General features: G+C 64.5%; 58 protein-coding genes (1 of these 58 only partly in view). 34 read left to right on the top strand and 24 right to left on the bottom strand.

What is annotated here, in order from left to right; genetic code table 11:
* The 5 genes from KIH31_RS03605 to KIH31_RS03585 all read left to right on the top strand — a co-directional run.
* Positions 1-2,368 carry the 3' portion of a choice-of-anchor D domain-containing protein gene (locus KIH31_RS03605; RefSeq protein ID WP_214425731.1) on the top strand. It extends 1,169 nt beyond the left edge of the window, so only the last 2,368 of its 3,537 coding nucleotides appear in the window; the start codon falls outside the window, past its left edge; its stop codon occupies positions 2,366-2,368.
* A gap of 66 nt (positions 2,369-2,434) precedes the next feature.
* Positions 2,435-2,809 (top strand): VOC family protein, encoded by a 375-nt coding sequence (locus KIH31_RS03600; RefSeq protein WP_214425730.1) that lies wholly within the window; start codon positions 2,435-2,437, stop codon positions 2,807-2,809.
* Between the two features lie 72 nt (positions 2,810-2,881).
* The gene (locus KIH31_RS03595) at positions 2,882-3,250 is read left to right on the top strand and encodes a hypothetical protein (RefSeq protein WP_214425729.1); all 369 of its coding nucleotides are present in this window, start codon (positions 2,882-2,884) and stop codon (positions 3,248-3,250) included.
* 176 nt (positions 3,251-3,426) lie between these two features.
* On the top strand, positions 3,427-4,170 hold the full coding sequence (locus KIH31_RS03590) for an SGNH/GDSL hydrolase family protein (RefSeq protein WP_214425728.1): 744 nt from the start codon (positions 3,427-3,429) through the stop codon (positions 4,168-4,170).
* Positions 4,171-4,345: 175 nt separating this feature from the next.
* The gene (locus KIH31_RS03585) at positions 4,346-4,906 is read left to right on the top strand and encodes a YceI family protein (protein ID WP_214425727.1); all 561 of its coding nucleotides are present in this window, start codon (positions 4,346-4,348) and stop codon (positions 4,904-4,906) included.
* A gap of 59 nt (positions 4,907-4,965) precedes the next feature.
* Here the strand turns inward: KIH31_RS03585 and KIH31_RS03580 are convergent, their stop codons facing one another.
* Genes KIH31_RS03580 through KIH31_RS03570 form a run of 3 tightly spaced genes read right to left on the bottom strand, consistent with a single transcriptional unit; the run spans position 4,966 to position 7,038 of the window.
* On the bottom strand, positions 4,966-5,469 hold the full coding sequence (locus KIH31_RS03580; protein ID WP_214425726.1) for a DinB family protein: 504 nt from the start codon (positions 5,467-5,469) through the stop codon (positions 4,966-4,968).
* Positions 5,470-5,523: 54 nt separating this feature from the next.
* A complete protein-coding gene (locus KIH31_RS03575; RefSeq protein ID WP_214425725.1) occupies positions 5,524-6,381 on the bottom strand; it encodes a 3-hydroxyacyl-CoA dehydrogenase in 858 nt (285 codons plus the stop codon).
* Between the two features lie 24 nt (positions 6,382-6,405).
* On the bottom strand, positions 6,406-7,038 hold the full coding sequence (locus KIH31_RS03570; protein ID WP_214425724.1) for a TetR/AcrR family transcriptional regulator: 633 nt from the start codon (positions 7,036-7,038) through the stop codon (positions 6,406-6,408).
* Positions 7,039-7,107: 69 nt separating this feature from the next.
* Between KIH31_RS03570 and KIH31_RS18050 the strand changes: the two genes are divergently transcribed.
* From KIH31_RS18050 to KIH31_RS03555, 3 genes are all read left to right on the top strand, one after another.
* Complete coding sequence (locus tag KIH31_RS18050) at positions 7,108-9,519, top strand: alpha/beta fold hydrolase (protein WP_250545472.1); 2,412 nt, start codon at positions 7,108-7,110, stop codon at positions 9,517-9,519.
* A 47-nt stretch (positions 9,520-9,566) separates the two neighbouring features.
* Positions 9,567-10,235 (top strand): Pr6Pr family membrane protein, encoded by a 669-nt coding sequence (locus tag KIH31_RS03560; protein ID WP_214425723.1) that lies wholly within the window; start codon positions 9,567-9,569, stop codon positions 10,233-10,235.
* Positions 10,236-10,303: 68 nt separating this feature from the next.
* Positions 10,304-11,665, top strand: coding sequence for an MFS transporter (locus KIH31_RS03555; protein WP_250545471.1), 1,362 nt, complete (start codon positions 10,304-10,306; stop codon positions 11,663-11,665).
* Positions 11,666-11,826: 161 nt separating this feature from the next.
* Here the strand turns inward: KIH31_RS03555 and KIH31_RS03550 are convergent, their stop codons facing one another.
* Both KIH31_RS03550 and KIH31_RS03545 read right to left on the bottom strand, forming a co-directional pair.
* Entirely contained in the window at positions 11,827-12,609 is a 783-nt protein-coding gene (locus tag KIH31_RS03550) for a putative hydro-lyase (protein WP_214426213.1), read from the bottom strand.
* 36 nt (positions 12,610-12,645) lie between these two features.
* Positions 12,646-13,911, bottom strand: coding sequence for an MFS transporter (locus KIH31_RS03545; protein WP_214425722.1), 1,266 nt, complete (start codon positions 13,909-13,911; stop codon positions 12,646-12,648).
* Between the two features lie 254 nt (positions 13,912-14,165).
* Here KIH31_RS03545 and KIH31_RS03540 point away from each other — a divergent pair, with 254 nt between their 5' ends.
* From KIH31_RS03540 to KIH31_RS03530, 3 genes are all read left to right on the top strand, one after another.
* Positions 14,166-15,083, top strand: coding sequence for an aldose 1-epimerase family protein (locus KIH31_RS03540; RefSeq protein WP_214425721.1), 918 nt, complete (start codon positions 14,166-14,168; stop codon positions 15,081-15,083).
* A gap of 133 nt (positions 15,084-15,216) precedes the next feature.
* Positions 15,217-16,266: a glucose 1-dehydrogenase gene (locus KIH31_RS03535; protein ID WP_214425720.1), complete on the top strand. Its 1,050-nt coding sequence runs from the start codon at positions 15,217-15,219 to the stop codon at positions 16,264-16,266.
* A complete protein-coding gene (locus KIH31_RS03530) occupies positions 16,266-18,065 on the top strand; it encodes a glycoside hydrolase family 15 protein (protein WP_214425719.1) in 1,800 nt (599 codons plus the stop codon). Before KIH31_RS03535 ends, KIH31_RS03530 begins: the two co-directional genes overlap by 1 nt.
* Here KIH31_RS03530 and KIH31_RS03525 read toward each other — a convergent pair.
* Both KIH31_RS03525 and KIH31_RS03520 read right to left on the bottom strand, forming a co-directional pair.
* Positions 18,062-18,454, bottom strand: a complete 393-nt coding sequence (locus tag KIH31_RS03525) for an alpha/beta fold hydrolase (protein WP_214425718.1) — start codon at positions 18,452-18,454, stop codon at positions 18,062-18,064. The genes KIH31_RS03530 and KIH31_RS03525 overlap by 4 nt on opposite strands.
* Before the next feature lie 88 nt (positions 18,455-18,542).
* Entirely contained in the window at positions 18,543-19,082 is a 540-nt protein-coding gene (locus tag KIH31_RS03520) for a sulfocyanin-like copper-binding protein (RefSeq protein WP_307857529.1), read from the bottom strand.
* Between the two features lie 128 nt (positions 19,083-19,210).
* Between KIH31_RS03520 and KIH31_RS03515 the strand changes: the two genes are divergently transcribed.
* Positions 19,211-20,572: an NRAMP family divalent metal transporter gene (locus tag KIH31_RS03515; RefSeq protein WP_214425716.1), complete on the top strand. Its 1,362-nt coding sequence runs from the start codon at positions 19,211-19,213 to the stop codon at positions 20,570-20,572.
* A gap of 71 nt (positions 20,573-20,643) precedes the next feature.
* Positions 20,644-22,257, top strand: a complete 1,614-nt coding sequence (locus KIH31_RS03510) for a phospholipase D-like domain-containing protein (RefSeq protein WP_214425715.1) — start codon at positions 20,644-20,646, stop codon at positions 22,255-22,257.
* A gap of 72 nt (positions 22,258-22,329) precedes the next feature.
* On the opposite strand, the gene KIH31_RS03505 is transcribed toward KIH31_RS03510, so the two are convergent.
* Positions 22,330-23,487, bottom strand: coding sequence for a glycoside hydrolase family 3 N-terminal domain-containing protein (locus tag KIH31_RS03505; RefSeq protein WP_214425714.1), 1,158 nt, complete (start codon positions 23,485-23,487; stop codon positions 22,330-22,332).
* A 75-nt stretch (positions 23,488-23,562) separates the two neighbouring features.
* A complete protein-coding gene (locus KIH31_RS03500) occupies positions 23,563-23,793 on the bottom strand; it encodes a zinc-ribbon domain-containing protein (protein ID WP_214425713.1) in 231 nt (76 codons plus the stop codon).
* 217 nt (positions 23,794-24,010) lie between these two features.
* Between KIH31_RS03500 and KIH31_RS03495 the strand changes: the two genes are divergently transcribed.
* Positions 24,011-24,304 (top strand): cupin domain-containing protein, encoded by a 294-nt coding sequence (locus tag KIH31_RS03495; protein ID WP_307857528.1) that lies wholly within the window; start codon positions 24,011-24,013, stop codon positions 24,302-24,304.
* 44 nt (positions 24,305-24,348) lie between these two features.
* Here the strand turns inward: KIH31_RS03495 and KIH31_RS03490 are convergent, their stop codons facing one another.
* Positions 24,349-25,332, bottom strand: coding sequence for an MIP/aquaporin family protein (locus KIH31_RS03490; RefSeq protein ID WP_214425711.1), 984 nt, complete (start codon positions 25,330-25,332; stop codon positions 24,349-24,351).
* 200 nt (positions 25,333-25,532) lie between these two features.
* Between KIH31_RS03490 and KIH31_RS03485 the strand changes: the two genes are divergently transcribed.
* Together KIH31_RS03485 and KIH31_RS03480 are read left to right on the top strand one after the other, a co-directional pair.
* Positions 25,533-26,156 carry a dihydrofolate reductase family protein gene (locus KIH31_RS03485; protein ID WP_214425710.1) on the top strand — a complete coding sequence of 208 codons (624 nt, stop codon included), beginning with the start codon at positions 25,533-25,535 and terminating at the stop codon, positions 26,154-26,156.
* A gap of 177 nt (positions 26,157-26,333) precedes the next feature.
* Positions 26,334-27,569 (top strand): aminotransferase class V-fold PLP-dependent enzyme, encoded by a 1,236-nt coding sequence (locus tag KIH31_RS03480; RefSeq protein WP_214425709.1) that lies wholly within the window; start codon positions 26,334-26,336, stop codon positions 27,567-27,569.
* Here KIH31_RS03480 and KIH31_RS03475 read toward each other — a convergent pair.
* The 5 genes from KIH31_RS03475 to KIH31_RS03455 all read right to left on the bottom strand — a co-directional run bounded on the left by KIH31_RS03475 (position 27,566) and on the right by KIH31_RS03455 (position 32,353).
* Positions 27,566-28,816 carry an NAD-dependent epimerase/dehydratase family protein gene (locus KIH31_RS03475; protein ID WP_284675950.1) on the bottom strand — a complete coding sequence of 417 codons (1,251 nt, stop codon included), beginning with the start codon at positions 28,814-28,816 and terminating at the stop codon, positions 27,566-27,568. The two genes, KIH31_RS03480 and KIH31_RS03475, sit on opposite strands and share 4 nt — an antisense overlap.
* Before the next feature lie 345 nt (positions 28,817-29,161).
* Positions 29,162-29,638 carry an NUDIX domain-containing protein gene (locus KIH31_RS03470; protein ID WP_214425707.1) on the bottom strand — a complete coding sequence of 159 codons (477 nt, stop codon included), beginning with the start codon at positions 29,636-29,638 and terminating at the stop codon, positions 29,162-29,164.
* Positions 29,639-29,804: 166 nt separating this feature from the next.
* Positions 29,805-29,951 carry a lmo0937 family membrane protein gene (locus KIH31_RS03465; protein WP_214425706.1) on the bottom strand — a complete coding sequence of 49 codons (147 nt, stop codon included), beginning with the start codon at positions 29,949-29,951 and terminating at the stop codon, positions 29,805-29,807.
* 366 nt (positions 29,952-30,317) lie between these two features.
* Positions 30,318-31,337, bottom strand: a complete 1,020-nt coding sequence (gene fbaA, locus KIH31_RS03460; RefSeq protein WP_214425705.1) for a class II fructose-bisphosphate aldolase — start codon at positions 31,335-31,337, stop codon at positions 30,318-30,320.
* Between the two features lie 11 nt (positions 31,338-31,348).
* Complete coding sequence (locus KIH31_RS03455) at positions 31,349-32,353, bottom strand: LacI family DNA-binding transcriptional regulator (RefSeq protein WP_214425704.1); 1,005 nt, start codon at positions 32,351-32,353, stop codon at positions 31,349-31,351.
* A gap of 136 nt (positions 32,354-32,489) precedes the next feature.
* Here KIH31_RS03455 and KIH31_RS03450 point away from each other — a divergent pair, with 136 nt between their 5' ends.
* From KIH31_RS03450 to KIH31_RS03410, 9 genes are all read left to right on the top strand, one after another.
* Positions 32,490-33,542, top strand: coding sequence for a substrate-binding domain-containing protein (locus KIH31_RS03450; RefSeq protein WP_214425703.1), 1,053 nt, complete (start codon positions 32,490-32,492; stop codon positions 33,540-33,542).
* 72 nt (positions 33,543-33,614) lie between these two features.
* Positions 33,615-34,607 (top strand): ABC transporter permease, encoded by a 993-nt coding sequence (locus KIH31_RS03445; protein WP_214425702.1) that lies wholly within the window; start codon positions 33,615-33,617, stop codon positions 34,605-34,607.
* Complete coding sequence (locus KIH31_RS03440; RefSeq protein WP_214425701.1) at positions 34,604-35,389, top strand: ATP-binding cassette domain-containing protein; 786 nt, start codon at positions 34,604-34,606, stop codon at positions 35,387-35,389. The genes KIH31_RS03445 and KIH31_RS03440 overlap by 4 nt, the downstream gene beginning before the upstream one ends.
* Entirely contained in the window at positions 35,379-36,329 is a 951-nt protein-coding gene (locus tag KIH31_RS03435) for a PfkB family carbohydrate kinase (RefSeq protein WP_214425700.1), read from the top strand. Before KIH31_RS03440 ends, KIH31_RS03435 begins: the two co-directional genes overlap by 11 nt.
* The gene (locus KIH31_RS03430) at positions 36,326-36,970 is read left to right on the top strand and encodes a nucleoside/nucleotide kinase family protein (RefSeq protein ID WP_214425699.1); all 645 of its coding nucleotides are present in this window, start codon (positions 36,326-36,328) and stop codon (positions 36,968-36,970) included. Before KIH31_RS03435 ends, KIH31_RS03430 begins: the two co-directional genes overlap by 4 nt.
* A gap of 61 nt (positions 36,971-37,031) precedes the next feature.
* Entirely contained in the window at positions 37,032-37,619 is a 588-nt protein-coding gene (locus tag KIH31_RS03425) for a GNAT family N-acetyltransferase (protein ID WP_214425698.1), read from the top strand.
* Positions 37,620-38,341: 722 nt separating this feature from the next.
* A complete protein-coding gene (locus KIH31_RS03420) occupies positions 38,342-38,638 on the top strand; it encodes a hypothetical protein (protein WP_214425697.1) in 297 nt (98 codons plus the stop codon).
* 42 nt (positions 38,639-38,680) lie between these two features.
* Entirely contained in the window at positions 38,681-39,046 is a 366-nt protein-coding gene (locus tag KIH31_RS03415; protein ID WP_214425696.1) for a cupin domain-containing protein, read from the top strand.
* A 128-nt stretch (positions 39,047-39,174) separates the two neighbouring features.
* Positions 39,175-39,381 (top strand): cold-shock protein, encoded by a 207-nt coding sequence (locus KIH31_RS03410; RefSeq protein WP_214425695.1) that lies wholly within the window; start codon positions 39,175-39,177, stop codon positions 39,379-39,381.
* A gap of 60 nt (positions 39,382-39,441) precedes the next feature.
* On the opposite strand, the gene KIH31_RS03405 is transcribed toward KIH31_RS03410, so the two are convergent.
* The 5 genes from KIH31_RS03405 to KIH31_RS03385 form a co-directional block, all read right to left on the bottom strand.
* Positions 39,442-39,615 carry a hypothetical protein gene (locus tag KIH31_RS03405; protein WP_214425694.1) on the bottom strand — a complete coding sequence of 58 codons (174 nt, stop codon included), beginning with the start codon at positions 39,613-39,615 and terminating at the stop codon, positions 39,442-39,444.
* The gene (locus KIH31_RS03400; protein WP_214426212.1) at positions 39,612-40,034 is read right to left on the bottom strand and encodes a tRNA(His) guanylyltransferase Thg1 family protein; all 423 of its coding nucleotides are present in this window, start codon (positions 40,032-40,034) and stop codon (positions 39,612-39,614) included. The genes KIH31_RS03405 and KIH31_RS03400 overlap by 4 nt, the downstream gene beginning before the upstream one ends.
* A gap of 47 nt (positions 40,035-40,081) precedes the next feature.
* Entirely contained in the window at positions 40,082-40,213 is a 132-nt protein-coding gene (locus KIH31_RS03395; RefSeq protein ID WP_214425693.1) for a tRNA(His) guanylyltransferase Thg1 family protein, read from the bottom strand.
* A gap of 510 nt (positions 40,214-40,723) precedes the next feature.
* Positions 40,724-42,103, bottom strand: coding sequence for an MFS transporter (locus tag KIH31_RS03390; RefSeq protein ID WP_214425692.1), 1,380 nt, complete (start codon positions 42,101-42,103; stop codon positions 40,724-40,726).
* A gap of 114 nt (positions 42,104-42,217) precedes the next feature.
* Positions 42,218-43,153 (bottom strand): dihydrodipicolinate synthase family protein, encoded by a 936-nt coding sequence (locus KIH31_RS03385; RefSeq protein ID WP_214425691.1) that lies wholly within the window; start codon positions 43,151-43,153, stop codon positions 42,218-42,220.
* 161 nt (positions 43,154-43,314) lie between these two features.
* Here KIH31_RS03385 and KIH31_RS03380 point away from each other — a divergent pair, with 161 nt between their 5' ends.
* From KIH31_RS03380 to KIH31_RS03350, 7 genes are all read left to right on the top strand, one after another.
* Entirely contained in the window at positions 43,315-44,421 is a 1,107-nt protein-coding gene (locus KIH31_RS03380) for a LacI family DNA-binding transcriptional regulator (RefSeq protein ID WP_214425690.1), read from the top strand.
* A 511-nt stretch (positions 44,422-44,932) separates the two neighbouring features.
* A complete protein-coding gene (locus KIH31_RS03375; RefSeq protein WP_214425689.1) occupies positions 44,933-45,322 on the top strand; it encodes a hypothetical protein in 390 nt (129 codons plus the stop codon).
* A 154-nt stretch (positions 45,323-45,476) separates the two neighbouring features.
* Positions 45,477-45,779: a hypothetical protein gene (locus tag KIH31_RS03370; RefSeq protein ID WP_214425688.1), complete on the top strand. Its 303-nt coding sequence runs from the start codon at positions 45,477-45,479 to the stop codon at positions 45,777-45,779.
* A 23-nt stretch (positions 45,780-45,802) separates the two neighbouring features.
* Complete coding sequence (locus KIH31_RS03365; protein ID WP_214425687.1) at positions 45,803-46,396, top strand: DUF416 family protein; 594 nt, start codon at positions 45,803-45,805, stop codon at positions 46,394-46,396.
* A gap of 178 nt (positions 46,397-46,574) precedes the next feature.
* Entirely contained in the window at positions 46,575-47,168 is a 594-nt protein-coding gene (locus KIH31_RS03360) for an SMI1/KNR4 family protein (RefSeq protein ID WP_214425686.1), read from the top strand.
* A gap of 457 nt (positions 47,169-47,625) precedes the next feature.
* Positions 47,626-47,823: a hypothetical protein gene (locus KIH31_RS03355; protein ID WP_214425685.1), complete on the top strand. Its 198-nt coding sequence runs from the start codon at positions 47,626-47,628 to the stop codon at positions 47,821-47,823.
* 356 nt (positions 47,824-48,179) lie between these two features.
* Positions 48,180-48,665 (top strand): MarR family winged helix-turn-helix transcriptional regulator, encoded by a 486-nt coding sequence (locus KIH31_RS03350; protein WP_214425684.1) that lies wholly within the window; start codon positions 48,180-48,182, stop codon positions 48,663-48,665.
* Between the two features lie 69 nt (positions 48,666-48,734).
* Here KIH31_RS03350 and KIH31_RS18045 read toward each other — a convergent pair whose 3' ends face one another.
* Positions 48,735-49,169 carry a YrhK family protein gene (locus KIH31_RS18045; protein ID WP_250545466.1) on the bottom strand — a complete coding sequence of 145 codons (435 nt, stop codon included), beginning with the start codon at positions 49,167-49,169 and terminating at the stop codon, positions 48,735-48,737.
* A gap of 122 nt (positions 49,170-49,291) precedes the next feature.
* Positions 49,292-49,870 carry a hypothetical protein gene (locus KIH31_RS03340; RefSeq protein ID WP_214425683.1) on the bottom strand — a complete coding sequence of 193 codons (579 nt, stop codon included), beginning with the start codon at positions 49,868-49,870 and terminating at the stop codon, positions 49,292-49,294.
* 505 nt (positions 49,871-50,375) lie between these two features.
* Here KIH31_RS03340 and KIH31_RS03335 point away from each other — a divergent pair.
* A complete protein-coding gene (locus KIH31_RS03335) occupies positions 50,376-51,695 on the top strand; it encodes an amino acid permease (RefSeq protein ID WP_214425682.1) in 1,320 nt (439 codons plus the stop codon).
* A gap of 1,028 nt (positions 51,696-52,723) precedes the next feature.
* Here the strand turns inward: KIH31_RS03335 and KIH31_RS03330 are convergent.
* A complete protein-coding gene (locus KIH31_RS03330; RefSeq protein ID WP_214425681.1) occupies positions 52,724-53,302 on the bottom strand; it encodes a VanZ family protein in 579 nt (192 codons plus the stop codon).
* Between the two features lie 947 nt (positions 53,303-54,249).
* On the opposite strand from KIH31_RS03330, the gene KIH31_RS18455 reads away from it, so the two are divergent.
* Complete coding sequence (locus tag KIH31_RS18455) at positions 54,250-54,390, top strand: DUF4113 domain-containing protein (protein ID WP_214425680.1); 141 nt, start codon at positions 54,250-54,252, stop codon at positions 54,388-54,390.
* 2 nt (positions 54,391-54,392) lie between these two features.
* Here the strand turns inward: KIH31_RS18455 and KIH31_RS03320 are convergent, their stop codons facing one another.
* Positions 54,393-54,842, bottom strand: coding sequence for a hypothetical protein (locus KIH31_RS03320; protein WP_214425679.1), 450 nt, complete (start codon positions 54,840-54,842; stop codon positions 54,393-54,395).
* Positions 54,843-55,929 lie beyond the last annotated feature (1,087 nt).

Raw genomic sequence — 55,929 nt, 5'->3', positions numbered from 1 at the left:
CATCCTTGACACGGCAGGCCCGTACAACGGGGTCTGGGGCCGCCCTGCCTTCCTCGGCACCAGCAGCGGCGGGTATCTGTACGACGTTGAGAGCTATGGCTACCTCAGGGCGTTCAAGCTTGTCCCTTCCAGCACCGGCGGAGTGAGCCTCTCCGCCGTCGCGACCTCCAGCGGCACCTTTGGATACACTTCCGGGGCTCCCGTGGTCACCTCCTCCGGCACGGACGCCTCCACCGCCCTGGTCTGGGTGGTGTACGCGTCCGGGTCCACCGGAACCAGCGCTGAGTTGAGGGCCTACAACGCGCTTCCGGACAGTACCGGCCACCTCCAGCAGGTGTTCAGTGCCCCACTGGGCACTGCGTCCAAGTTCTCCTCGCCGGCCACCGACGGCGCCCACGTGTACGTCGGCACCCGGGACGGGCACATATTGGCCTTCGGCGCTCCGACCACCGCAGCCGTCGGGGCCACGAACACGGATCTGGGAACGGCTCCGGTAGGAGGCACCGGAACGGGCACCGTGATCATCACGGCTTCCCGGGATGTGACGATCAGCTCAATTGCGACAGCGGTGCCGTTCGGCGTCGGGACCTCGCTCACGCTCCCCCAGACCATGACCAGCGGCGGCAGCCTCGCAGTCCCGGTGACGTTCGCACCGACGGTCGCCGGACAGGCTAACGGCACCCTCACGGTCAAAACTGCCGACGGCGAGACCGACCTTCTCGGAGTGCACGCCATCGGAACCAAGGACGGACTTGGGTCCACGCCGGCCGCGGTCTCCTTTACCGACGTCCCCACCCAGACGATCAGCCGGCAGACAGTCAACATCGTCAACACCGGCACCACCGCTGTCACCATCACCGGTCTCACGCTGCCTGCCAACCAGCAGTTGACGGTCGCACCGGACACCGCACCGACGATCGGGCAACAAATCCAGCCCCTCGCGTCCATTCCGGTATCCATCACCTTTACCCCGACGGCGGCAGGCCAGATAACGGACTCCCTCGCCGTCGCCAGCGACCTCGGCTCGGTCACGGTGCCGATCACGGCGAGCGCGGTGTCCGGCGCTTCCCATTTGGCGCTGCCATCATCGCTGGACTTCGGTGATGTGCCAGTGGGGCTGTCCGCCACCAGGACGTTCCAAATCCAGAACACCGGCAACGTCCCGATGACCATCACCAAAGCCAAGGCACCGCAAGGTGTCTTCTCAACCACTACGCCAATTTCCGAGGGCTTGGTCATCCCGCCTGGTGACTCTGCCCTGCAAAGCGTCAGCTTCACCCCGGGCGCCCTCGGACAAGCCGGAACCACGGCTACCTTCTACGAAGTCACGGCCGACGACGGAACGGGTGCGCACGAGGTCATGCTCACGGGCAACGGCACCGACGACCCGATTGCCGTCTACGCGCAGAAGATCGGCGCGGGCAGCGCCGGGTCACCCCTTGGCAGGGTGATGACCGTCGAATACCCGGTCGGACCGGGCAAGTGCCAGGACTACACCGCCGGCGTTATCTGCTGGTCCCCGACGACAGGGGTGCACGAAGTCCACGGCTCCATTTATGCCCGCTACAAGGCAGCAGGCGGCGCTGGCGGCAGCCTCGGCTTCCCCACCACCGACGAAATGGGCACGCCGGACGGCATCGGCCGGTACAACCACTTCGCCGGCTCCGGGGGCGCCTCGATCTACTGGACCTCCGCCTTGAGGGCCCACATTGTCCAGGGGGCGATCCGCGCCAAGTGGGCCTCCCTTGGCTGGGAAGCGGGACCGCTCGGCTATCCCGTCACCGACGAGACAGCCGCCGCAGACGGCATCGGCCGGTACAACCACTTCTCGCGCAATGCTTCCATCTACTGGACGCCGACCACCGGGGCACACTCGGTCCAGGGCGGGATCCGCACCGAGTGGGCGTCCCTCGGCTGGGAGGAAGGCTTGGGCTACCCGACCACTGACGAGACGGGCACGCCGGACGGCGTCGGCCGGTACAACCACTTCTCGCGCAGCGCCTCGATCTACTGGACTCCTGCCACCGGAGCGCACGCCGTCAAGGGTGCGATCCGCGCCAAGTGGGCCTCCCTCGGCTGGGAAGCGGGACCGCTGGGCTACCCGCTCACGGACGAGCGCACGACACCCGATGGCATCGGCCGGTACAACCACTTCTCGCGCAATGCTTCCATCTACTGGACGCCGACCACGGGGGCACACTCCGTCCAGGGCGCCATCCGCACCAAGTGGGCCTCCCTCGGCTGGGAAAGGAGCCGGCTGGGGTACCCGGTGACCGATGAGTATACGATTCCTGCTGGCCGTGAATCCGACTTCCGCGGTGGCCGGATCACCTGGAACAAGAGGACCGGGACGGTGAGTGTGTTCTAGCCGGCGGCTGGTCGGCCGCCCAGGATGCGGCCGACCAGCCGAGCGCGGATGACGTAGGGTGTGCCCATGGAACTGCGCCTCGAGGTTGTCCAGGTCCCGGTCTCCGACGTGGACAAGGCTAAGGCCTTCTACGTCGACGGCCTGGGTTTCGCACTCGACCACGACGTCGAACACATCCCCGGCATGCGGGTTGTCCAGCTCACGCCTCCGGGCTCAGCCGCTTCGATCGTGATCGGTACGGGAATGCACAGCATGGCACCGGGGAGTCTGGAGGGGCTTCAGCTCACCGTCCCGGACATGGCGGCCACCCTGGCCGAACTCCGGGGTCGAGGGACACAGATCACCGGTCCCGAGGATCTCGGCGGGTTCGCGTTTGCCTACTTCAGCGACCCGGACGGCAACCGCTGGGTCATTCAGGAACTCCCACGATCCTCAAGGTAAGGCTCAGCTTGCGCCAAGCTTCCTGATCTTTACTGTTCCAAAAGCACTCATCTGAAACGTAAGGAAGGCACCGTGAGCCAGGGCACCCCCGGTCCGCACACGATCCCAGCGGCACCCTCAGTGACGGGCACAGCGACGCCCCGCTTCGAGCAGGTGCCTCGCTACCCCGCTGCGGAGCCCGGCGCGGGCACGCCCCGCCGCCGGAGCTTCTGGACCGTGCCGAAGGCGTTGCTCGCGGCAGGCATCGCCGTACTCCTCGCGGGAGGGGGCGGCGCCGTCGGTTACTCCATGGGGCAGGCGGACGCCGCGCATAAGATCTCCCAGCGGTTCCAGAACCGGAGGTTTGGCGGCCAGCGACAAGGGGGCCTGCCGGGCGGAGGCATCCAGGGTGGCCAGGGCCAACCGGCGTCCCCGAGCGGCTCCGGCGTGACCGGCTCCTAGAGCCGTTCCGCGGGGCGCTTTCGGGCACCCCGCGCTTTCGCATCAACAGCCGACGGCGATTGGGGGAATCCATGCACGGAAGGCGGCTACCGTTCGGTTGCCTGTGCCGCACATGCCGGCGCTTATCGTTCCTTCTTGCCCTTCCGGTCATCGTGTCCTTCACTTGGCTCTCTTCCGTGGCCGCTTCCGCGCGGCCGCCGGCGGGCACCGCGGACCGGGGCCACGTGTCGGCCAGTGTCTCCCCCGCCCCCGCAGCCACTCCGTCGTCGCGGTCGCCCGCGCCGCAGAAGCCGCTGCGCACAGCCGCCGCTCCCGTCGACGTCGTGGTTGTCGGGGACTCGCTCAGCACCGGGTACGGCACATCTGCCTCGACCGCGTGGCCCGTCCTGCTGCAGAAGGCCTCGAGAACCTCGAACCAGCCGCTGAACGTCCTCGATGCCGCACAGAACGGCAGCGGCTACGTGGCAACCGGCGACGGCGGGGGCACCTTCCTTTCCGAAGTGCAGGGCTCAGTCACGCGCACCGCCCGGGTCGTGGTTTTCTTCGGCTCGGAGAACGACATGGGCACCGACCCGGGCAGCCTCAGGCCTGCTGCCGCGGCCGCCCTCGCCCTGGCGAAGGCCAAGGCACCCGAAGCCAGCATCGTCGTCGTCGGGCCGCCCTCCTATACCGACAGTCCGGAGCCCGAGCGGGTGAGGGTGCGGGACGAGATTCAGGCCGCTGCCCGCGGCGCCGGTGCCGTTTTTGTCGACCCTATCCAGGACCACTGGATCAGCGGGGAAGCAAACGAACTCATCGGCCCCGACGGCGACCACCCGAGCGTGGCAGGCCAGCAGTACCTGCAGACAATGATGCAAAGCATCGTCCTGGCGAACCTTCCCCCTGGGACTGGTCCGGGGCACACCCGGACAGTGGACTAAGGGCGGGGAACCCGGACGGTGCAAGTAGTCCGTCCTGCCGCCGGACAAAGGTGACGGCTAGGATTAAGCGGGGAGGCAACCCAGGCAGCGATGTCAGTGGTTGCGGGACCACGGTGCCGCGTCGCTGCCCCACTCCGTTGCAGGGCGCGTGCACACAACCGAGGAGGCTGTCTGCATGGTGGAGCTATCACCTAACCTTTCGGGGGAATGGCGCTTCGATCCGAGCCACACACGCATCGGATTCTCAACGCGGCACGCAATGGTCACGAAGGTTCGCGGAGCCTTCAACGACATCGAGGGGATCATCCACGCTGACGCGGAGAATCCCCTCAACTCGTCGGTGAAGGTGACAATCAAGGTCGCCAGCATTGATACGCGCAACGCCCAGCGCGACGAGCACCTTCGCACCAACGACTTCTTTGACGCGCCGAACTTTCCGGAGATCACCTTCGTGAGCACCCGGATAGACCAAATCGAAGAAGGCAACTTCATCGTGAGCGGAAACCTGACGATCCGGGGCATCACTCAGGAGATCAGCCTGCCGATCGAGTTCCTTGGCGTCGAAAAGGACGCCTACGGGCAGCTCCGCGCCGGCTTCGAAGGGTCACGGCGCATCGACCGCCAGCAGTTCGGGGTCAAGTGGAATACCGCTCTCGACTCCGGCGGCGTCCTGGTGTCGGACAAGATCACTCTGGAGTTCGAGGTTTCGGCTGTGAAGGTCGAGGCAGCAAGCTAGACGGCTCCGGTTCAAAGGCAGGGCCCTGCGAGGCGTGGAACCCATCGTTCGGGAAGTTCCTAGCCGTGCCGCGCGGCCAGAACCTGTTCGCGCAGGATGTCGGCGTGGCCGCAGTGCTGCGCCAGCTCGCGGAGCATGTGCAGGAATACCCAGCGAAGCGGCAGCGGCCCCCGGCGGTTGCCGCGTACGACGTCGTCCAGCCCGAGGCCAGCGACGGCGGACCGGGAGGCCTCGCACGCCGCGCGGTAGGCGTCGCGCACGGAGGCGATGGTGTCGCCGTCGTCCAGGATGAAGGAGTCGTCCGGCGTTGCCGGGCTCCCGATTTCCGTGCGGGACCGGCGCGTGATGGCCTCGTCGAACCAGACCCGCTCGATGAATGCTCCATGCTTGACCAAGCCAAGGAGCGTCGTCCGCGAGGGCACGAGGGAGGCCCTTGCTTCCTCCTCGGCCAGGCCGTCGAGGCTGCCGGCGAGCGCAGCGCGGTGTTCGTCGAGGAACACGTTGAACTGTGACCGCAGCTCCGCCTGGAATGTCGTGGATTCCATGCTCGGGAGTGTGCTCATGGACCGGAGTCTACGACGCCCAGTCCGCCATCGATGCCTTCCGCGCAGTGAGGCTCAGTAGGTGTAGAAGCCCTCGCCCGTGGCCACCCCGAGCTTGCCCCTGTCGATGTAGTTGGCCTTCAGGTAGGCGGCGAACGCCTGTGATCCGGCGTCCGGGGACGACGCCGCGACGTTGTAGGCGGTGGTCAGGCCGACGACGTCGAAGATCTGAAACGGCCCGCTTGGGGCGCCGGTGGCGATCCGCCAGGTCTTGTCGATGGTTTCCGGGTCCGCAATGCCCTGGAGCAGCAGGCCTGCCGCAGCGTTCAGGAGCGGGACCAGCAGCGAGTTCAGGACGTAGCCGGCCTTCTCCTTCTTGATTTCGACCGGTTCGAGTCCGCTCCGGCGGGCGAACGCGACGACTGATGCGAACACCTCCGGGTCTGTTTCAGCGGTTCCCATGACCTCCGCAATGTTCTGGGCCCAGATGTGGTTGGCGTAGTGCAGGGCCAGGAAGCGGTCGGGCCGGCCGGTGGCGTCCTTCAGGTCGCTCGGGAGCAGCGTCGAGGAGTTCGTGGCGAAGATGGTCCTCGCGGGGGCAAGCTGCGCAAGCTGGCGGTAGACATCCCTTTTGAGCTCAAGCAGCTCAGGGACCGCCTCGATCACCAGGTCTGCGCCGGCGACGGCGTCCGCGAGGTTGGCGGTCAGGCGCAGGTTGCCGAGGGCCGCCTCGGCCGTGCCTTCCGGCGCGTCGGCCACTTTCTCTGCCTGGTAGATGGCCGCCAGCCGGGCGAACCGGGCGCGCGCATTCTCAAGGGCCGCGTCGTCGACGTCGTACGCCGTGACGGCGAATCCGAAAAAGGCTGCCTGGTACGCGATTTGCGAACCGAGCACTCCGGTTCCAAGGACGGTCACTGCTTCGATTGCGGGCATCCTGGTTGTTCCTTCCGACGCGCGTTACTGGCGGCTGGGGTTGTCGGATCCGTAAATGCTGCGGATCCAGATGGTCGAGAGTACGTCGAGGGCGCGGGACTCCCCTATGGCCGGCGTCTCGCGGTTCAGGGCGGCCGTGATCACCCGCTCGTTCATCAGGTTCAGGCTGACGGCCAGGTCCCCGGCGTCGATGCCGTGCGGCGCGGCGCCCCGGGCACGCTCGGACAGGATCACGTCAGTCGAGAATTCGGCCCAGGACTGCATGGCCCTGGACCAGAGCGCGCGCACCTCGTTGTTGCGGGCGCGCGCAGCGATGGCTGCGATGGAGACGCCGCGGTGGGAGACGAAGACCTCAACGAACATACCGATGGACCGTGTCCACGACCCCGCGGGATCGCCCTCGAAATCCCGCGGCAGTTCGCCCACGCGCCGCTCCACCTCCGCGATCACCCGGTCCAGCAGGGCAAGCAGCACGTCGTCCTTCGAGGCGAAATAGAAGTAAAAGGTGGGCCGGGAGATGCCGGCGCCGCGCGCGAGGTCCTCGATCGAAATGTCATCGAAGGCACGGGTACCGAGCAGCTGCTCGGCGGTGACGAGAATCGCGTCCTGGCGCTCATCCCCCGAAACCCGTACGGCACGTCGTCCTCGTTGAACCATGGGCCCATCGTAGACCAAGGGTTCGACACGGTGTTGACTGTTTCGACGCCGGGTCGATAGCGTCGCCTCATGAGCGAGCACGTCGATGTGTTGATTGTCGGGGCAGGGCTGAGCGGGATCGGCTTCGCCAGCCGGCTGAAGCGCGAGCTTCCCGGGAAGACCTTCACGATCCTGGAGTCGCGGGAGGCCGTGGGCGGCACGTGGGATCTCTTCCGGTACCCCGGCATCCGCTCCGACAGCGACATGTACACCCTCGGCTACTCTTTCCGTCCCTGGTCCGGCGCCAAGGCGATCGCCGACGGCGATTCCATCCGCGAATACATCGAGGCGACAGTTGCCGACGAGGACCTCGAGCCGCGGATCCGCCTGAGGCACCGCGTTCTGTCAGCGCAATGGTCGAGCGAAACCGCCCTGTGGACGGTCACAGCTGTCATCACTGCCGGCGGCGAATACCGGCAGGATGACACCTCGACGCGGACCGACGGAACAGTCACCTTCACGTGCTCGTTCCTGTCCGTCTGCTCCGGCTACTACCGCTACGACGAAGGGTTCACCCCCGCCATCGAAGGCGCCGGGTCCTTCACGGGACGGATCGTCCACCCGCAGCACTGGCCGGCCGACCTCGATTATGAAGGCAAGCAGGTGGTCATCATCGGCAGCGGGGCGACGGCGGTGACCCTCGTGCCGTCGATGGCGGCCTCGGCCGCCAAGGTCACAATGCTGCAGCGCTCCCCGACCTATATCGCCCCGGTGCCCTCGCGGGACCACCTGGCCGACCGGCTTCGAGGGAAGCTGCCTGCACAGCTCGCCTACGACGTCGTCCGGGCGAAGAACATCGCGGTGTCGATGCTGCTCTACCAGCTCAGCCGCCGCCGGCCCGAAACGATGAAGGCCATACTCCGCAAGTCCGCGCTGGCGAAGCTCCCCGAAGGCTTCGACGTGGACACACATCTTGCCCCCTCGTACCAGCCGTGGGACCAGCGGCTCTGCGCGATCCCCAACGGGGACCTCTACCGCGCCATCAGTGCCGGCACAGCCGACATCGTGACCGACAGGATCTCGCGGATCACCCCGACAGGCATCGACCTCGCCTCCGGCGCCTCACTCCCGGCCGACGTCATCGTGATGGCCACTGGACTGAACCTGCTCGTGATCGGCGGCATGAGCCTCACCGTCGACGGCGAACCGGTGGACGTGGGCCGGACCCTGACCTACAAGGGGATGATGCTTGAGGGTGTGCCGAATTTCTCGCTCACCATCGGCTACACCAATGCTTCCTGGACGCTGAAGGCCGATCTGGTCGCCGGGTACGTGTGCAGGACGCTCGAGCGCCTTGACCGCCACGGCCTGCAGTGGGTGGTGCCCGAAGCTCCTGCCAACGTCGCCAGCGGTGAGCTGAGTTCCCTGATCGATTTGAAAGCCGGCTACATTCTTCGCGGCGCCGGCGATCTTCCCCGGCAGGGCCCGCGCTCACCGTGGCGGCTGCACCAGAACTACCTGCGGGACTTCGCGTTGCTGCGGGCGGGCAAGCTGACGGACCACGTCCGTTTCGGACGGCGCGGGCAGACCGTTGCCGCCGGTGGGCGGCGGACACCGAAGGCGCTCCCGGACCCCCTAACCCTGCCCGGCACCGGGTACATCGTGGCTGCCGGCGCCCGGCTGCGGTACCGCAGGACCGGCAGCGGCACCCCCGTGCTGCTCCTGCACGGCATCGGCCAGAGCCTCGAGGACTGGAACGAGCAACACGAACGGCTTGCCGAGCGGCACACCGTGTACAGCGTCGACCTGCCGGGCTCCGCCTATTCCGAAAGGCTCTCCGGGCAGGCGACGTTGGCCACGCTTGCGGGGGCGCTTCCCGCCTTCCTCGACGCACTCGGGGTGCACGAACCGCTTCCCGTGGTCGGCAATTCGCTCGGCGGCGCTGTCGCCATGAAGCTCGCTGCCGACTACCCCGGCCGCGTCTCGGCGCTCGTCCTCGTCAACAGTGCCGGCTTCGGCAAGGAAGTGGCGCTGGCGCTGCGCCTGCTCGCGATCCGGCCGCTTGCGGCGGTGCTCGCCCGACCTCATGAGGCAGCATCCCGTCGCACCGTCCAGTCCCTCTTCTACGACAAGGCACTGGTGACCGATGCCCGTGTGGGCCATTCGTTCGCCCTGTCGCAGCGGGCCGCCCATCGGCAGACCCTCATCGACGTCGCCCGGGATCTCGGCTCGATCTCCGGCGTCACCGAAGGATGGCGGACCGCGCTGCTCGGGGCCGTGGCGAAAGCGGACATCCCGACGCTCGTCGTATGGGGCGACCACGACCATATCCTTCCATTCGCCCATCTGGAGGCTGCAACGGCGGCACTCCCCCGCGCGGAATCGCACGTCTTCCAGAACACCGGGCACATGCCGCAGATCGAGCGGCCGGACGAGTTCGCGGCCGTGCTGGAGGACTTCCTGTCCCGGCGCGTGGCCGAGCAGACTTCCGCCAGCGCGTAGGCATAACGGCCGTACTGCGTGCGCGGCGCACCGGGCACACTGAAGAGATGAGAAGTGACGGCGCCTGGATCCGCTTGCTCCGCGGTGCGGTCGGGCTGTTGGTGCTCGCCGCCGTCGTCCAGAAGACGTACGACGCAACCCGTCCCGGCAGCGACGTTGACGTCTTCCAGCTCTACTCGGAATTCACGGTGCAGGCGAACCTCGCCTTCGGGCTCGCGCTGGTCGCCTCCGCTGCCTGGCCGCGCACGAGGCTGCCGGGATGGTGGGATCATCTCTTCGGCGCCCTCGTGCTGTACCTGGTCATGACCGGAATCATCTACATCGTCCTTGTGGCGCCGCCCGGCGAGCCGTGGTGGACGTGGAATCTTTACTGGCCGCAGATGGTGCACCATCGCCTCGCCCCGCTGTTCGCTGCCCTCGACTGGCTGCTGGTCTCGCGTGTACGGCGCGGCGCCTGGTGGCGGCCCTTGGCCTGGCTGGGCTACCCCGTCGCCTTCCTGGTCTTCTCGTGGGTGCGCGGCGGCATCGACGGCTGGTACGTCTACGATTTCCTCGACCCCACGCTCAAGGCCGGCTGGCCGGGCGCGCTGTCCACGACGGCCGAAGTGCTCGTCGCGTTCCTGGTGGCCGGACTGCTGGTGCATCTCGCCGGCAACTGGCGCGCATCCCGCCCCGGAATGGTCCCTAAACTGACTATTGCGCAAACGCAACAGTAGCGGTTAGATAAGGGCTACCACCCAACGGCTCATCATGCCGCGGCTTCTGTCCCAAAGGAGGGATCCGAATGTCGGTCGAAACAAACCCCGCAGCGAACGTGGGAAACGCCCGATGGAAGCGGCTCATTCCGGTCGCGATCATCGTTTACATCATTTCCTTCATGGACAGGACGAACATCGGCTTCGCCCTGAACGGATTGCACCAGGATCTGCATATCGATGCCGCCCAGCAAGGCCTCGCGGCCGGCATCTTCTTCATCGGCTACCTCGTACTCCAGATCCCGGGAGGCCATTTGGCCGAGCACTGGAGCGCCAAGAAGTTCGTCGGCATCATGGTGCTGGTCTGGGGCGTGCTGGCCGTCCTGTCCGGATTCATCCAGAACTTCGGCCAGCTGCTGATTGTCCGCTTCTTCCTCGGCGTGGCCGAAGCCGGAATCTGGCCGGCCATTCTGGTGCTGATCAGCCACTGGTTCCCGGCAGCCGAGCGGGCCCGCGCGTACGCGTTCTGGATGATGAACATTGCGATCGCCTCCATCATCACAGCCCCGCTCTCCGGCTGGATTCTGTCCTTCTCCGACTGGCGCTGGCTGTTCATCATCGAGGGCCTCTTCCCCTTCGTCATTGCCGCCCCCTTGTGGTGGGCGCTCATCGCCGACCATCCCCGGGACGCGAAGTGGTGCTCGCCTGAAGAGCGGGCGTACATCGAGGCCGGCCTGGCCGCCGACGCCGCCGAGCATGCCCAGCAGGAGCACCTGAACATCCGGCACGTGATGGCGAACGCGGCGGTGTGGCGGCTGACCCTGGTCTACTTCCTCATCCAGATCGGCTTCTACGGCATCAACATCTGGCTCCCCCACGTCATCAAGACGATGACCTCCGGCTCCTCGCTCGCGGTCGGCTTCATCACCGCGATCCCCTATGTGCTGGCCATGGTCGCCCTTTGGTACAACGCCAAGGCTGCAGACCGAACCGGGCGCTACTCAACCCACGTGCTGCTGTCGATGGCGGTGGGGGCTGTCGCCCTCGTGCTCTCGGTGGCGACAGGAGACAGTGCGCCCTTCCTTGCGGTGGCCCTCATTAGCGTCGCGGTGGCGGGCGCGCTGGCGTACGACGGTCCGTTCTGGGCCGCAGCGTCCCGCGCCATGCCCGCCGTGGTCGCAGGCTCCGCGATGGGCCTGATCAACGCAGTGGGCAACCTGGGCGGCTTCGTCGGCCCCTACGTGGGCGGCTTCCTCCAGGACGCAACCCACGGCAGCTTCATGGCGACGTCGATCTTCCTCGCCTGCTGCCTGCTCGCGGCGGGCCTGGTCATGCTGACCCTCCGGAGGGGAGGCGACCGTCCCATCGGGAAGGCCGGCACCGGCACCCGCACTGCCGCCAGCGAGGCCGACGCCGTGCACAGTACGGAGGCGACCAGGCGGAACCGGTGACACGCGGGCACTGATCCAGACACCAGAAAGACCTGGGGCGCCACGCCCGGCCAGCCGGACGTGGCCCCCACGCGTTATCTCGTCTTATACACCTCAGCCGCAGCGGACGACGGCGACAACCCCGGTCACCCGAATGGGTACGCCACGTTGGGTGACGCCCGTCAGCAAATCAGGTAATCCGTGTCCGCCGCGTCGGTGATGAGCATGTAGCCAGGGGCGTGGGTGATCGCAAGCGGCGGCTTTGACTCCATGAGCACGGCCTGCGGCGTGACGCCACAGGCCCAGAACACCGGTACGTCGCCGTCGTGCGGGGTGACGGCGTCGCCATAGTCCGGCCGGTCCAGGTCGTGGATGCCGATCGCTCCGGGATCGCCGACGTGGATCGGGGCGCCGTGTACGGCGGGCATGCGGCCGCTGATTCGCACTGCTTCGTCCACCAGCCCGGCGTTGACATAGCGCATCGAGACGACCATGGGCCCATGCAGCCGGCCTGCCGGCCTGCAGGGCAGGTTTGTGCGGTACATGGAAACATTCCTGCCCTGTTCCACGTGTCGCAGGGGGATTCCTTCCTCGACCAGCGAGGACTCGAAGGTGAAGCTGCACCCGATCAGGAAAGTGACCAGGTCCTCGTTCCACTCGTCCAGTACCTCAGTGGGTTCAGCCGTCAGCTGACCCTCCCGCCAGACGCGGTAGAGGGGAAGGTCCGTCCTCAAGTCAGCGCCCTGCGCGAGGGTCGTCGAGGTGGACCCGGCGTCCGTCACGTCGAGAACCGGGCATGGCTTCGGGTTTCTCTGGCAAAACAACAGCACGTCGTACGCCCAGTCTGCGGGAACAGAGATCATGTTGACTTGGGTATAGCCCGGAGTCCACCCGGAGGTGGGCGCGGCCACCCCGGACCGAAAAGCTGCGCGCGCCTCGGCCGGGGTGGAGGGCAGCGATTGCATCAAATCGACGGCTTTCATGGTCTTCCTCAGCATCCGTCAGGCGAGTTCGCGGTTCTTGGTTTCCGGCAGCCCAAGCAGGGCGAGCACCGCGATGCCATAGCCGAAGGCGCCGAAGATCATCGCGCCGCCCAGTCCCCAGCTCCCAGCGAGGAATCCGACGACGGTCGGGAAGAAAGCCCCCACGGCGCGGCCGAAATTGTAGGTGAAGCTCTGCCCCGTGCCTCGCAGGTGGGATGGATAGAGTTCTGAGAGAAAGGCGCCAAAACCGCTGAAAATGGCCGAGGTGAAGAAGCCGAGCGGGAAACCAAGAACGAGAACGAGGGTGTTGGCGCCGGATGGGATGTTCACGTAAGCGAAGATAATCAAGGTCGAGAGGACTGAGAACAGGAAGAAAGTCTTCTTCCTTCCGAGCAGGTCTGTGAGGTAGCCGCCGGAGACGTACCCGATGAATGCCCCGGAAATCAGAAACACAAGATAGCCACCGGTGCCGACGACGCTCAGCCCTCTTTCCGTCTTCAGGAACGTCGGAAGCCACGAGGCCAGGGTGTAGTAACCGCCTTGGACGCCTGTGGCCAGGAGAGCGGCGAAGAAAGTGGTCCGTCCGAGGGAGCCGGTGAAGATCTGGCGGAACCCGCCCCGTGACGGGTTGGAGAGCCGGCGTTCCGTCGCCGAGTCAGCGTCCTTTACGTTTCTCCGCACGAAAATCAGGAGCGCGGCCGGAAGGGCACCGGTCCAGAACAGCACGCGCCATGCCATGTCGGCAGGAACGAAGCTGAACACCACCGTGTAGACCACGACCGACAGCGCCCAACCGACCGCCCAGGAACTCTGAATGAACGCCACGGCCCGGCCGCGGTACTGGGGCTTGGCGTATTCGGCGACGAGAATTGCGCCCGTTGCCCACTCACCACCAAATCCAAGCCCTTGGAGGGTCCGGAACACCAGGAGCTGTTCGAAGCTCGTTGCAAACCCGCAGAGCACTGTGAAGACGGCGAAACACCCGACCGTGATCATGAGGGTCTTGGTTCGGCCGATGCGGTCGACCATGATGCCAGCGAGCGCACCCCCGACGGCGGACACCACGAGGGTGACGGTGGTGAGCAGGCCTGCCTGCCCTCTTGAGATGTGGAAATATGTGCCGATTGCTACGAGGGCAAGAGGCAGAACTTGAAAGTCGTAGGAGTCAAGGGCATAGCCCCCGAAAGCTCCAATCCAGGCCTTCCGGCCCCGCTCCCCCAGGGTCCTATACCAAGCGAACCTGCCAACTTCGTTGGTGGCAGTGATTTCTTCTGCATTCGTCACGATGACCTCACGGATTGGGGGGCGTGCACCCAAGAAATAGGGGGATCCTGAGCAGGGTCTGCGCCCCGAAGTGCTCCCAAGCCTAGAAGTTGTTCAACAATCTGTCTAGGGGTTAACGTGATTTGCGTCACCGGAAGCCTATGTGTAGCCGGTCGCCGGCGCGGCAGCCCCACCCACCCTGGAGCACGTCCGCACACAACCCGACACCTCCCCTGCGGTTGCGGGTACGGGGAGTGGAGGGCAGACTGGCACGCATGAGCCTCCCTCCTTCCGGCCGTCAAATCGAGATCAGCCACGAGCGGCAGAGTGCGACGATCGTCGAGGTGGGCGGCGGCATCCGCCGCTACACCGACGCAGGCCGGGATGTGCTGCAACCGTACGCCCAGGACGCCATGTGCGACGGAGCCCACGGCGCGCCGCTCATACCCTGGCCCAACCGCCTGGCGGACGGCAAATACAGTTTCGACGGCACCGACTACCAGGTCGCATTGACCGAGCCCGACAAACACAACGCCATCCACGGGTTTCTGCGTTGGCGTCCTTGGCAGGTCATGGAACAGGATGCCAACCGGGCTGTGATGGGGGCCCAACTGTTCCCGCTCGAGGGCTACCCGTTTCAGCTTGAGGTGCGGGTTGAATACACCCTCGATGCCGGGGGCCTCACGGTCACCACCACTGCGACGAACACGGGCGCCCACGCCATGCCCTACGGGTCCGGCCAGCATCCTTACCTCGCACCAGGGGGCGACGGAACCGTCGACGGCTGCACGCTGCAACTGGACGCCGCAACCCGGATCACCACCGACCCCGAGCGCCAGTTGCCCACGGGCAGCGAATCCGTCGAGGGGACGGCCTTCGACTTCCGCGAGCCCCGAAAAATCGGCGACCTTGCCGTCGACTTCGCATTCACCGATCTTGCCCGCGACGCCGACGACCGGGCGTGGGTGCGTCTGACAGGCCACGACGGGCGGACCTCCGAGCTTTGGGTGGGCCCCGCCTACCCGCTTGTCGAGCTGTACACGGCCGACACCCTGGCGGAACCCCGGCGGCGGAAAGGCCTCGGCACCGAACCGATGACGTGCCCGCCCAACGCCTTCGCAAGCGGCGACAGAGTAATCCGGCTCGAGCCCGGCGCGGCGACCTCCTCAGCGTGGGGCGCCCGCCTGGCCTGATCCCTCTCCCGGACCGGCCGCGAGGCGCCCCCCGGGCCGGCCGCCCGCGGTGCCAAGCATCCTGTCTATTGCGTTTGCGCAAACATATTGGCAGACTGCTTGTAGGAAACCACCACCGCGGAGGGAGAGCACCATGCACGCTTTGACAGTGACGCCGGGCACCAAGAACTCACTCAACCTCAGGGACGTACCGGAGCCCAAGGAACAGGAGGGAAGCGTCCTGGTTGACGCTCTCGCAGTCGGGCTTTGCGGCACTGATATCGAGATCGTTGATGCTGACTACGGTGAGGCGCCCTCCGGGCAGGACTATCTCGTGCTGGGACATGAGAACCTCGGTCGGGTGCGCCAGGCGCCCGCCGGTTCCGGCCTTGCAGCCGGGGACCTGGTCGTGGGCATCGTGCGGCGGCCGGATCCTGTGCCCTGCGCGGCGTGCGCCGCGGGTGAATGGGACATGTGCCGGAACGGACTGTACACCGAGCACGGCATCAAGGGCCGTGACGGCTTCGCGCGGGAACGCTGGCGCGGCAACCCTGAGGACATGGTGAAACTGGACGCGGCCCTTTCCCGGGTCGGCGTCCTGCTTGAACCGGCCACCATCGTCGCCAAGGCGTGGGAGCAAATCGACCGCATCGGCAGCAGGGCCTTCTTCGACCCGCACGTCGCCGTCGTCACCGGCGCCGGCCCGGTAGGCCTGCTCGCCGCGCTGCTGGGCGTACAGCGCGGGCTGGAGGTCCATGTCTACGATCGGGTCCAGGACGGCCCGAAACCAGGGCTGGTCGCCGGCCTCGGCGCGACCTATCACACCGACTCGCTGCCGGACTCCGGCGTGAAAGCCGACGTCCTGATCGAATGCACCGGGGCGAGTCCCTTGGTGCTGGATGTCATCCGGCACGGGGCGCCGGACGCAATCACATGCCTCACCGGGGTCTCCGGGACAGGACGGAATTCTTCCGTTGACGTCGGGGCCGTGAACCGCCGCGAAGTACTCGGTAATGAAGTCGTGTTCGGGACGGTCAACGCCAACCGGCGCCACTACGACGCCGCGGCCAAGGCTCTCGCAGCCGCGGACCACACCTGGCTCGAACGCCTGATCAGCCGCCGGGTGCCGCTCACCGGTTTCGACGACGCCTTCGACCGCCGCCCCGACGACGTGAAGGTCGTTCTGGACCTGGAGCAGCGCTGATGCCGCGGATCGAGGACTACGCCGTCATCGGGGATCTGCATACGGCAGCGCTGGTAGGGCGGAACGGGTCAATTGACTGGCTCTGCCTGCCCAATTTCGACTCCCCCGCCTGCTTCGCGTCCCTCCTCGACACCGCGGAAGCCGGCAGGTGGCGCATAGCCCCCGCCGGCGCAGGAGCGTGCACCAGGAGACGGTACCGCCCCGATACCCTGATTCTTGAGTCCGAATGGGAAACCGACGGCGGCAGGGTGCGCGTCACTGACTTCATGCCGCCGCGTGACAACGCCTCCGACCTGGTCCGGATCGTGGAGGGCCTCACCGGTTCCGTCCGCATGCAGAGCGAACTGGCCCTGCGCTTCGATTACGGACAGGACATCCCGTGGGTGCGGCGGGACAGCAGCGGCATGAGCGCCGTCGCCGGCCCGGACTCCGTCTACATCACCACGGAAGCACCGCTGGAGGGGCGGGACATGAAGACGCACAGCGACTTCACCGTCTCGGCCGGCCAACGCATCCCTTTCGTCCTCACCTGGCAGCACGGCCACCTCCCCCGCCCGCAGGCCGCCGACGCTGAAGACGCACTCCGGGGAACAGCACAGTTCTGGGCCGAGTGGTCGAGCCGATCGAAGGCTGCCGGCCCCTACCGGGATGCGGTGCAGCGATCCCTGATCACTCTCAAGGCGCTCACCTTCGCCCCGACGGGCGGCATCGTGGCGGCCGCCACCACCTCACTGCCGGAGCAGCTTGGCGGCCCGCGCAACTGGGACTACCGCTATTGCTGGCTGCGCGACGCCACCTTGACGCTGCAGTCGCTGCTGGCCGGAGGATACGACGGCGAGGCGAGGGCGTGGCGGGAATGGCTGCTTCGCGCCGTCGCCGGCGATCCCTCGAAACTCCAGATCATGTACGGGCTGGACGGCAAGCGCAGGCTGCCCGAGATGTCCCTTCCCTGGCTCGCCGGGTATGAGGGATCCTCCCCGGTGCGCACAGGCAACGCCGCCTCCGGGCAACTGCAACTGGATGTCTGGGGCGAAGTGCTCGACGGCCTCGCGCTCACGCGGAACGCCCTGCAGGGGCAAAAGGACGATTCCTGGGACCTGCAGGTGGCCATGATGGAGCACCTGGAGGGCTCCTGGGACCAGCCGGACAACGGCCTGTGGGAACAACGCGGACCTCGGCGCAAATTCACCTACTCACAGGTCATGTGCTGGGCGGCAGCAGACCGCATGGTCAAGGGAGTCCGCTCCTCCGGGCTGCCCGGCCCCGCGGACCGCTGGGCCGACCTGCGCAGCAGGATCCACCGTGAAGTCATGACCCATGGGTTCGACGAGGAGAAGAACACCTTCGTCCAGTCCTACGGAAGCAAGGAACTGGACGCGAGCCTGCTGCTCCTGCCGCGTGTCGGCTTCCTCCCGCACAAGGACCCGCGCATCGTCGGCACCATCGACGCGATCGACCGTGAGCTGACCGAGGACGGGTTTGTCCTTCGCTACCGGCCCGAAACCAGCGACGACGGGCTTCCCGGCCGCGAAGGCGTTTTTCTCGCCTGCTCCTTCTGGCTCGTCGACGCCGAACTCGGTGCGGGACGGCAGGACAAAGCCCGCAGCCTCTTCGAGCGCCTCCTGGACCTGCGCAACGACGTCGGGCTGCTGTCCGAGGAGTGGGATCCGAGGGCGGGGCGCCAATTGGGGAACACGCCGCAGGCCTTCAGCCACTTCTCGCTGATCAACAGCGCCTTCCAGCTCCACCGCGGCAGGACCCACCACAGTTACGATTCCCTGCATCATCACACGAGCTAGGCCAGCGCCTGTTCGACCCACTGCATGTAGGCGCCTGGCTCGAGCAGCACTGCTGCATGCCCGGCCTGCCCCAGATCGCACCTGTCGATCCCTTCAGCACGAAGGATCGCTGAGAGTCCCGTGTCGAGGTCGGCAAAGCTCCTCACTGGTGGGTAGTCCGGCGCCCCCACCGTATTGTGGGCGGCCAGCTGCTCGAGGAAGGCGAATCCGAGCGCCGCCCGGCGCAGCCCTCCAGTGAGCCGGAGAACCGGCGGCCCGCTGCCGAGCCGGGTGTACCGCCAGCGCACGCCGCCCACTGTGAGCTCGCGGCCATCGGTTGCCGCAAAGTGCCGCGGCCCGGACAGCACCGAGGTTCCCTCCGGTTGCCGGTCCGGATCCGGCCTGGTCACGGCTTATTCCCCGACTCATGCGCGAAGAGGCGGATCCCGGCAAGGAACCGTCCCGGAGCCATCGCGCTCTCCTGCCCGCCGGACAGTTCTAGGTGACCGTCAGCTGGGTATACATGCCAGAGGAATAGTGGCCCGGGAAGTTGCAGACCAGTTCATAGCGCCCTGGTGCAAGGTCGAGGCTGAGCCACCCTACGGTGCGCGGGAGGATGCCCTGCCCCGCGCCTTCGGCGCAGGACGCAGAAGCCTCCCCGAGGCTGCCGGTTTCGTCGATCTTTCCGTCGCCTCCGACCGGACGGGTCCCAGCCGTCCCGGTTCCCGGCAGCGGTAGGATCACCATCTCGTGGGTGTAGCGGCCGGCGTTGGTGACCAGGAAGCTCACGCGGCCGTGCGCGACGGTGGCACGGTCCGAGGTCAGCCGCATGGCCCCCATCATCGGTCCCCCCATGTCGGTGGCCGTGACGTCCACGACCGCGCCGGCCAGCCCCGGGACGCTGCAACCGGCGCGTCCGGCGAACAGGCCGGTTTGCCTCGGGGGCAAGAAACCGAGGGCTGCGATCGAGAGTGCCGTGAGGGCCAAGGTGGCCAGGACGCCGACCAGCACCGTGCTGCGCCGGGACAAACCCGTCACGCCGTGCACCATCCGTGCTTCATCCCAAAGCCTCCGTTCTGGTTGCAGTGCTGCCTCCCTACCTTTCTGCCCGGTTTCGGGAGCTTCCGGAAGTGTCATTGGGCCCGGCCCGGGCATACGCTCAGCACATGGCGGAGTTTCCGGACGAAGAGCTCAGCGAGATCGAGCCCGCGGCCCAGCGGCCCGCGTTCCCCCGCCGATCCCGCAGGAAGGGCGTCGGCCGGTTCCTGCGGATCCTTGGGCCCGGCATCGTCACGGGGGCCGCGGATGACGATCCTTCAGGAATCGCCACGTATTCCCAGGCCGGCGCCCAGTTCGGCCTGCAGCTGCCGTGGACCATGCTCTTCACCTTCCCGCTGATGACCGCTGTCCAGGAGGCGTGCGCCCGGGTGGGCGCAGTTACAGGCAAAGGCCTGGCGGCCATTATCCGAGAGCATTACCCGAAGAAGATCCTGTACCCGGTTGTGCTGCTGGTGGTGGTCGCGAACACGCTCAACATCGGCTCCGACATCGGCGCCATGGCAGCCAGCATGCAATTGCTCGTCCCCTCGCTGAGCATCCCGGTGCTCGCCGTCGGATTCGCACTGCTCATGCTCCTGCTCGAAGTGTTCGTGGCCTACCGCACCTACGTCCGCATGCTCAAGTGGCTCGCCCTGGCACTCTTCGCCTACTTCATCACCGCTTTCATCGTCCAGGTCCCCTGGTCCGAAGCCCTGAGAGCGACCGCCGTGCCCGCCATCCAGTTCAACCCGGGTTTCCTCTACATCGTGGTAGGGATCCTGGGCACCACCATCTCCCCGTACCTTTTCTTCTGGGAAGCCAGCAACGTCGTCGAAGACGAGATTGCCACCCGCCGGCTGCCTCCCGACGGCGGCACCCCCGCCGTCGACCGACAGTACATCCGGCGCCTGCGGATCGATAACGCCGTCGGGATGCTGTTTTCGAACGTCACCGCCTGGTTCATCATCCTGGTCGGCTCCACTGTGCTCGGCGCCTACGGCATCACGAACATCAACACGGCGGCCGACGCCGCAGAGGCCCTTGAGCCCCTCGTCCAAGCTTTTCCCAACTCCGGATACCTGGCCAAGGTTGTCTTCGCGGTGGGCGTCATCGGCGTCGGGCTCATGAGCGTCCCCGTTCTCGCCGGCTCCTCCTCCTACGCCATTGCCGAGGCATTCAACTGGCGCGAAGGCCTCTTCCGTGTCTTCAAGCAAGCCCGCGAGTTCTACTTCGTCATCATCTTCGGCACCCTGGCCGGGCTCGCCTTCAATTTCATCGGCGTGGATCCGATCAAGGCGCTGATCTTCACCGCGGTGTTCAACGGGATCGCTGCGGTACCCCTGATCTACTTCATCGCCCGGGTCTCCAGCAGGGCGGACATCATGGGCAACCTCAAGAGCGGACGCTGGTCCAGGACCGGCTTATGGACCGCCTTCGCCGTCATGGGCCTTGCAGCAGGAGCACTCATCGCATCGCTCGTCCTGCCCTGAACCCCCGTCGTAGGCTACGTTGGAGTCCGGACCGCGGCGGCCTCACCTCGGGCCCCGAAAAGGAGGATCGAGTGGACAGCGATGCCGGCAGCTGGTTTCTGAGCCGTGACGAACGGGGGAACCCGGCTACGGACGTACAGGCGGACGGTCCCGGACCCTCCTCCTGGTCGGAGGGCAACCTCGTGCGGCCCCTGGTCCACGGGGCGGCCTACTTTGCCCGGCTGCATGAGGAGCTCACGGCCCTAAAGGCGGGCGACCGTGTTTGGTTCACCGACTGGCGCGGCGACGCCGATGAGCGGCTGCTGGCGGACGGGCCGTCCATCGGCGACCTGCTCGCCGGGCTGGCCCGCGCTGGAGTGGAAGTGCGCGGCCTTGTCTGGCGATCCCACGGGGAGCGGGTGTCGGCCCCGATCAGCGGCAGGTCCAACGAGCTCCTGGGACGCGAGATCAACGACGCCGGCGGAGAGGTGCTGCTGGATCAGCGTGTCCGCCTGTTCGGCTCCCACCACCAGAAATTCTTCGTGATCCGGCGTCGTGACGACCCCTCACGCGATGTCGCGTTCGTTGGCGGCCTGGACCTTTCCCACAGCCGCCGGGACGACGCCGAACACGCCGGTGACCCGCAGGCCGTAACCATGGACCCCCGGTACGGGAAGCAGCCGCCGTGGCACGATGCCGCGCTCGAACTGCGCGGACCCGTGGTGGCCGATGTGCTGGCGGTGTTCGCCGAACGCTGGAACGACCCCCATCCGTTGGACCGGCACACCCCCTACCGGATGCTGCTGCAACGTCTGGCACGCATGCCCCGCCACCCCAAGCCACTGCCCGCCGCGGTTCCGCCGCCGCCACCGGCGGGTCCGCACGCCGTGCAGCTGCTGCGTACCTACGGTGTGAAACGGCCCCCGTTCCCGTTCGCGCCGGGCGGCGAGCGCAGCATCGCCCGCGCCTACGAGAAAGCCTTCGCGCGCGCCCGCTCGCTGATCTACATCGAGGACCAGTACCTGTGGTCCACCGAGGTCGCAGCCGGAATCGCCGCGGCCCTCAAACGGAACCCTGACTTGAACGTGATCGCCGTCGTGCCACGCTACCCCGACTCCGACGGCCGTCTCGGAGGTCCGCCGAGGCGGATCGGGCAACTGCGCGCCATCGCAATGCTGCAGCGGGCCGCACCCGGCAGGGTCGGCGTGTTCGACCTGGAGAACAGCGCCGGGACCCCCATCTACGTGCACGCCAAGATCTGCATCATCGACGACACGTGGTTCACCTGCGGCTCGGACAACTTCAACCGCCGGTCCTGGACCACGGACAGCGAGCTCACCTGCGCCGTGTTCGACACGACGGCTGAGAACAGCGGGCAGCCAGACACCGACGCCGGCCACGACGCTTCCCGGCCGTTGGCCCGCGCGCTCCGGCTCCAGCTCTGGGCCGAACATCTGGGTATGGACCAGGACGATCCGCGGCTCCTCGACCCGGCTGCCGGGCTCAAACTTTGGAATGCCGCTGCCGATGCTCTCGGCAACTGGCACGACGCCGGCGGCCGCTCGGCCCGTCCCGCCGGACAGGTGCGTCACCATGTTCCGGAACCGGTGCCGCCGCTCCAGCGTCTGTGGGCGGACCCGCTCAGCCGCCTCGTCGTGGACCCGGACGGCCGCCCCCGCCGAATGAGGGGGACCACCCGGTTCTAGGCCTGCGGGACAAGGTATTGGCCGGCGCGTGTGGCGCGGCTAGGCACAAGCGAGCGGCACAAGGGATCGGCCCTAGCCACCCTGCTTGACCCGGAGGACGGTGAGCGCGGCAGCGTTGACCTTGGCCAGGAAGTCCGGCCGCTGTTTGGCGAGTTGCAGGACGCCGTTATACATATAGGGAATTGCGTTGGGGTTGGCACATAACGCCATGGTCCCGCCCGCGTTGATGAAGTTCTCGGCCCGGACTGCCCAACTCCACGATGAAAGCTGTGCGGCGTTGCACAGGTCGTCGGAGAGGATGACGCCGGTGAAGCCTGCATCGTGCCGCAGCATCGTGCCCATGATGACCGTGGAGAACGGCGCGATCTTGCCGGGACGCGAGTCAATCAGGTCGTAGTAGGCGCTTGAGACCATCACCCATCTGGTCCCGTTCTTGATGGCGGTCTTGAACGGCAGCAGATTCGGGTCGTTGACGGTGGTCTGCCTGTCGTGGACGTTGGCTGCCACGTCGGTGTTGCCCGTGACGCGTCCCAAGCCCGGGAAATGCTTCACAGCCGGCATGACGTAGCCAGCCTTGATCCCTGCCAGAAATGCGTTCCCACTTGCCGAGACGGACGACGGCGTGTAGCCGTATTCCCGTTGGTAGTAGCCAATAGGGGCGTTGTACGGGGCAAACGCCTGGGTCACGGTGTCGAGAACGGGTGCCAGGTCAACTTTCACGCCTGCCCAGCGCAGCTGGTTCGCCCAGTTCCTGGCGTCCGAGGTTAGGGTCGCCGCGGAAAGGCTGCCCTGGGCCAACGCCGTCGGGATCACAGAGAACCCCGGACCGTTCAAGACCTGGACGTAGCCGCCTTCCTGATCCGTTCCCACCGACAGGTATTCGCTGTCGGTGCTGGCGGCTGAGACGGTGCTGGTCATTCGCCGCACCACGTTCGCGGTCGGCCCGATCCCGGCATAGGACCGGCCGGCCAGGTACACGTTTCCAACGTGATCCCAGTGCAGGACGTTCATCGTCGCGGTGCTGGCACCGGTGGCATTGGCGGCCACCATGAACAACTGGCCCACCCTCTGCTCCAGCGTCATGTGGGCCAGATGCTGCTCCGGTGTGCTCCATCCCGGCGGTGTGGACAAGGCAGCGGCCGGCGCCGCGTCCGCCGACTGCGCGGCGGCCAAGAGGGCTGCGAGAATGACGAAGGATCCTCGGTAGCGGAAACGCAGATGGTGACGCATTGCCCACGCAGCTTTTTTGAAGGAAACGTCCTGGATGAGGATTGTACTCCGACGCTGCGAACCGCGCCTGAGGCGTCAGTAGCTCATTGTTTCTTTCTCCCGGCGGCTGACGGGGAAGCCATAGCCGCAGTTGCTGCAGCGCGTTTCGTAGTTACGGGAGATGGTGAACAGCGGGATGAAGAAGACGGAGAACTTCGTGGCTCGCTCCAAGAGCTCCTGCGGCACGTACTGACCGCAGTTCCGGCACCTGTCGGGCCGGGCGAAAAGCCGGCGGTAGATGGTGCGAAATCCGAACAGGAGGATCACGGCAACTCCAATCGCTGAGTTATAGATGAGAAACTCATCAGCAGGCTTACCAATATACAGGCCCGTTTGCCGGCGCTTCCGTGAGGGACTCCTTAACGCCAGCCGCCGCGTCCTTAACGCCAGCTGCCGCCGTCGGATACGCTGGACCACCAGCGATCAACCCAAGGGATGTGACATCGTGCAGAAGACGTCGTTGACAGCACTAGCAAGGACCGAGTTGAGTGCCGCCCGTGAGGCTGCAAGCGGCCGAAGCGCGAAGACCGTGTATGGCGGTCACCAGCATCTGCTGAGGCAAACGGTCATCGCCCTGCTGGCGGGCGAGACACTGGCCGAGCACGAGAATCCCGGGGAGGCAACCGTGCAGGTCCTGCATGGAAGGATCGCCGTGGATGCTGGTGAGGAGTCCTGGTCCGGATGGACCGGCGACTTGATCATCCTTCCGGATGCACTGCATTCGCTGACGGCCGTAGAGGACTCGACTGTCCTGCTGACTGTGGTCAAGCATCGGTGAGGCCTTAGGGCCCGGGACAGTTGGCGTTTTCGCGGGCCGCGAATTCACTGCTCTCCCGCGGCCGTCCGGTTCGGTGCGGAATCGGGAGGCGTCTCCCCGCCGGCGCGGCCCGGAGGCGTGGCGGCCTGCAGCCTCTCCCGCGCATGCAGGACGTCGCCGATGAACCAGTCGTAGATCACCACCCCGATGACCCCTCCGACGAGGGGCCCGATGATGGGAACCCAGAAGTACCAACTGAAGGCGCCTTCTACGGAACCCGGCAGCGCCGTCTGCCCCCACCCTGCCATCCAGGCAAACAGGCGCGGTCCGAAGTCACGGGCAGGGTTGATCGCGTAGCCCGCGTTGGCGCCGATCGACATGCCGATGGCTGCGACGGCCAGCCCGATCATGAACGGGCCCAGGTTCGCCTGAACGGCTGTATTCCGCAGGTCGATGATGGCCACCACGAACATGACGAGGAACGCGGTGCCGACAATCTGGTCGATCAGCGGGCCGGTCGGGTTGCCATTGAAGTAGGGTGCGGGGAAGGTGGCGAAGATCGAGTAGCTGGCCAGCCCCTTCGGATCCGCACGCCCGGTCCCCACAGCCTTGTTGTAGGCGTCGATGGCGTTGTGGTACAGCAGATAGACCATCGCAGCCCCGGCGAACGCCCCGACAACCTGGGCCACGATGTAGGGCCCCACCTTGTTCCACGGGAATTTCCGCCGCACTGCGAAAGCAACCGTCACGGCCGGGTTGATGTGGGCGCCGCTAACGCCACCGGCGACATAGACCGCCAAGGTCACGGCCAAGGCCCATCCCCAGGCAATGAGCAACCAGTCCCCGGCGGCCATGAAGATTGTCGTTGATGTCGCTGCCCGCCCCGATCCCGGCAAGGCTGCGACAGCCATGGCTACGACGCCGTCGCCGAAGGAGATGAGCACAAACGTGCCCAGGAACTCGGCAAGCAACTCCCCCCAGGTTCCGCCAAGTTGCTTGAGGCCGCTGCCGTTACGGACGCCGTTCCTGAGTGGACTGATATCGCTCATCGCGAGTGCCTCCTTGAGTCATCTACTGCTGCATTGCGCGAAGTGACAACCCCCGTGACTAAAACCTAGCCCGGTCCCGCCTGTTGACCACGGTCTAAAGACCTGTCCGTACTGCAAAGCCCCGTGGCACCCTCGAAGTATCTCCGTTGCCGGGGTGCCGACGGCCCACGGAAATACGGCTGACAGACAAGGAGTGCGGCATGGGACTGATCCATATCGACCTGTTCACCACGCTCGACGGCGTCGCGCAAGCACCCGGCGGCCCTGAGGAGGACACCGACGGCGCTTTCGCGTTCGGCGGCTGGCAGGCTCCTCTCTTCGACGACGTCGTCGGCGCGCAGGTCCAGTCCGGGATGGAGGGGATGGACGCACTGCTGCTCGGGCGACGGACCTACGACATCTTCGCCGGGTACTGGCCGCACGCGGAGGGGCCCATCGCCCGGCTGTTCAACAGCCTCCCCAAGTACGTCGCCTCCCGGCACAAGCCTGCCCTTGAGTGGGCGGGCTCCACGCTTCTTGGCCCGGACATCGCCGCCGCCGTCGGCGAATTGCGCGACCGGCACGAGAACACCCACGTCATCGGCAGTCTCGCCTTCGTGCAGACCCTGTTCGCGGAGCGGCTCTTCGACCGGCTCACACTCTGGGTGTACCCGATCCTTCTCGGCAGCGGAAAGAAGGTTTTCGCCGACGGAGTCGTTCCGACCAACCTCAGACTCATCGAGCCGGTCGTTGCCTCCCCCAAGGGGGCGGTGCTGCAGCGGTACGCGCTCGCCGTGGGGACGCCCGGCGTCGGCGATATGTCGGCGGGAGACCAGGAGGGTTAAGGCGCAGTTGGCGGATTTTCGGTACCCAGGAAACCCGGGTGCCGAAAAAAGACGAACACGGCAACGTCCGCCGAACAAACCTCTCGGCACCAGCCCGCGGCCGTCGCCAGTCGACCATCTGGGAGTTCTCGATTATTCGCACACGAAACGGCGTTACGCGGTTACCGGGACTACGCATTGACCGCTGAGGGCCGAGATCCTAGGCTCCAGCACATCGTTGAGGAGCCGAAGCGTTTCAGCCCGGGAGGCAGCCGTGCGCAGCAGTGCAGTCCCGCAATCGACCCCGCTACGCTCGGCATCCGGGTCCGCAGCATGAAGTCGGTGTCGGAAAAGAGATTTTTCAACTTCGCCACGGTCGCGCCAATGAGCCGTACCGCTTATGACGCCGCCCAGACCTTCTTGGCTGATTTCTACCATTACGGGCCGCCCGAGGCGCTTTACCGTTACGACTCATTAGCGGAACAAATGGCAGCAGAGGCCGCAAGACTGGTCAACTGCGCGCCCGAGGAAATCACCTACCTGAAGAACACAACCGAGGGGATCATTATCGCGAGTGAGGCCTTGCCACTCGAACGGGGCGACGAAGTGCTGGTACTGGGCAACGAGTATCCGGCGAACCTGCTGCCTTGGCTGCGCAAGCGCCACCACGGTGTCACGGTGAGCGTCATAACGGGACGCGACAATAAGGACGCGTTCCGGCGGCTGGTGGAGAGCATCGGCCCTCATACCAAGGCGATAAGCATCTCCTCCGCCCAACGGTACGACGGCTTCATGCCGGATCTGCCCCTGCTCTCCGAAGTCTGTCGTGGCAGAGGCATTTTCCTGGTGATCGACGCTGTCCAGCACGTCGGCGTGCGAACCATTGATTTAAAGAAAACACCTGTGGATTTCCTCGTGTGCGGCGGCCAAAAATATCTGCGTGCCGGCATGGGGATCGGGTTCATGTATGTCAGTCGTGAGGTCATGCCGGTCCTGCGTGATAGCAAGGTTGGCATCCGCAGCGTCCAGCAGTTCGATGAGAATTCCTACGTGCTCAGAGAGACAGCCGCCCGATTTCAGGACGGCACCCAGAACGTCTCGGGACTGGCGGCCCTGCACGCGGCGCTCAAGGAAATCAACACCGCCGGCATGGATGCCGTCCAACAGAAAAACCTGGCAATTCTGGAGGGGATCAAGTGTGTTCTGCATGAACACGAGCTTGAATTCATTGATCATGGCGCGCACCAGGGAAACATAGTCTCGATACCAACAGCTGACCCGAGCGCCCTATCCCGGTTTCTGGCGGAACGCGGTGTCTACATCAAGGCAATCGAGGATGTCGCCCGGATTTCATTCATTCACGAATCCAAGCTCGAAGATGTCGAAGTACTGGCCCGGCACGCCCGGGAATTTCTGGGCGGCGCCGAGGGCTAGTGTGCCTGGTGCAGCGCGTAGGACGCAGTAACCGGCGAGGCCTCGGGGCTACTTGAGACGGGCGCAGGCATTTCAGCGCTCCCTGGCGACCAGCTGACCTTGGGCAGGATGATGGACGCATCGATGTTGTCCTTGTAACGTCGCGTGAATTCCAGCATAGTGGCCATGTCAGTCTGGAGCCGGGCTTCCTTGTCTGCATGGCGGGCTTGGATGGCTTCGTGCACCTCCACCTGGGGCTCCAGCTTCCCGGACGGTTCCCGGCGGGGGTTCGTCAGGTGATCGATGCGGGCTGTCGGATCGATCGCGGCAAGCTTCTCGGCGATCTCACCTATGCTCAAGCGGTGTGTGTAGTTGTGCAGGACAGTGTGCTCGCCGGATTCAACCTTAAGCTCGGATAAGTCGAGGAAGCTATCGACCGTATCGGCCAGGCTGATCAGGCCGGTCCGTTGGCTACCGTCACCGTAGACGGTCAGGGGGTGGCCGATAACCATCTGGCAGACGAACCGGTTGAAGACCGTGCCGAAGACAGCGTCGTAATTGAACCGGGACGCTAAACCGCAACGCTCCTCGGAATGGTTCTCCGGGATCGTCGCTCCGAAGATGGTGGCCTGCTGGACGGTAACGACCTTCAGCGCCCACATATTGGAGCAAAGGTCGTCGATCAGCAGGTCAAGGATCTTTGACTGATGGTAGAAGTCGGTGGCCTGCATGGGAAGGAATCCCTGCAGCACCTTGTACTGCAGGCCGCGGTCCTCGAAGGTGAAGTCTTTCTTGCTCAGCGGAATATAGTCGGTGTCGGTGCCCATGTAGCAGCCGGCCGAGCCAAGCTTGATATAGGTGGTGGACTTGCTTAAGCGGCCGATCGCCCATAGGACGTTGAGGTGCCCGATGGTGTTGTTGGAGAACGTGGCCGCCGCGTTCCGGGCGCTGCTCATGGAAAACGGTGCGGAGGGCTGCTGAGCAGCGTTGATAATGACGGCCGGTCGATACCTCGCTACTACCCGCTCCACGGCATCGGGGTCCAGGAGCTCCACTTTCTCGAACGACAGGTTTTGTTTACCGAAGATGCGCCTGTATTCAGCGATGCGATTCGCCGGGCTTCGGAGCGGCACCAGGACCTTGGCGCCTGCCTCTTTCTCCCAACACCGCTTAATGAGGTTGTCCACCAAGACAACCCGTCGACCGGTGCGGCTGGCCATAGCAAGTCCCAAAGTCCAGCCCAGGTACCCGTCCCCGCCCAGAATCATGACTGTGTTGCTCTTCGACTCATTCATAGTGCGACCCCGGTGTCAGACTTCCCGCAGCGGCGAAAACACAACCAGGGTTTCGAGCTGCGAATAACTACTGCGAATTGGACCGGCCGCACGTCACTGCAACAGCCCTCATCGCTTCCCAAGGCAACGTCACCAGGGATGCGCCCATCCTCTGCCTCCCCCGCAATCGTTGCAACAGGTAGCAAACAGGTTCCACTTGAGGCAAGTAGTGCGCTCACTGATCAGCACTGCTAAAATTCGGCCGCAAGTCCAGACCGCCGAGAGCGCAGCCACGCCCGCAGAACGCGACACCACACCACCGGGCCGCGCCCGGCGGACCTACTCCGGCCGCATGAAGTGAGGCTTACCGTCGGACCGCAGTGCCAGTTGCAGCAAGCGCAGCTGCGGCGAGGGCAGGGGCGGGAGATCCTCCAGTACGAACCAGCCCACCGCAACCGACTCCTCGTCGTTCACCCGCGCCTCGCCGCTGACGTGACGGCAGAGAAAAGCCAGTTCCAAAAACTGCGCCTGGTCACCGTTCGGGAACAGCACGGGCTCCAGTGAGGTCACCGACACAAGATGCACAACTTCGGCTACCACCGCCGTTTCCTCATACACCTCGCGAAGCAAGCCCGCCGCCGGCTGTTCTCCGGGCTCCAGCAATCCGCCGATCAACGTCCACCATCCGTTGTCCGATCGCTGGCCCAATAGCACACGTCCCGCGTCGTCGAGAACGACCGCGGTTACGCCCGGGAGCCACAGCAGGTCGTGGCCGATCTTGCTGCGAAGCTCAACAATAAAGCGAGGCGTGGACATGCTCACAGCCTAGGCCGAGCCGGCGCCCGTCTGCAGGGTCGTGCGACACCCATTTGGGTCCCGCCCTGGTTCCCTGCGGCATCCGCCTCTATGTAAGGAACCCGTCAGATGAGGTGTACGGCCCGTCCGTTACGGGCTATGCGTTCTTCAACGCCGGTTGTGATTTCTACGCACGGGACCTGCCCCGGACGAAGTGGAAGATCAGGACGATGACGGCAATGACCAAAAGCACATGAATGAATGCGCCGCCTATGTGCGCAATCAGACCAAGCAGCCAGAGAACACCGATGATGATGGCTATCCAGAGCAACATAACAATCTCCCTTTATTGGCGGTGGGTAAAACTGTGCCTTCGCTCTCTATATAGACACATAAATCGATCAAACGACAAGCATGCTTAGCGTTTTTTATTGGACCTGAAGAAGCTCGAACGCATCGGATACGGCGATGTGCGCGTCGCATCGACTACCCCGCCGCAGCAATGCTTTGGGGACTGGCGAGCAACTCTTCGGGCGGAGATGTCCGACGAAGGCGAAGCGGACGCTCACGCGGCGCGGGAAGCCGTTCAGCGGATCACCGGCGGCAGTGACCGGCCGCTGCCGGTCGATATGCGTGAGCGCGGAGATCACGGTCCCGGTTCGCTGCGGGCACTTTCAAGCCCGCGCCCGGCCTCAGATCGTCACGCCTGGTGTTGCCCGGCTGATCCGAGCTGGACGGCGGCCTCGACAACCCGCTGGGCCATGGCTTGCTCCGCCGGCCTGCCCCAGGTGCGGGGGTCGTACGACTTCTTGTTGCCTACCTCACCGTCAATCTTCAGCACATGGTCGTAGCGCGAGAGCATGTAGCCCGCGATGGAGCGGGTGAAGGCGTACTGTGTGTCGGAGTCAATGTTCATCTTGATCACTCCATGCCGGACTGCTTCTCTGATCTCCTCAGCGCTCGATCCGGATCCGCCGTGGAAGACCAGGTCGAACGGCTTCTCTTTGCCTGTTTCCCTTCCGATGGCGTCTTGAATGTTTCCGAGCAGGGACGGGTCCAGGCGCACTGCCCCGGGTTTGTAAACGCCGTGGACATTGCCGAACGTCAACGCCGTCAGATAGCGACCGTTGTTGCCGGCGCCCAGAGATTGAATCGTGGCCCGTGCGTCGTCGACGGTGGTGTACATCTTTTCGTTCATGGCCCCGATGACGCCGTCCTCCTCGCCTCCGACGACGCCGACCTCGATTTCCAGAATCGTGTGAGCCTTTGCGGACTCCTCGAGGAGGTCCTCTGCGATTTTCAGGTTTTCTGCCAGGGGCAACGCCGATCCGTCCCACATGTGTGACTGATACAGCGGGTCCAGTCCCCTGGCGGCACGGTCCTTGGAATGCGCGAGAAGGGGCCTGACCCAATCGTCCAGGTTCGCCGACCCGCAGTGATCCGTGTGAAGAGCGATCTTCACGTTATAGTGCGCCGCCACTTCGTGGGCGTACGCTGCCAGGGCGAGAGAGCCAGCAACCCGGTTGTTGGCCCTCCCGGACAGGTAGAGTGCCGTTCCTACCGACACCTGAATGATGCCGTCGCTTTCTGCTTCAGCAAACCCTTCGAGGGCCGCGTTGAGTGTTTGGGAGGATGTGACGTTAATCGCCGGGTAGGCGAAGCCGCGTTCCTTTGCCCGCTCGAGCATGGCCACGTACTCGTCAGGGGTAGCAATGGGCATCCGGACTCCTGTTATTTGCAGCCGCACGAGTTGCGGTGGTGGTACGTGGTGGGGATGCGCAAGACCTTCGGGGACGCCGTCGAGCCCTCAATCCGCTCAAGCAGCAGGTCAAAAGCCTGGCTCCCCATGGATCTGATGTCCTGTTCGATCGCCGTCAGACGCGGCTCAAAGAGATCAGCCCACTCGAAGTCGTCGTAACAGACGAGCGCCACGTCGTCAGGCACACGCAGGGACAGTTCCTTCAGTCCACGCATGGTCCCCACCGTCATGGCGTTGTTCAGGACGACGATGGCCTTCGGTCGGGTCTTTTCCGGTCCGAAGATTCTCAGCGTCTCGGTGAAGGCGTCCTCCTGGCTGGAGTTGCCTTGCCCGCACAGTTCCGGATCCACCTCCAAACCTGCCCCTTCCATCGCCATGCGGAAGCCTTGGAGCCGCTCTGAGGTGGACTGCAGACCGGGGAAGCCTGCCATGACGGCAATGCGGCGGTGGCCACGTTCGATCAGGTGCTTCGTGATGGTCACGACAGGCTCGACATTGTCGGGCGCCAGCTGATCGCATGCGACGTCGGGGATGTGGCGGTCAATGAGCACGAGGGGCGTCCCGCTGGCGACAACCTGTGGCAGGGAGACTACTTCGGCCCCGGGTGCCGGCGCGACAATCAGCCCGTCCACGCGGCGGTCCAGGAATGACTCAAACAAGCGCGATTCCACGTCGGCGTTGTCGTGGGTGTCACCCATGACGATCGTGTACCCGCGCGCCGACGCCCTCTCTTCGATCGAATGCACCAAATTCGCGAAGTACGGATTCTGAAGTGCCGAGATACCTACCCCTATGGAATGGGTCCTCGAAGTAACGAGCGCAGTGGCCAGCGCGTTTCGGCGGAAGCCGGTCGCGGCCGCTGCTTCGAGCACCTTTTGCCGGGTGTCAGGATTCACCGGCCGCGTCTGGTTCAGCACGTGAGACACAGTCGTAACCGAGACGCCGGCAGCGCGTGCCACATCTGCCATCGTTCCCATCCGCGGAGCTCCTTCGCTATGTGTACTCCGTCACATTATCTCGACGCAAACCCTTGCGCAAGCGTTTGCGAGCTGTTTATAGTCATTCACACGGTCAGGCAACCCGCCTGACAGATCATTGGTCAAAGGAGTCCAAATGTCGTTCGTCGATAACTTCCGCAGGGCGGCGGCACGCCGTTCACAAGTCACCAAGACTGTCCTGCTGGTCACTGCCGGATCGTTGACGCTTACTTTGGCGGCCTGCGGGTCGGGCGGCGGAGCCGGTAACAGCGCGAGCCAGGGTTCGTCCGATCAGGTCAAGATCGGCTTGGTGACAAAGACAGACACGAACCCGTACTTCGTGAAGCTCCGCGAAGCAGCAAAAGCCGAGGCAGATAAGAACAACGCAAGCCTGATCGCCCTGGCCGGCAAGTTCGATGGTGACAACGAGGGCCAGGTCGCTGCCATCGAGAACCTGGTCAGCCAGGGCGTGAAGGGAATCCTCATCACTCCCAGCTCTTCCTCCGGCATCCTCGCAGCCATCAAGTCCGCCCGTGACGCAGGAGTCGTCGTCATTGCGCTGGACACGGCCACTGACCCCGAAAACGCGGTCGACGCGACGTTCGCTACCGACAACAAGAAGGCCGGCCAGCTTGAGGGCGCCTGGGTCAAGGGGGCGCTGGCGGGGAAGACCCCGAAGCTGCTCATGCTCGACGGCACGCCGGGCGGCACCGTGGACACATTCCGCCACGACGGCTTCCTCCAAGGTATCGGGCTGAAGGAGGGCGACCCCGCGATCGCCGGTAAGGAAAACACCAACGGCGATCAGACCAAGGCACAGACCGCCATGGAAAACCTGCTGCAGCGTGTGCCGGACGCCAACGCTGTCTACACCATCAACGAACCGGCCGCAGCCGGCGGCTACCAGGCCATCAAGGACGCAGGCAAGGTTTCCCAGTTCACTGTTGCCTCCATCGATGGAAGCTGCACCGGCGTGAAGAACGTCAAGGCAGGCGAGTTCGGGGCAACGGTCATGCAGTTCCCGGCAAAGATGGCCGCCCAGGGCGTGGACGCAGTGGTCAAGTTCTCCAAGGACGGCACCAAGCCGTCCGGGTTCAACGACACGGGAGCGCAACTGATCACCGACAAGCCCGTCAGCGGGCTGGACTCCAAAGACACCTCCTGGGGCCTGCAGAACTGCTGGGGCTGACAGCCATTGACCTCTCCGGCGGCAGCCATGTGCTGCCGCCGGAACCCTTGAGAAAGAACTAAGGAAGTTCTCATGTCTTCATCCCCCACCATGGCAGCGCCGCCGTCCAAACCCACATTCGATGTCAGCAGGGTTCTGCATCAACCGCTTTTCGGGCCGCTCGGGGCGCTCATCCTCGCCGTGATCATCTTCGCTGTGGCGTCCCCGCGTTTCCTGAGCCCCTTCAACCTGTCCCTGATCCTTCAACAGTCAATCGTGGTCGGCATTCTCGCCGTCGGGCAGACCCTGATCATCCTGACGGCCGGCATCGACCTTTCGATCGGTGCAACCGCAGTGCTCGGGACGATCATGCTGGCCAAGACAGTCGGATCGGGCGGCGCGGTCGCTGCCCTGATTGCCACGCTGTTGATCTGCATGGCCGTCGGCGCGGTCAACGGCACGCTCGTCACGGTATTCAAACTGCCGCCCTTCATCGTCACCTTGGGCACGTTCACCGCGGTCTCGGCCGCGACTCAACTCTTCGCAGGCTCAGCCACTTATCCGGTCCAGGACAGCGTGCTCACCTTCCTCGGCACTTCGATAGGCTCAGGCACCGCGCGCACCACCCTCGGGGTTTTCGTCCTCATTCTCGTCTATGCCGTCACCTGGTACGCTCTGACCCAAACCGCCGGCGGCCGACACATTTATGCTGTCGGCGGCAGCCCCACAGCGGCGCGTCTGGCCGGCATCAAAACCAACCGCACACTCTTCTCCGCCTACATCTTCACCGGGGTCATCGCGGCAATCGCCGCCTGGGCCGCCCTCGGCCGCATCCCCACCGCCGACCCTAACGCCTTTCAAACCGCGAACCTCGACACCATCACGGCCGTCGTCATCGGCGGAACCAGCCTCTTCGGCGGGCGCGGCTCGGTGGTCGGGACCCTCATCGGCACTCTTATTGTCGGCGTCCTGCGCAACGGACTGACCCTTGTGGGCGTCGATAACCTCTACCAGAACATTGCGACCGGCGTCCTCGTCATCGTCGCCGTCGCTTTCGACCAATTCGCACGCCGGAGGTCCTCATGACCAGCACCCCAGTTCTCCAAGCCAGCAACCTGGTCAAACGGTATGGAAGCGTCACTGCCATCAACGGAGCAGACTTCGAGCTGCGCGAAGGCGAAGTCCTCGCCGTTATCGGTGACAACGGTGCGGGAAAGTCAAGCCTGATCAAGGCGCTCTCCGGCGCCCTGATCCCTGATTCCGGCGAAATCCACATGGACGGCCAACCCGTTCGATTCCGCACCACCCTCGACGCTCGCCGCCATGGCATTGAAACCGTCTACCAGGACCTCGCCGTCATCCCCGCCCTGGACATCGCCAGCAACGTCTTCCTCGGCCGCGAAGTGCGCAAAAAGGGATTCCTCGGATCAGTCCTGCGGCAGTTGGACAAGTCCGCAATGCGCGAGGAGTCGATGAAGCACCTGGCCGACCTGAAGATCGGCATCCGTTCAGCCGTCCAGCCTGTTGAGACACTCTCGGGCGGTCAACGTCAGGGGGTGGCCGTGGTTCGCGCCGCCGCGTTCGGCAAACGGGTCATCATCATGGATGAGCCCACGGCAGCGCTCGGTGTCAAGGAATCGGGAATGGTCATCGACCTGATCCGCGAAATCAGGGAACGGGGTCTGCCCGTGATTCTCATCAGCCACGACATGCCTCACGTCTTCGACGTCGCCGACCGCATCCACGTCCACAGGCTCGGCCGCCGCGCTGCTGTCGTTCGCACCGGAGACCGGTCAATGTCGGAAGTCGTAGCCCTCATGACCGGCGCAATGGAACCCACAGAGGAGGAGCGAGCCGGTGGGCGGTGAGGACACTGCTGCACCGCGTCTGCCCCGGGGCGTCTTCGTGGGGCTGGCCACTCTCGACGTCGTCCAACGGGTAGGCACTCTGCCGACGAGCAACAAGAAAGCCACAGCAGCCAGGCAGGACATCGCGGCCGGAGGCCCCGCCCTCAATGCGGCCGTCACCTTCGCCGCCCTCGGCGGGGACGCCACCCTCATCAGCTACGTCGGAGAAGGCGCTGCTGCGCGTATCGCGAAAGAGGACCTGGCCGCCTGCAGCGTCCAGCTGATCGATCTGGCCCAACTCGGCTTCTCGCTGCCCGTGTCATCGATAGTTGTCGAAGAGTCCACCGGGAACCGCCAAATCGTCTCCACCGACGCAACAGCCGCGGCCGCGCCGGTGGCCCACTCCCCTGATGCGACACTCACGAGAGCGCTGGACAATTGCGACATCGCGCTGTTCGACGGTCACCATCAGGGGCTGGCGCAGTCACTAGCCGGTTACCTGCACACAAGCAGCCGCCCACCCATGATCCTGGACGCCGGCCGATGGAAGCCAAGCATGCCTGAACTGATACCACTGATGTCCGAGGTGATCTGCTCAGCGGATTTCCGGATGGACTCCCGGCCCGACGAGAATGACCTGCTCCAGGACCTGTTGCGGGCCGGCGTCGACGTCGCGGCTGTCACCAACGGCGCAGCGCCGATCAGGTGGGCCACCCGCGACGACTCCGGAACGGTTCCAGCCGAGCAAACCGAAGTCGTGGATTCCCTCGCGGCCGGGGATGCATTCCATGGGGCCTACGCATTCGCGCGGGCCACACAGCGTCACCACACTCCCGCTTCCGGCGAAATCTCGAAGCATCTCGCATTCGCCGCGCACATCGCAGCGATAAAATGCAGCCACACCGGCACCCGATCCTGGCTCTCCCGCCTCCGTCCCCCTACCGGAGAACAAGAACGATGACAGCACCCGCGGCCCAGCTGCCTGCACTTATCCAGCGCGCAACCGAACTCGCTTCCACGGGCAAAAGGGAACTGCTCGGAATTGCCGGCGCCCCCGGAGCGGGCAAATCGACCCTCGCCGCGCAACTCGTAGCGGCACTCGGACCGCAGCGCGCCGTCCTCGTTCCAATGGACGGCTTTCACCTCGCCAACGCCGTGCTCATCGAACGCGGCATCAGGAACATTAAAGGCGCCATCGAAACGTTCGACGACGCCGGTTACGCAAACCTGCTCGAGCGCATCAAGAAGCAGCAGCCCTCCGAAACCATCTATTCGCCCTATTTCGATCGCGATTTGGAAGAACCCATCGCCGGCGCAATCCCCGTCTACGCACACGTTCCCCTGATCATCACCGAGGGCAACTACCTACTTTCCGACACAGGCTGGTGGAGTAAGGCGCGCGCCGCATTGACCGAATCCTGGTACCTCGAGCCAAACGAAGACACACGCCGTCAGCGGCTCATTTACCGGCACATCGCACACGGAAAAACCGAAGACCAAGCGCGTCACTGGGCCCTTGGCTCCGACGAGCAGAACGCGAAGATCATCCACGCCACGGCGGACCGGGCGGACAGAATCATCAGGATCTCCTCGGCGTCCTGACCGAATGCGGCCGCATCCGGTTGCTGAAAGGCAACGGACCAACTGTCGAAAGGATGCCGTCGTGGCTGACTACGAGATCAAGGCGCTGACGAGCGAAACTTGGGACGCCTTCGCCGCCTTGGCTGCCCGGCACGGCGGTGCCGGGATGGGCGGCTGTTGGTGCACTTGGTTCCACCGGGAAACGCATGCCGCGCCCGGTTCGAGCTCCGGAACTGCCGAGGATTCCCGCGACTTCAAGCGCGGCCTGGTCGAGACAGGCCACGCCCACGCAGCCCTCGTGTTCGACGGCGCGACGGCGGTGGGCTGGGCCCAGTACGGCAGCCCGGCGGAACTTCCAGGGATCGCTCACCGCAAGGAGTACCTGGCCGGAACCGACGTCCTCCCCGACTACCGGATCACGTGCTTCTTTGTTGACCGGTCTTACCGGCGGCGGGGCGTCGCGGCGGCGGCACTTGACGGGGCCGTCGCACTCATCGCGGCGGCCGGCGGTGGCTTGGTTGAGGCCTACCCGCAGGACACCCAGGGCAGGAAGGTCTCGGCGTCGTTCCTGTACAGCGCCACCCGAACCATGTTCGAACAGGCCGGGTCCGCCTATCAGCGCCCAAAGGGCAAGAACCACTGCATGCAGAAAGTGGTTGACCCGCGCTAAGTTCGAACAGGTCCGGGGCCATGTAGCCGCAGTAGGCGAAGCCGGCGATGCGGTCATCGGAGACCGCGGCCGCTGACGGCAAGCTGGTGAGCGCTTCTTCGGTGAGGCGCGGGTGGGGTTGCAGTCAAAGGATTCTGGGGGCCGCCCGGTCCTTCCCTTGACCCATCGCGACCGGCAACCCCCGTCACGCGGCGAAGAACTCGTGAGGCACGACTTCGGCCATGCGGAGCGTTTCCCTGGACGGGAAGCGCCTAGCACCAAGAGTCCACACATCGTGACGATCATGCGACACGGTTAGGCGCTACCGGTCCAACCGCGGGCTGCCTAGTTGCAGATCTTGCAACTAGGCAGCCCATTTCGTGCAACTAGTTATCCAGACTCGCAACTAGTGCAGATTGCCAGGCATCTTGGTTCCAGGGACCAGATGCCAACCCCGTCGTTCCGCGGGTAACGTCTTCAGCCAACGGCTCGACTCTGTCATCGAAGATGGGCCTTCTTTCCGCCGAACCCGACCGGGAGGTCGCCCGCGAACGGGGTGGGCCTAAAGAGCTGCAGCCTCCGCCGCGTGTCCCTTCCGTGAGCTCGTCGGAAAACATGCGATGCAGGCCGCCGCGTGACACGCCGAAAGGCCATTGACGTCACCATGCGACCGGCGTAAACCGGGGCCTGTCGGTTCAATCGCGGGCCGCGACTTGCGTGCCTGCAAGTGCAAGGAGCACGAGATGGCTGTCGCAATCATCATGGAATTCAAAGGCGCCACCCTGGCGCAATACAAAGAAGTCAACCAGAAGATGGGCCTCACTCCGGGCGGCCCGGGACCGGCAGGATCGATCTCCCACCGGGCGGCCGAGTCGGACGGCAACCTGCTCATCACCGACGTACGGGAATCCCGCGAACAGTACGACAAGTTCGCCCAGGAAAAGATCGGGCCGCTCAGCAAGGAGGCAGGCTTCCCTGCGCCCCCGACGACCACCTACTACGAGGTCGCCAACTACTTCACGCCGAACCCTGCCTCCTGACACAGCGTCGTCAGGCAAACAGCGAAAGGAATGGGGTCCGCCATGGCTGGAATGATCCGCAAAAGTCTCGACGAACCGGAAGAAACCCGGTCCTTCGAAGACGGCAAAGGCAAACTGGACCTCGTTGACCTGCAGAACGGAGGCGTGGGCCGGGCAGTGTTCGAACCGGGCTGGCAGTGGTCCCGGCACGTCAAGCCCCCGGTCAAGACCGACAGCTGCGAAGCCGCGCACACAGGGTACGTTGTATCCGGGCGCCTGAAAGTCGTCATGAACGACGGGCAGGAGACCGAATTCGCGGCCGGAGACTACATGGCCGTCCCGCCCGGCCACGACGCGTGGGTCGTCGGCGACGAGCACTGCGTCATGCTCGACTGGCAAGGCTTTGCCGACTACGCCCGCAACAAATAGGGCCACGCCCGCCGGCGTTCGATCCGAACCTGTTGTCACCGGTGCGCCGCCCGCATAGGGTCATCACGAGGACAGTCCGACGGCTCCGAAAAGCGGTGCCGCGTCGACGTCCGAGAAGGAAGCACGGAATGGCAACTGGCACGGTCAAATGGTTCAACGCGGAAAAGGGCTTCGGGTTCATCGAGCCCGATGACGGAAGCCAGGACGTGTTCGCTCACTTCTCGGCCATCACCGGCGGCGGCTACCGGTCGCTCGAGGAAAACCAGAAGGTCGAGTACGAAATCGGCCAGGGCCAGAAGGGCCCGCAGGCACAGAACATCCGCGTCCTCTCCTAGGGACCGGGGCTGAAGGAGGCCGCGCCGGCAACTGCCCGGTGCGGCCTCCTTTGTGCGCGGTCAGTACACCTGGACGGGCAACCCGAGCATCTCCACCGACTCGAAGTACGGCGCCGCGACCGGCGACCAAACGTTGCGCTGAACATCGAGAGCCTTGTACTCGTGCAGCTTCGTGTGGCAGTACGTCACCGTCTCCTCCGTAAGCGCCCTGCGCACCAGGGTTCCCTGCTTCACCGCCTGGTCCAGCGCGTCCCAACGGACGCCCTTCTCGGCGAGCATGACCTTGCACTCCCGCACGGACACCCGGTCAGCTGCCGGTGGCTGAAATGGTGGGAGGCGAGCATGCTGACGCTGTCCCTGATCGCGTCCGCCTGCCGCCAGCGCACGTACTCCAGCAGGCCCTCCGGGCCCTCCGAGTGATGCGTGCGGCCGTCGAACAGGGCGAGGGAGTCGATCTCGGGCCGGAGCCGGTTGAACTTGGCGGTCGCCAGGGCCGCGGTGGTGGAGACGATCTTCTGTACCTGTCCGCCGAACCACGCCTGGGTGTTGTCGTTGCCCAGGTCGGAGATCACCACGGAGATCTCGTCGGACTGCGTGTAGGCGAACTGCGCGCCGTCGATGTTCTCACACAGGAACTGCGCGGTCGCCTTCATGTCCGTGGTGAACTTCGGGTCGGACGGGCACCGCAGGCCATGGTGTATTAGGCGAAGCCTTTGCCGTCGACGCGGATCACCGCGTAGCTCTTCGCGGGAAGGAAGGTGCGGTATTGACGCTCCAGTTCCTTCATCACTGAAGCAGACTGGGCGGCACTGGAGGGTACGGGTGTGGTCATGACAGCCATGTGTGCGGAGTCGGCGGCATAGCTACCCGGGCCGACATACGGGCCGGGTAAGCCCATATGGCATCCATCGCATCGTTGATGGCCTTCGTGGCCTGGCTGATGGGCACTGCGCCGGACGGCCCGTCAACAACCCCTCCCGCGCCCGGCGCCGCCGTCCGCATAGACTGCCCGCGTGACCACCACACACACCATCCCCCTGCCTGACGGCACACACCTCCGCGCAGACATCACCACCGAACTCCCGCAAGCAACCTGGGGGCCCCTGCGCACGAGGAGGACAGTCCAGGCCCTATCCCGAAGACGGGAAACCAACGGGTGGTCCGGCCTGGTTTTCTCGATTCACCAGCTTTGGCAGCTGACGGCCGCTCTTCACGTGACGTCGGCGGCTCGGTGGGCGCCCACACCGCGCTCTTCCGTAGCGCACCTTTGCCTGGTTGTTCGCAGGGTCCGAACAACCAGGCAAAGGACTTGCACGGGCCGGTTTGACTTGCTGTGCGGGCGCTACTCGAGTTCGGCGATGGTGCGTCCGGTGCGGTCGGGGGTGAGGACCGAGAAGATGACGCCTGCCACCGGGCCGATGATGCCGAGCGCCAGAGCGAACGGGACGGTGCCGGCGAGGGTGAGTGCGAAGAGCGGGAAGACCCCAGCTCCGAGGCCGCGTCCGACGTAGTAGCTGGCGCTGGAGCCGGTGGAGCGGATGCGGGTGGGGAAGAACTCGGACATCCAGACCCCGAGGACGCCGAATCCTCCGGCTCCTCCGGCGCAGATCATTAGCGCCCAGAAGGCGGGCGCGGTCCAGAATGGGCCGGTGATTTGCGCGTGCCCTGAGGCGAGCAGGGAAAGGAACCAGACGAAGCCGACAGTTCCGAAGAGGCAGGCCGCCGTGAACGCATACTTGCGGCGGATGCGGTCCGAGATGAAGCCGGTCGCGGAGTAGGTGATGATCGTGGAGACGTACCCGAGCAGAACGATCAGGCTCGCGGTGTCCAGGGGCAGGTGCTGGGTCTTCAGGAGATACGTGGACAGGTAGGCCCCGACGGAGTTCGTCGTAAGGAACATCGCGGTCGAGAGGATCATGAACAGGACGGTTCCGTCGAGGAAGCGCGGCCGAAAGATGTCGATCACGGGAACCTTGGAGCGGCGCAGTTCCGCCGGGAGTGTGCCGTTCCTTCGGTGTTGCTGGTAGGCCAGCCATTGCTTGGACTCGGGCAGCAGCTTCAGGGATGCCGCGCCGATGACAAGGCTGATCAGGCCGATCGCGGCGTATCCTGCGCGCCAGCCCAGGTCGTGGCCGAGGGAGGACAGGAACAGGTAGATCAGGCCGGCGGTGAGGATTTCGCCTACAAAGTACATGGATTGGATGATGCCGCCCATGGTTCCGCGTCGCTGGGTCTGCCAGCACTCCGTGAACATCGAGAACGAAAGCCCGAAAAGACCGCCCATGCCCACGCCGGCAAGCACGCGGGTCAGCAGGAAGATCTCATAGTTGGAGGCAAGGCCGCCAAGGGTCGCCGCGATCCCGAAAGCGATGACCGAGATGGCGAAGGTGCGCCGCCGGCCCAGGGTATCGCCGAGCGTGCCGAACACGAACCCGCCGAGGATGGATGCGAAGCCCTGCACCGTTGCGACGGTGATGAGAGCAATCGTGGACACATGCAGGCTGTCCGAGATGTAAGCGAGCGGGAAGCCGATCAGATTCAGCTCCGCGCCGTCGAAGAGCGTGCCCAGCAGGGCGAAGGCCAAGATGAACCGGACCTCCCTGCGGGTATAGAACGTGGGGGCGCCGGCCGGAGCTGCGGCATGTCCTGCCGCATGTCCTGCGGGGACGGGATGCGCCGGGCGGGTCTTAAGGGCGGCGGCGGTCTTGTTCAGCTCGCGCATTGCGAGTCCTCCTTCTCCAGCTTTGCGGTGCTGGGGGTCGTCGTTGACCAGGTTGGAGAGTGAAAGCTTGGGAAGGATGGCGGGCGGTGCGCCCGCCATCCTTGGATCCGGGGATCAGGCCGGGACGGTGACGCTGCCCAGGTTGGCTGACTTCAGTGCCAGGGCAATCTCGTCGCCGGCGCCTTCGGCCAGGGGAAGCAGGGGCGGGCGGACCGTGGCGTGCTCCAAAATGCCTCGGGCCACGAGGCCTTCCTTAAGTGCGACGGTCCCTTCCATGTGCGACCCGCGGTGGTAGACGTTCTTGGTGACCGGCAGGAGACGGTCGTGGATGGCCCGCGCGGCCGCGTAGTCCTTGGCCTTGCCCGCCGCGATCAGCTCGACAAGGGGTTCAGGGGCCAGCCCGCCGTATCCGACCAGGGCTCCGTCGACGTCGAACATGGTGTGCAGCAGGTACTCGTCGTGGCAGGTCAGGATCTGCAGGTCCGGATAGGTGGCCCGCAGGACCGGAATCTCAGTGTCCCAGCGCTTCATGTTGCGCACGCCGTTCTTGGTTGCGAAGACGCCATCCTGGCCGGCGATCTCCAGCTGGGTTTCCAGGTCATAGGTCGCCTTTGTGGCGTCCGGGTACTGGAAGAGAATCAGAGGCAGGCCGGAAGTTTCGTAGATTTCCTTGTAGCGGGTCTGCGGTGCCCCCTTCTGGTATCCAAAGCGGAGCCAGCCGTGCGAGGGGTAAACCAGGCCCGCCGATGCGCCCGCCTCGACGGCACGCTTAGCCTCCAAGGCGGCGACCATGTTGCCCTCCCCCGTGATGCCGGCGATGATCGGGATTTCGCCGTTAACGGCGTTCCTGAACTCACGGATGACCAGCGCCTGCTCGTCCTGGGTCAGGAAAGTCCCTTCTCCGGCGTGGCCGAGGACGACGAGGCCCTTGACGCCCTCGACGCTGCCGAGCCAGCCGCCGAGCCGGTGGATCGCGTCGACGTCGATGCTGCCGTCGCGAGTGAACGGCGTTACGGGTGCGGGAACCAGCCCGCGAAGATCGATGGTCATGAGAGCTTCCTCTGTTTTCTAGATCGTAATCCCGCTAGGATTGATAACGTTTGCGGGAACGTTCTCATTCTGGGACGTGTTGCAGATCACTGTCAAGACCCTGTTGCACGCGAGGAGGAAATAAGGTGGCTTCTAGAACAATCCCCAGGAGGAGCATTCGCATGGAACCAGCCGCACCAGGAGCAAGCGTCACGCTGCGGGAGGTTGCGGCGGCGAGCGGAGTCAGCGTTTCGACCGCCAGCCGTGCCCTCGATGACCGCGGCACAGCCTCGCGCTCCGCTGCTGCGGAGCATGTACGCAAGGTTGCCGAGCAGCTCGGTTATCGGCGGAACTCTTTCGCGTCAAGCCTGCGACGGGGAGAAACCCGGACGCTGGGGGTGCTCGTACCGCGCCTAAGCGACACGGTGATGGCGCTTATGTTTGAAGAATTGGAGCGCGCGGCCTCGGACCGAGGCTACTTCGCCATGGTCGCCACGAGCGGCGACGACCCTGAAGACGAACGCCGCGCGGCCGAGACGCTGCTGGACCGCAACGTCGACGGGCTGATCCTCGCTACCGCCCGTCTCGATGACGACTTGCCGCGACTGCTGCGGGAACGCCGGGTAGCCCACGCCCTGGTGCTGCGCACGGATGGCGTGAGTCCATCCGCTGTGGGAGACGATGAAGTCGGCGGATACCTGGCCGTCCGGCACCTTATTGACCTCGGCCACCGGGATATTGCAGTCATCACGGGACCGTCCTTCACATCAAGCGCCGTCGGGCGCCTCGCAGGCGCCCGACGGGCCTTCGCCGAGGCAGGGATCACCCCTCCCCCGGAATGGCTGATCGCCGCCGGCTATGGCATTGAAAATGGTTACTCAGCTGGCGAATCGCTGCTCGGCCAGGGGACCGGGAAGTGTCCGACGGCGATCTTTGCGGCCAACGACAACATCGCTCTCGGCGTCATCACCGCAGCCCACCACGCCGGAATCTCCGTCGGGCAGGACCTGGCGCTTGTCGGATACAACGACACACCGCTCTCCGCTCGGCTTTCCACGCCCCTGTCTTCAGTGCACGTACCCCTTGATCAGATCGCAAACACAGCCATCGATCTCATCACCCATCCGGACAAGGAACCACGAATCCGCAAAGCCATGCCCACCCTCATCCCCCGGGAATCCAGCGGACGCCCCAAGCACTTCCCTACAACCGACCGCCCAGCAGTTGCCCCGCACCACGATCGCAAAGAGGCACAGACGACCCGAGGCATGCCAACTCAGACCATTTGAAACCGGGCGCCCCGCATGGTTCGGAAGCGAGAAGTGCCCAATTGGGGCACACCCGAACCTGACATCCTGTACCCCGTGCCATAGCCGACGAGTCGGGCGTCGTAGGCCGGCATGAAACCAGGGTCGGCTGACGGCGGTGAGCCGATCCCGGCCGGCGCTTGCGAGTGAGGACGGTGCGCCGGTCAGCGAAGTTGGCTGGTGGTTGGCCCCGTGTATGTCGTCGGGGCGGGCTTGAGGCGCAGGGCCGTGATGGCCCGTGCGAAGAGAACAGAGGCCGCCGCTAATGGTGGGCGGCAGGGTCGACGTACCTGACCCGCTACCGGCAACCCACATATACCGTCTCTGCCTCGGACCCGGACGGTAGCACCGGCGGGAACATCTCGGTTTCATTCGACGTCTATACCGCCGGCGGCACCCATGAATACGGTGCCGGCACCCGGGTGTCTGTGCCGGCTCCGGAGGAAAAGCCAGTTGGACGGCACCGTCGACGCTCCCGGATGGTGCCTACCAGTTGCGCTCCCAAGCCTTCGACTCCTCCAACGTCGCGTCAGGGACCATGACGTTCAACTTCACCATCGACACCCAGGCACCGGGCACCCCGGTGGTCGCTCCGGCGAGCGGATCCCCGATTGTTGCCACGGACGCCAATGACGGCACCGACTCCACCGGCACCGTCGGTACGAGCGGCTATGACTTCACCATCACCAACACCGGAAAACTCGCCGCCACCGGTTTCATCTACGCGGTCACCAACGGCGGCTCTACAACTGAGACCTTCCCCACTGATATCACCGCCGATAAGGCCTCAAACGGCCCAGACCTGGCGACGCATTGGCGTCGGCGTCGCCGTCGTTGCACTAACAGCAGGAGCAGTCTTCACGTTTGGCGCACTCGCCCCTGAGGCTGCAGGACTGGGCACAGCTGCGGTCTCCGCGGAAGCAGCTGCGGAAGCGGTCGCTGCGCGAGCTGCGGCCCAGGCCGAAGCGCGCGCAGCGGCCGAGTCTCTGGCGGAAGGTGATCGGCTCGTCTCGCGAGCTGAGGAACTACAAGGAGCCTTGGCACATCCGATCGAGCAAAACAGCCGAACAGCAGCCGTGTTGAGCACTGATGAGGGCAGCGATATCTTGGCTTCAGGAGGACGCGATCTCAGCCAAGCTCAGAAAGCCATGGCTCAAGATGGCGACATCATTGCCCGCTTGCCGAAGAGCCATGCGGAAGTTACTGCCGTGCGGGGCGCCGAGGCCGAAGGTCTCACACCAAAGGCAATAGGCGTGTCTCGCCCGATATGTGCTGCTTGCAGGACTTTCCTGGAAGAATCGGGAGCCACTATTACGAGCCCAACAACCGCCGCCTGGTGAAGGCGAGTAAGGACCAACAGGCGATGAACTATGACAGAGAAGCAATACTCGAACGGGTTTCGCATATGTCTGGTCCCGCGAAAACGGCTTTCGCTGCTTGCTGCGCCCAGCGGCTCCTCCCCTTGTTTGAGCGATATACGCTGCGCACCGCACAGGGGAATTATGCTGCCCTTCAACAGGTCCTCGATGATGTTTGGTTTTCTCTCGCAGGGGGCAGCCCTGACCTCGCTGCTGGACAAGCAGTTGCTGAGTCTCTGGTTCCAAATGATTTCGGTGACTGGGTTTTTGAGATGGCCTACGGGCAGAACGCTGCGGCAGCCGTAGCCTACGCTGCTCGAGTCGCGATCAGCGGTGACCCTGACGAGTGTGAAGCTGCGGCTTCACAAGTTTACGAAGCTGCAGACTCCGCAGCGCAGGAGCTTCTTCCCGACGTTCGGATCGTGACCCCGGAATACAACGTGGAACTCCTTTCGCACCCCCTCACGCAACGGGCCCTCCAAGGCATATGCCTTGATCTCCAACGCTCGCAAGCGGAGGCGGAAGGGCCCCGGGACTGGCGAGCACTCAAGCTCGCAACGATTGACGAAGGCCGCACTTGGGCCGAGTCCATGCCCTGAGTCGCCATCCAGGGCGCGCCACGAAACCCTCCCGCTTACAGGAAAAGCGCGCCTCAAAACAGCAGAGAAGCCGTCAAGCGCGCCCGCGATCACCGGGGTACAGTACCGGGCCGGAGCGGGATCCTGCGTGAGCGCGATCCCTCCAGGACGGCGAACTCTTCGATGTAGTCTTTGGACCATGGTGAGCGTCCTCACTTCTGCCCTGCGGCAAATCAGCCTCAGCAACGAAGAATTTGGAAGGTTGGAGTTGCTTCGCCGCCTGAAGCCTGGGGTCCGTCCGGACATCACGCGAGGAGAACTTTCGAAGCTGGACCTCCCCTTTCCCGGAGACGAGCTCTCATCCCTCTACGAATGGCATAACGGCACAGACAGTGAAGGCGTCAAGCTAGGGCGCATATACCTGTTTCCGGGCTTCTACATGCTTTCTCTTGAAGAAGGGCTCGAAATCTATAACAACTTCGTAGGAAACGAACGGTGGGGCCGCGAGTGGTTTCCGCTGTTCGCAGATGGCGGTGGCGATTTTTACGTTGTCACCTGCTCGCGAATGTCATCGCGGAATGGGAAAATTGTTCACTTCATGATCGACGAACCAGATCATTCTATCGAGTACGAATCGCTCGCTCCGATGCTGCAGACGATGGCCGAGGCGTATCGGCGGAAGATCTTCTTCGTGGATCAGGAGGGATACCTCGATGAGGATCCCGATGCTTTCCTCTCACTCGGTGAGGAACTGAACCAAGATGTGCCCTGGTGGACTGATCCGATCGAGTAGTGACACGCCCGGGACCGCTTTTGCCCGAAGGGGGCCCAAATCCTGCAGCGGTGCGTATCCGATTAGGGCACACCCCAACCTGATGTCAGGAAGCCCTGTCAGGGATGTCAGAATAGGCTCGGATCCTCGTTTCTTGACGAACCCCGGTGAAGGGTCTTAGACCCAATCTGACAGGACGGGGCCTTCACCCCTGACTTCTCCCGCCGCCGCAGCCTCGGGCGACGGGAGTCGATTCCCTCGAACGTGGCGCGCCGGCGTCCACCCTGCAAGACTGCCAATGTTTCCAATAGCCGGGCCACGGGCTAAAGCGCTGCAACCAGCCGACCAAATCAGGACGTACGACGTGAACAACGGACTCTTCTCAAATCTCACAAAGCTGAGTCCGCGCAGCCAATTCTTGTTCAACCGCTTTCAGCGGTTCTTCCTGATCAGTTGGCTGATTTTCATCATCGAGACAATGGGGACCGTAGCGACCGTCCTGACCACCCATCCCCGGCCAGCCAGCCCGTTTTTCTACGTGCCGATGGGGATCCTGGCCTCCACACTCGTGGCGTTCGTCATCCTCGCGATGGTCTTTTCGTTTCCCGCCTTCCGTTCCATCGCCGGGGACATACGACACCGCCGGAACGAGGCCCGGCAGGAGGAACAGGGCTGAGGCACCCCGCACGGGTAGGTCGCAGACCACGGGGAGATTGAATTTCGGCGCGGCCGGCGTCTCGACAATGAGCGCCGAAGAGCCAACACGTTCTTCGTGAGCTTTTGCGTTCACCGCGGCCGGGTGGTCGGGTCCTTGCGCATCCGGTTCAGAAGGAACCGGCAGGCTTCCGATTCGTCCGAGAAGGTCTCCTGGGCAAAGCGGTGCAACGACAGGGCCGCACACCTCCCATGCGGCGCGAGCGCCTCCGTCGCGGTGTCCCTAGGGGGATCGTGCCGGCGAAGGCCACCGGCCGCATCATAGACGATGGGGCTGCCTGCGTTGCTTGGCACCCGCACCGGCACGATACTGTGTTCATGGCGACCCCGGGACCGCCCGCAGCGGCAGAACATGTGGAGGCTGCCCTTCGAGCTGCTGACGTCTTTCTGGGCATTGCTGCGCACTCACTCTTCGATGTCGACGACGAAACCACGGGGCAGCAACTGGCTGTTCTGCTCGCGGTCGCTCCGCAGGGGCAGCAGAGCGTCGCCGCGGTCGCACGGCTCTTGCAGTTCCACCCTTCCAGCGCCATGAACAGCTGTCGGCGTCTCCACGTAAGCGGACTGATCGTCCGCCTAGAGGAGCGGACCGGAAACGGGGATTTTCAGGTGACGGTCACGCCAAGGGGACGAGCCCTCGTGCGCGAAGTCCTCCAGCGCCGGCGGAAGGCCGTAGCAGAGCTGATCAGAAATTTGCCTCGCGATAAGAGGGAGCCGGTCGCGGCCGCGATGAATGCGTTCGCTGCCGCCGCGGGCGGCGAAGACCCTGAAATCGGACTTTTCACCTTCCGGCTGTCCGGCTGATTGGGGCGGCCGGCGGCGTCGCCGCGCCCTTTCTGAAAGGGGCGCAGTCCCTGCCCGGACCGGTGCCGGTTACCCGGACTGCTCAGCTTTGGCCAGCGCATCAATTTTGTCCAGCTGAACGTAACGGAGCTGGCGGATCAGGCGCAGGGTCGGTTTAAGTGCAAAGCAGATGGATCCCACAAGGAAGCACCACAACGCAGGGGTCTTGGCGGAAGGCAGGAAGAACATAATGCTGCCTGCGATAAAAAGCCCGGCTGCAGTGAAATCAACGATGGTGTAGATCACTTCGATCGTCGCATACAGGCGGGCGTGTGCGGGACTCTTGTGTGCTTTCGAATCGAACAGTCGCATTCGTACCTTCCTCTGCAGCAGCTGCGGACTATAGGGAGGATCGCCGCCACTGGAAACGCCTTCCTTTTCCATCAGGCTATCGCTGAACCGCTCGAAGGGAGTCGGAGGGATGAACTGAACACGGTGAGGTCGCACAAAGATGGAGAGTGCCATGGGCACCGCGCGATGCAGTGCCCATGATGAGAGGCTGTTGGGCCACTTGGACGGCAACTCAGCAGTGATCCTTACGCCCCACCGGATGATCAAGAGACGAAAGGTGGCGGGTGTGAAAGCTTCTATTCGGAGGTATGCCCTCCGGAGATGAGTTTCACGGCAAGCACTGCCGAGAGTACCGCGAAGGGCCCTTCAACGAGGCCGGCCTCAAGGACCGCGGTCACCAATGCGGAGCCCTGACCTGCCGTTATGACGTTGAAGAGGGCGTCGATGCACAGGCTCGTGGAAAAGGACGCTGCGCTGAGCGCAGCGTAATTGCTGTCGCGGAACAGGAAAAATGTGGTCAGCAAAGCGGTGAGCCCTTCAAATCCATCGAGGGCGACCCAGGCCACATTCCAGTTGTAAGCAACCGTCGTGGACGGCATCGTGTCACCCAGATAGAAGGTCCACGCCACATAAAACACGACGGCGCCGGCGCCGCAGGCAAACGCGAGCCGCCTCCATCCCAGGTTGCGCAACCGGGCGAGGGCCGTAAGGCGTCCACGAAAGAGTACCGCCATCAGGAGAAGGGCTACGGCCAGTTTGACAACAATGAAGTGAGGCCCCGGTGACCACCCGGTAAAACGCAGAGGCACGGAGAAAAACAGACGAACTACTGTCGCCGGCAAGGGCTGCCATGCAAGCACTGCGAAACCAACCATGTCCCATCCTTACCGTCTTTGGCTGCAGGACCTCTCCAGGCTGGCGGGATGGAAAGCGCGTGGTGCGTCGCGCCTATGGAATCGGGCGACGCCGGCATGGCTGGTGTACCGGGCGGTTGAGAGACCGGCCCCGCAGGTGTCCACATTGCGCCGGCCCTGTGACCTTCACCTGCACCAGAGCGAAAAGGAAGCCTGTCGACACCCCACGAGAGGGAGGCGAACGTCACCCTAAGGGCGTAAAGGAACCGTCAAAACCGGAGCCTCTCGGTCGGCGCGACGGGGTAGGCTGAAGTTCAGGTGCGCCGGGAAGTCTGGTCGGCAGGGTGTTTGTCCTGCTCTTGAACCGGAGGTTTCCCGTGCGCTTTCCTTTTCTCTGCTCCTCGCCCAAGGCGACGTCCCGCCGAGCAGCGGGTGTCCTGTGACCGGCCGCACGGCCGTGGCGCCCGCCCATGGAAGAGGACTTCACTCCCGGACGGCTCTTCTGCTCGGGTTCGCGTTCGCCGTGATGGCCGACCCCGTATCCTCGGTCGCCTACGCAATCGAAGCTGCTCTGCGAGCCCTGAACGGTGACCTGGCGCTGCTGGTACCGACAATGGTTCTCGTAGTGGCAATCATCGCTTTGGTCATCCTGAACTACCGGCAGCTGGTGGCCCGATACCCGCAGGGCGGCGGGGCTTCGGCTGCCGTTGGTGAAGCGTTCGGGGACGGCTGGTCTTTTCTTCCCATTGGCGCCCTCGTCGTTGACTTCGTGCTCACCATCGCCATCAGCGTCTCGGCCGGGGCATCGGCCCTCATCGCATATTTTCCGGCCCTCGCACCGTGGAGGTTGCTCCTTGCGCTCGGACTGGTCCTCGTTGTGGGCGGCCTGACCTGGTTCGGGCACCTGGGACGGCTCGTGTTCGCAGCGATGACCGTCGCGTTCATCGCCGTGTCCGCGATGGTCCTGATTTACGGGCTTGGTGCCACCCCTCACACCGTTGGTACCGTCACCGGCACCCCGAGCCACCAGGCGGTCATTGCGGTGGTGCTGGCGTTCCCGGTTGCAATGGCGCTGGCCACCGGGGTAGAAGCACCTTCTTCGGCTATCGCCCAGCTCGGACAGCTCGATAATGACGGGCGAAGCCGGTTCGGCAAAGTCACCCTGTGGCTCACCCTGGGGATCGTGGGAACCATCACGCTCGGGCTGACGATGGAAGCCGCCCACCTTCAGGTAGGCATCCCACCCGAGGACAGCACGCAGATCGCGGAACTGGCCCGGCTAGCCGCACCGGCGCCCCTGTTCGCAGCCTTCCAGTTCGTTACCGCCCTGCTGCTGCTTTCAGCGGCAAGCTCTTCGTTCCAAGCCGGCCCGGGCCTTCTCAAAGCGCTGGCCCGCCGCGCCACACCGCGCGGCGAGATTGTCGGCATCCTTCCCGGGGGCCTTGGCCGAACGAACGTCCACCACACCCCTTACTGGGGCGTGGCCCTGTTCATCGTCCTCGCCGGCGTGGTCACCGCAGCAGCCGGCGGCAACGACCAGGAACTGGTCTTGTTCTACGCCGTATCCGTGTTCCTGAGCTTCCTTGCCGGCCTGGCCTCCATGGCCTTGTTCTCCTACCGCGACCGCCGGTCAGGCTACCTACTCTTGAACGTCACCGGCGCCGTTGTCGTCGCGTTCACCCTGGTTGCCAACCTGACCCGCGGGCTGCCCGTGGTCAGCCTCGCCGCAGCCGTCCTGATCGCAGCGCTGCTGTACCTTGCCTGGCTCAAAGCCGGCAAACCCCGCGGCGTGCGCAACGCCGCAGCGGAAGCAGAAACCGAAGAGCCCGACGAAGTCAAACAATGAAGCATCCCAAGAGACGGCCTTACTCCGGGACTTGGACTAATCCGTCCCTGTTATAAATTCTCGGCTCAGACCCGGGCGTATAGCGTGCGTTTCTGCTCGATTACCGTCGCTGATGGAACCGGGGCCGAGGTATGCCGGAACTTTAAAGCGGTCGACGCTGCCCTGAAATGCGTGCACCGCCTGGACGAATGACTGGGGTGACGACGCCGGTGGCACAGCAGGCCCAACGGCCCTGCTCCGGACCGTTCGCTTCCCCGATATCCTCCATGCAGGCGGATGCCGGGACCAAGGGGAAGCGTCATTCCCGGGAAAAATTAGGGACTAACAGAACATGAAAAAGATACCCGCCCTTAGGGCAGCCGAAGCCTCTCTGTTCAAAGTGCTGGCCCACCCGGTACGTGTTCTGCTCCTGGAGGTCCTCGCCGAGAGTCTGGCAACAGCGAGCTCGCTCCGGGAAGCAGCAGGAATCCGGCCTTCGTAGCTGTCGAAGCACCTCAGGTTTCTCCGCGCCGAGAAGCTGATCGCCGTCGGTCGCTCAAATGGACGCCTCAGCAATCACGTCACCAGCACCGAGTCCGCGACGCTCCTGGCGACGGCACATGCCGCCATCAGAACTGAATGAACCAGGCAGGCTATGCCCGGTGCTATTCGCGGCAATGTTGCGAAGTGGGGGTAAAGCTGCCCAGCTCGTGTTTCGAAATAAGTGGCAACAAGGTGCTCGAACCACCCTGCGAACATGGCAGGGAGCATCAGCACCACTCCTCTACATCCATTAGGCGTGCTTCTGAGCCTGCTTGGGTGGCATTTTCGGTGAGGGTGAATGTTGGGCCGTGTGAGCTATCTCTGAAGCGCCGTGGACTGTGATCGGCCGTTACTCCGGCGGATGGAGGGCGACGGAGCGTCCGGTGGCGGACGGCCGCATGGTGAAGCCGAGAGCGGCCCGCGGGGAGTCCGAACCGCCCCTTGACCGCTTCTGGCGGAACGTTGCCGGTGGCGGACGAGGCCCAATGAGTCGCTGCGCGGCCGGATCACATGCGCAGTCTGATGGCGAACAGGAAGTAACAGAGAATCGGCACCGCCAGGAGCGACAGCACCGCCACCACAGCGATCACCCGACTCCAACGGCGCAAGAGCACCCGCAGGAGGGAGAAGAATAAGATGCCGATGAGGCCGCCGACCGCGTTCAGCATGACATCGTCGATGTCAGAGGCGCCGAGCCCGAAGATGCCCTGGACGATCTCCAGCGCGACGCTCGCGCCGACGACGAAGACGAGGTTCATCCAGATCCTGCTGTTCCGGCGCACCAAGGGCAGGAAGGCGCCGAGCGGGACAAACGCCACGATGTTGCCGACGACGTTGCCGATCGCGAACCTCTTCACCGCAGCCGAGCCGCCGACCAGATAATCCGAAATTGTCGCGAACGGGATCAGGTTGAACGAGCGCCCCGAGCCCGGCGGCCGCGAGAACAGCAACAGCTTCATAAGGAGGATGAGATAGAGGACGAACACCAGCCAGATGACAACCGTGCCGATCTTCACGCGCATGGTCATCGTGCGCCCCGGCTGCGCATCATCGCTGACAGCGACGGGCTTCGACGGCACATTCACCAGGGCACTGTACCAAGTCGAACTTTGCGCCCCCTCCACGCCTGACGCGCCAAGCGCGTCTATACCCCACCCACACCCTCAATTGCGATGAGCCGCTTTATCTACTCGACCTAAGCGGGGCGGACGGAAGCGTCGGGCGCCGTGATCCGGGACCAGGCGTCATCGCGGAATCGACAAAAACCGCAGCCTGCCTGAATCGACAACAACCATCACACCAGGAGTAATGCCCGTGGAAGCCGACAACGATCGTCTTGGCCGGGCTTGGCACTGAAGCCATCCGCTCCATCGAAGGGATTCCCTGCCGTAGGCATCCCGACGCACGTAAATGACGACCCCGGCGTCCTGTTGGGCCCATCCGCGGTCACATGGGTCGCAGGCCGGCGGCCTAGTTGCAGGTCTTGCAACTAGGCCGCTCGTTTCTTGCAATTAGCGATCGAGACTTGCGACCCCTTGTAGATTGCCACGCATTTTGGTCCTTGGGACCAAAATGCCGACCCCGTCGTTCCGCGGGGTCGATCTTCTGCCAACCGTTCGACTCTGCCATCGAAGATGGTCCTGCTCTACGCCAAGCCCGACCGGAAGGTCGACCGACCCGGTGACGTGTACGGCGCGGATACGTGGCATCTGCGCGCAGCAGGCCGCCATCCGGCTCGCCAAGGACAAGCAGCAGACCAAGATCGTGAACTGCTTTCCCGGCACCTCCCACTTCAGCGAGAGGTACGCCTCCTTCCCGTCCGCGACGGTGAAGCTGCCGGCACCGACCGCCGGCCCTGTCCTGCTCACCAAAGCAGCGGTGTCCGCTCTGAAGGACCTGATCGCCGACGGCGACCGTACACCAGGGCGGGGGTCATGCTCACCGACCTGCGGCCCGCCGGCGCCCAGCCACAACTGCCCCCGTTCGGACCGCCCACGAGGACAAGAACATCGGGACCCTGCTCGGGAACGTCATGGACAAGTGCGGGACCTCTGCGATCGGCCTTGGCCGCGCCGGAATGGTCGAGCAGCCTGACCGGGGGATGAAGCGGCGGGCACTCCCGCCGTGGTACACGACCGAATGGGCGGAGCTGCCCCTCGTAAAAGCCGGCTGAGGCTAGCCAGAATTATCCCTCCCGGGGGGCGAAATCGAGCCAGCCAGGCCTTTGCCTCCTGCGCGGCCTTCCCGCTTATAGGCGTCGGCAGCTATCCGCGGCAGCAGCACCAGATAGATGCCCGTTGACGATAAGCCTCCGGTGTGCGCGTCCGAATAGCCGGCAGCGGCTGCACCCAATACAGCGCCGCCACCTAAGAGGGCGTAGAACCACCGTTCACGCCGCAGCCTGAACGTCCGGTTCGGGCCTCGGTTCCTCCACAGCAACCAGGCAAAGCGCAAGGTGCCGACGGCAACACCCGCCAGGCAGATGAAAGCAAGAACGAACACCGGAAAGTCATGAAAGGCGACCACAAGGCTCATCCCAACCACGGTTGAAACCGCCAGTGCTGCGGCGGCCAATCGGCTGACAACCGAGTTCGAGGCGACAGAGTCCAAATTTCGGAGTACCACGGGACTTCCTTAGCTCGTAAACCGGTCACACACAGTACATTTTGATGCCGAATCCAGCGACACCGCTCGTGAAGGCGGGGCAGGGCGCTGAAGCCTCCGATGCTAGGCGGACCCGAACGAGAAGAACGCGAAGAAGAGGCTGAACGCGACGGCAACCCAAAGGGGTATCAGAATCCTCTTTGGCGTTTTCTGACCGGGGCGCCTTGCCGGGAATCTTTCTGGAAACCTCTCTCTCAGCAGAAGCAGCACGGCGAGTGTCACCGCGAAAATTCCTACCATTTCGAAGAAAACGAGAGGTGGATAACGGAGGTGCATCTGCTGTCGTCTCCCTAGCGTAAAGGCGGATCAAGCGAAGGCGCGGCGAGTGCTTCCCGCGCTCACCGTCTGCGCCCGTGGTGTCGAATGTAGAGCGTAAGGATCCCCCCAAATAGCCCTCCTGCTATGCCGAGAACGCTGAGCGTCCAGTCGCCTCGTACTGTCCCGAGGAGCCCGGCAAGCAGCAGAACGCAGCTTCCGATCAATGCCAGCGCATTCTGCCTTCTTGTCACGAGAATGCGTGTCCTTCCGTTCCGATTACCCGCCGTCAGGAAGACGGGGCGCTTACCTTCTCTTTGCACTTCTAACGGTCAATGTGGTCGCCACGAGACAGAGCGCCGAAACTGCCGCCCAGCCAATGTGGCCAAAAGCTGAGGGGGAGATAACGGCCAGAATGCCTGCCAGCACAGCGAATCCGGCGTAGAAGTAGCCGACGACTAAGCCCACCTCGATTCATCCCAAGCGTCATTAGTCAGAGCCGTCGAGCCCAAGGTGATAAGGGCAGCAAATGAGGTCATCTGCGGGACCACACCATGCCAACAAACAGCAGCACTACTCCTAAAAGCCCCACAAGTGCTGACGCCGCGACGCTCAGCCTGCGCTGCACGTCGTAGGACTTGAAGCGGCTTCTGCCGGGCAAAAACTGGCTCATCGTAATTAAGGGTGTAGTCGGGATCGGAAGCCGCCGGATTCCAGGAGTGATCTCGCGATGTAGTTGGTGAGGTTCCTGAATCCGAGGGCTGAGCCGCGGAGGTGTTCGAGGCGCCCGTTG

This window comes from Paenarthrobacter sp. DKR-5 (assembly GCF_018531425.1).
Lineage (GTDB): Bacteria > Actinomycetota > Actinomycetes > Actinomycetales > Micrococcaceae > DKR-5.
The sequence above is the reverse complement of the archived record's forward strand: the minus strand, read 5'-3'. Positions and strand labels throughout refer to the sequence as shown.

Coding starts and splice junctions, on each gene's coding strand:
- KIH31_RS03600 (WP_214425730.1), top strand. CDS start 2,435: ATGGAACTGCGCCTCGAGGTTGTCCAGGTCCCGGTCTCCGACGTGGAC.
- KIH31_RS03585 (WP_214425727.1), top strand. CDS start 4,346: ATGGTGGAGCTATCACCTAACCTTTCGGGGGAATGGCGCTTCGATCCG.
- KIH31_RS03580 (WP_214425726.1), bottom strand. CDS start 5,469: ATGAGCACACTCCCGAGCATGGAATCCACGACATTCCAGGCGGAGCTG.
- KIH31_RS03575 (WP_214425725.1), bottom strand. CDS start 6,381: ATGCCCGCAATCGAAGCAGTGACCGTCCTTGGAACCGGAGTGCTCGGT.
- KIH31_RS03570 (WP_214425724.1), bottom strand. CDS start 7,038: ATGGTTCAACGAGGACGACGTGCCGTACGGGTTTCGGGGGATGAGCGC.
- KIH31_RS18050 (WP_250545472.1), top strand. CDS start 7,108: ATGAGCGAGCACGTCGATGTGTTGATTGTCGGGGCAGGGCTGAGCGGG.
- KIH31_RS03560 (WP_214425723.1), top strand. CDS start 9,567: ATGAGAAGTGACGGCGCCTGGATCCGCTTGCTCCGCGGTGCGGTCGGG.
- KIH31_RS03555 (WP_250545471.1), top strand. CDS start 10,304: ATGTCGGTCGAAACAAACCCCGCAGCGAACGTGGGAAACGCCCGATGG.
- KIH31_RS03550 (WP_214426213.1), bottom strand. CDS start 12,609: ATGCAATCGCTGCCCTCCACCCCGGCCGAGGCGCGCGCAGCTTTTCGG.
- KIH31_RS03540 (WP_214425721.1), top strand. CDS start 14,166: ATGAGCCTCCCTCCTTCCGGCCGTCAAATCGAGATCAGCCACGAGCGG.
- KIH31_RS03535 (WP_214425720.1), top strand. CDS start 15,217: ATGCACGCTTTGACAGTGACGCCGGGCACCAAGAACTCACTCAACCTC.
- KIH31_RS03530 (WP_214425719.1), top strand. CDS start 16,266: ATGCCGCGGATCGAGGACTACGCCGTCATCGGGGATCTGCATACGGCA.
- KIH31_RS03515 (WP_214425716.1), top strand. CDS start 19,211: ATGGCGGAGTTTCCGGACGAAGAGCTCAGCGAGATCGAGCCCGCGGCC.
- KIH31_RS03505 (WP_214425714.1), bottom strand. CDS start 23,487: ATGCGTCACCATCTGCGTTTCCGCTACCGAGGATCCTTCGTCATTCTC.
- KIH31_RS03490 (WP_214425711.1), bottom strand. CDS start 25,332: ATGAGCGATATCAGTCCACTCAGGAACGGCGTCCGTAACGGCAGCGGC.
- KIH31_RS03485 (WP_214425710.1), top strand. CDS start 25,533: ATGGGACTGATCCATATCGACCTGTTCACCACGCTCGACGGCGTCGCG.
- KIH31_RS03475 (WP_284675950.1), bottom strand. CDS start 28,816: ATGATTCTGGGCGGGGACGGGTACCTGGGCTGGACTTTGGGACTTGCT.
- KIH31_RS03470 (WP_214425707.1), bottom strand. CDS start 29,638: ATGTCCACGCCTCGCTTTATTGTTGAGCTTCGCAGCAAGATCGGCCAC.
- KIH31_RS03465 (WP_214425706.1), bottom strand. CDS start 29,951: ATGTTGCTCTGGATAGCCATCATCATCGGTGTTCTCTGGCTGCTTGGT.
- fbaA (WP_214425705.1), bottom strand. CDS start 31,337: ATGCCCATTGCTACCCCTGACGAGTACGTGGCCATGCTCGAGCGGGCA.
- KIH31_RS03455 (WP_214425704.1), bottom strand. CDS start 32,353: ATGGGAACGATGGCAGATGTGGCACGCGCTGCCGGCGTCTCGGTTACG.
- KIH31_RS03450 (WP_214425703.1), top strand. CDS start 32,490: ATGTCGTTCGTCGATAACTTCCGCAGGGCGGCGGCACGCCGTTCACAA.
- KIH31_RS03445 (WP_214425702.1), top strand. CDS start 33,615: ATGTCTTCATCCCCCACCATGGCAGCGCCGCCGTCCAAACCCACATTC.
- KIH31_RS03440 (WP_214425701.1), top strand. CDS start 34,604: ATGACCAGCACCCCAGTTCTCCAAGCCAGCAACCTGGTCAAACGGTAT.
- KIH31_RS03430 (WP_214425699.1), top strand. CDS start 36,326: ATGACAGCACCCGCGGCCCAGCTGCCTGCACTTATCCAGCGCGCAACC.
- KIH31_RS03420 (WP_214425697.1), top strand. CDS start 38,342: ATGGCTGTCGCAATCATCATGGAATTCAAAGGCGCCACCCTGGCGCAA.
- KIH31_RS03415 (WP_214425696.1), top strand. CDS start 38,681: ATGGCTGGAATGATCCGCAAAAGTCTCGACGAACCGGAAGAAACCCGG.
- KIH31_RS03410 (WP_214425695.1), top strand. CDS start 39,175: ATGGCAACTGGCACGGTCAAATGGTTCAACGCGGAAAAGGGCTTCGGG.
- KIH31_RS03400 (WP_214426212.1), bottom strand. CDS start 40,034: ATGAAGGCGACCGCGCAGTTCCTGTGTGAGAACATCGACGGCGCGCAG.
- KIH31_RS03395 (WP_214425693.1), bottom strand. CDS start 40,213: ATGACCACACCCGTACCCTCCAGTGCCGCCCAGTCTGCTTCAGTGATG.
- KIH31_RS03390 (WP_214425692.1), bottom strand. CDS start 42,103: ATGCGCGAGCTGAACAAGACCGCCGCCGCCCTTAAGACCCGCCCGGCG.
- KIH31_RS03385 (WP_214425691.1), bottom strand. CDS start 43,153: ATGACCATCGATCTTCGCGGGCTGGTTCCCGCACCCGTAACGCCGTTC.
- KIH31_RS03380 (WP_214425690.1), top strand. CDS start 43,315: ATGGAACCAGCCGCACCAGGAGCAAGCGTCACGCTGCGGGAGGTTGCG.
- KIH31_RS03365 (WP_214425687.1), top strand. CDS start 45,803: ATGAACTATGACAGAGAAGCAATACTCGAACGGGTTTCGCATATGTCT.
- KIH31_RS03360 (WP_214425686.1), top strand. CDS start 46,575: ATGGTGAGCGTCCTCACTTCTGCCCTGCGGCAAATCAGCCTCAGCAAC.
- KIH31_RS03355 (WP_214425685.1), top strand. CDS start 47,626: ATGGGGACCGTAGCGACCGTCCTGACCACCCATCCCCGGCCAGCCAGC.
- KIH31_RS03350 (WP_214425684.1), top strand. CDS start 48,180: ATGGCGACCCCGGGACCGCCCGCAGCGGCAGAACATGTGGAGGCTGCC.
- KIH31_RS18045 (WP_250545466.1), bottom strand. CDS start 49,169: ATGGCACTCTCCATCTTTGTGCGACCTCACCGTGTTCAGTTCATCCCT.
- KIH31_RS03340 (WP_214425683.1), bottom strand. CDS start 49,870: ATGGTTGGTTTCGCAGTGCTTGCATGGCAGCCCTTGCCGGCGACAGTA.
- KIH31_RS03335 (WP_214425682.1), top strand. CDS start 50,376: ATGGCCGACCCCGTATCCTCGGTCGCCTACGCAATCGAAGCTGCTCTG.
- KIH31_RS18455 (WP_214425680.1), top strand. CDS start 54,250: ATGGACAAGTGCGGGACCTCTGCGATCGGCCTTGGCCGCGCCGGAATG.